This is a genomic window from Cupriavidus laharis, assembly GCF_914271435.1.
GTDB classification, from domain to species: domain Bacteria; phylum Pseudomonadota; class Gammaproteobacteria; order Burkholderiales; family Burkholderiaceae; genus Cupriavidus; species Cupriavidus laharis.
This window is the reverse complement of record NZ_CAJZAI010000022.1, coordinates 1-57,671: the sequence shown is the minus strand read 5'-3', so window position 1 is coordinate 57,671 and position 57,671 is coordinate 1. Positions and strand designations below refer to the sequence as shown.

Here is a 57,671-nt window from a genome sequence, read left to right as displayed (position 1 = left end):
CCCAGAATCTCGGACAGCTTTCGCGCAGTCAGGTCGACGGAACCGCCGGCGTTCCAGGGAACGATTAGGGAAATGGGCTTGGACGGAAACGCCGCATCCTTGGCGTTTGCAGTGAAGCTGGCGAGTGTGGCCAACGCCATGACCGCCCCGGCGGCAATGCGAAACAACTTCATGACTGTGTCTCCTCTAGTAATGTGCACAGCAAAAACATCTCTTCGGATCAGAACTTCACGATGTAGCCAGGGCCATCGATGAACGCAAATCTTTCAAATACGGATTCATCGACCTCCAGGCCAAGGCCCGGCTTTTCCAGTGGCTTGACGCAGCCGGAAGCATCCGTCTCAAAACCTGGACCGAACATGTCGCGGAATGGGTTGTAGTGCGACACACAAGCCTCGAAGTACCCGGGGTTATCGACCGCGGCAAGGTAGTGAACGCAGGCGGCGTGATTGATGCCGGTGGCAGAACTGTGCGGGTGTACCTTATAGCCCCACGCAGACACCATTCCGGCAATGCGCATGGCTTCGGTGATCCCACCAGTTTTCGAAAGGTCCGGTTGGAAGACTTGCACAGCGCCCTCGTCGAGAAGCTGAGCAAATGCATAGCGCGTGTAGTGGTTCTCGCCGGCGGCCAGAGGCACCCGCATGCTGAACGACGCTGCGGCCCGATACGCACCGAAGTTGTCACATGCGAACGGCTCTTCGAGCCAACCCGCCCGGATGTCCTCGAGGACAGGCATCAAGCGACGCACCTCGTCCAATGAATATGAGGCATTCACATCAGTCAAGATGTCGATGTTGTCGCCGACGCGCGAGCGGACATGAGTGAGTCGGGCCGAATCGTTGGCAACGCCGTCGCCAAGACGTAGCTTGATGGCACGATATCCCGCGTCGATGTATTGCTGCGCCTCATCGGCCAGCGATTCCGGTGCCTGGTAACCCAGCGCGATTCCGCCTGCGTACGCTGGAATCGCCTTGTTGCTGCCACCCAGCAGCTTATAGAGCGGCTGGTTGCAAAGTTTGCCTCGCACATCCCACAGCGCCATGTCGATACCGGACAGCGCGAGCGAAGCTGCGGCGCCGGTACCATGACTGGCGAGTTGCATCTTGTGGACTCGGCTCCAGACGCCATTGGTATCAAAGGCATCCATCCCGACGACTAGCGGCGCAACCGTGTTGGCAATCAGGCTCGTGATGGCGCCCGGGCTGCGGCCAGGATGCGCCTCACCGTACCCGACAACACCGCACTCGGTCTCTACGCGGATAATGATCGTGTCGCGCTTGATGGTGCTGCCGATGCCGAGCGTGACGGTCTTACCTTCAGGCAAGCGAAACGACAGGGGAATGGCCTTTACCGATCGAATTTTTGACATGCTTAAGGACTTCCTTGCAAGTAACGTGAGGGACGCTGCAGGCCACTCACAGCACTAGACCATGCTGGTTCACAGAAACACCATCTCCCACGAGCGTGCCTCGGGCCATCCCGCGACATCTCACGCATGAGCAGTACAACACGACTCGATTGATCAAACATATTGACAAAAACAATCAATGCAGTCCATAAATGGCTACGTATTCATTTTATGGTCAGCGAAGGCCGAATGGAAGCGTCAACTATTGTGCGACGCACCAAACCAGCGAGGGTCCGGTCATGGTTTGCAGGGGGAAACTACGGGCTATCAGCCAAAAAGTACTGCCCGAGGCCGGTCGGCTCTCCCCCAGTGGAACGATCCGGTTCGTGAAGCGAAAGCCGCTTCTATTCGGCTTCGGTCCTGCCACCTTCCGCAGCACGCCGTATCACTGTCGAAAGGTCGGCTCCGGCCAGTCTCTGCGCGGCCGTTCGGCTATCGCCGGTCCAGAAGTCCCGTTCAGCAGTGAGAATCCGCTCCTCCGTATTGCGCATGTGCAGGAAGGCCGCCTGGCGGGCGCGTTGCGGATCCTGGGTTTCGATCGCGGCACAGATCTCCGCATGCTCGTTGCGGACATGCGCAGCAAGATCACTTCGCCTGGCTTCATTGCCGCGCGTGAGACGAATGGCGTCTCTCAAAGCCCGCGTCAGCATGCCGAGTAGTTCGGTGTAATGGGGATTGCCAGTGGCACGGGACACCGCAAGATGGAACGCCAGGTCTTCTTCGACGCCGTCGCCGCCCGCGCGCACTGCAGAGTCGATCTCGCGCAATGCGTTCCGGATGTCGTCCATTTGGCTTTCGCTACGGCGCTCCGCAGCCAATGCGGCCATTTCCGCTTCAATCCCACGGCGCAGTTCCAGGATTCGCACGACACCCAAGGCTGGGTCAGAACCGCCACGTCCAAGGCGGAATACCTCTGCGGTCGCAGGGTTGAGCACAACCGTACCGCTCCCCTGCCGGCTTTCTACGAGCCCCTCGGACTTGAGACGGGAAATGGCTTCGCGAATCACGGTGCGGCTCACGCCGTATTGCTCCGTCATGAACTTTTCCGTCGGCAGACGAGCATTGACGGGGTACAGACCGCGTCGGATCTGCCCAGCGAGGTGTTCGGTGACGCGGTCGGCCAATGTGGGCTCAAAACCGCCTTTCCCCGCCGGCTGCTGCTCTGCTTCCGTCAGATTTTCTGTTGTGCTCTGCAAGGTAATGCTCCACTAGTCGTTGCTTCGCCGCGCGTCAGCGCTGCGGCATCGCTAGTCCACATCATAGCACCCCAAACAAATTTGCTTGACATATTCATCATATGAATTTGTAATACAACTCATAAGAACACAACGACTTCGTGCGACGCTGTCGCAAACCAACGAGGAGACTGCATCAATGACAGCCCAGAATCACAATCAGTCGCTTGAAAATGCTTACGTATGCAGACGCATGCCTGCGGAGATCGAAGCCGCGCTGAAAGAGCGCTTCGTCGTAAAGCTGAACGAAAGCGACGAACTGACGGATTCCGCCACCATCATCGAGCGCGCCAAGGGCGTGAGCGTTCTGCTGGTGACCGCGACCGAGCGCATTGACGGCAATGTGTTGCGCGCACTGTCGCCCACCCTCAAGACGGTGGCCACTCTCTCGGTAGGCTACGACCACATCGACTTGGCCACGGCTCGCGAACTCGGCATCGAGGTTCTGCATACGCCTGACGTCCTGAGCGATGCTTGTGCTGAAGTCGCGCTAATGCTCCTGCTCAATGCCGCACGGCGCGGTTATGAAGCAGATCGCATGGTCCGCAGCGGCCAATGGCCGGGTTGGGCGCCCACTCAACTGCTGGGCAAAGGCCTGGTCGGCAAGCGGCTCGGCATATTCGGCATGGGGCGCATCGGCCGAGCCATCGCGACGCGTTCCCGCGCATTCGGCATGCAAATCCACTACCACAACCGCTCCCAACTTGGGCCAGAGGACGCCGAGGGCGCCATCTACCACGCGACCCTCGAAAGCCTCTGCCGACACAGCGAGATGCTGCTGGTCGCGGCACCGGGTTCACCACAGCTCAAAGGAACGCTCGATCAAGCGCACATCCGAGCACTGCCGCCTGGCGCTGTCGTCGCCAATATTTCCCGCGGCGACATCGTCGATGACGATGCGCTGATCGAAGCGCTGAACAACGGCCACGTCTTTGCTGCTGGCCTTGATGTTTTCGCCAACGAGCCGAACGTCGATCCGCGCTATCGCGCTCTCGACAACGTCTTTCTCAGTCCGCATATCGGCAGCGCGACAGAGGAAACGCGCAACGCCATGGGATGGCTTCTGATCGACGGGATCGCGGCACTGCGCCGCGGCGAACGACCCGCCAACCTGCTTTCCTGATTCCCCCTTCAAGTCAAAGCGACCGGAGTTCCTTTTCATGCAGATCCAGAATCCTTCTCTCTTCCGCCAACAGTGCCACGTGAATGGTCAATGGGTAGACGCTGCTGACGGCGAAGTGGTGCCCGTCACAAATCCTGCAACAGGGCAACAGCTCGGTACTGTGCCCCGCATGACGGCCGCCGACGTCCAGGCAGCCATCGCCGCCGCGGACCGCGCCCTTCCGGCATGGCGCGCAACCAGCTCGCGCGAACGCAGCCGCCTGCTGCGTCGATGGTTCGATCTCTGCATGGCCAACCAGGAGGACCTAGCAACGATCCTCACGCTTGAGCAAGGCAAACCGCTGAAAGAGTCCCGGGGTGAGATTGCCTACGGGTCTGGCTTTATTGAATGGTTCTCGGAAGAAGCACGTCGAATCTATGGCGATGTGATTCCTGCGCCATCATCGGACCGCCGCATCATCGTCATCAAGCAGCCCGTCGGCGTCGTCGCCGCCATCACCCCGTGGAATTTCCCGAATGCGATGATCACGCGCAAGGCTGGCGCCGCTTTGGCTGCAGGCTGCACGATCGTGATCAAGCCTGCCTCTGCCACGCCCTTCTCTGCGCTGGCGCTCGCCGCTCTGGCCAAGGAAGCAGGAATCCCTGATGGGGTACTGAATGTGGTCACCGGTTCCGCCTCCGTTGTAGGGGGTGAGCTCACATCGAGCCCCGTCGTGCGCAAGCTGTCGTTCACGGGCTCCACCGATGTCGGCAAGACTCTCCTCGAGCAATGCGCCGGTACGGTGAAGAAGGTTTCTATGGAACTGGGCGGCAACGCGCCATTCCTCATCTTCGACGACGCCGACCTCGACGCTGCCGTCGCCGGCGTCATGGCCTCGAAGTTTCGTAATGCCGGTCAGACCTGTGTCTGCGCGAACCGCATCTTCGTCCAGGACGGCGTCTACGACGCGTTCGCAGAGAAGCTCAGGATAGCAGTGGAAGCTCAAGTCGTCGGCGATGGCATGGCACCGGGCGTGGATCTCGGACCGCTGATTGACGACGCGGCGATCGAGAAGGTTCGCGAACACATCGACGACGCCGTCTCTCTGGGTGCTCAAGTCTTCACCGGCGGCAAGGCCCATGCCCTCGGCGGCCGCTTCTTCAAGCCGACGATCCTCACGGACGTGTCGCCGAAGGCGAAGCTCATGAATGAGGAGACTTTCGGCCCGGTGGCCCCCCTCATCCGCTTCAAGACCGAGGAAGAAGCCGTCGCAATGGCAAATGACACGCCCTTCGGACTGGCTGCCTATTTCTATACCACCAACTACGCCCGCTCCTGGCGCGTGGCAGAAGCGCTCGAATGCGGCATCGTGGGCCTGAACGAGGGCCTGATCTCCACCGAGGTCGCACCGTTCGGCGGTGTGAAGGAGTCGGGTGTCGGCCGGGAGGGGTCCAAATACGGCATCGAGGACTACATCGAGGTCAAGTACATCTGCGCTGGCGGCCTGGCATTGCGCTGAGCCACGAGACAACGACAGGAGACAGAATCATGAAGAAAACAGTGGGCATGATTGGCATTGGCATGATGGGCCATGGCATCGCGACGAATGTGGCAAAGCATGGTTATCCCTTGGTGGTCCTCGAACATCCAGGTAATCAGCCACTCGACGCTCTGCTGAAGGCGGGGGCGAAAACCGTACCGGCTATCTCGGAGCTCGCCGGCCAAGTCGACATCGTCATTCTCTGCGTTACCGGATCCCCCGAGGTCGAGGATGTGCTTTTCAGCGCCCAAGGCCTCCTCAGCGCCCTGCGGCCCGGTACCGTGGTCATCGATTGCTCGACGGCGATCCCCTCTTCGACCGAGCGCATCGCCGCCGTCGTGCAAAAGGCCGGTGGCAGGTTCATAGACGCGCCAATGACGCGTACGCCCAAAGAAGCCGCCGAGGGGCGACTGAACCTGATCGTCGGCGGCGACGAGTCGCTCTACCAAGAATGCCTGCCACTGCTGCAGAGCTTCGCCGAAAACATCACTTTCGCCGGGCCTGTCGGCTCCGGACACCGGCTCAAGCTGTTGCACAACTTCGTGTCCCTGGGTTTCTCCGCAGTCCTGGCAGAGGCTGCCGCCTGTGCAGCACGCGCTGATGTCAGTCCCGAGGTCCTTGTGGATGTGCTGGCCAAGGGCGGCGGTGCCGGTGTCATCTTGGAACGCCTGCGTCCCTTCATTGAGCGGGGCGACAGCTCCGGGTTCCGCTTCACCATCTCCAACGCGCTGAAGGACATGACCTACTACGACACGATGGCGAGCGAAGTGGGCGCGAGTCATGCGACTGCCTCAGCGATCCGCGAAACCTACGCCGGCGCCTATGACCAACGGTCCAATGGCACCGTGCCGGAGCTTGTCGCACTGCTGGCCGAGCCGGCATCCGTTCGCTGACCGTCCCCGGAAACCGCCAACATGATCACAAACCAGCAATACAAGATTGCCGTCATTCCAGGCGATGGCATTGGCAACGAAGTGGTCCCCGAAGGCATCCGGGTCTTGGAAGCCGCCAGCGCTAAGTTCGGCTTCACGCTCGCCTTCACGACCTATGACTGGAGCTGCGCCCGCTACCACGCCCAAGGAAGCATGATGCCGTCCGATGGAATCGAGCGACTACGCGACTCTGACGCCATCTTTCTCGGCGCAGTCGGCTTCCCCGGCGTGCCGGACCACGTATCACTGTGGAACCTCCTCATCCCGATCCGCCGCGAATTCGACCAGTATGTGAACCTGCGACCGGTCAGGCTTCTGCCCGGTGTTCCCTGCCCGCTCGCCAACAAGGAGCCCGGCGACATCGACTTCTGGATCGTGCGCGAGAACACCGAAGGCGAATACTCGCAAGTTGGCGGACGCATGTTCGCCGGCACGGAACATGAGTTCGTCACGCAGGAGGCCATCTTCACTCGTCGCGGAACCGATCGAATCATGCGCTATGCGTTTGATCTCGCTAAGAAGCTCGGACGGAATCACGTGACATCGGCAACCAAGTCCAATGGCATCTTCCATTCCATGCCCTTCTGGGACGAGCGGTTTGCCGCAGTGGGTGCCGACTATCCCGACATCCGCACCGACCAGTACCACATCGATATCCTGGCAGCGCGGTTCGCGATGTCCCCGGAGCGCTTCGACGTCGTGGTTGGATCGAACCTGTTCGGCGACATCCTTTCCGATCTCGGCCCAGGTATCACGGGAACGATTGCAGTGGCGCCGAGCGCAAACATCAACCCGGAGCGGAAATATCCGTCGATGTTTGAACCGGTGCATGGCTCCGCCCCAGACATCGCCGGACAAGGCATTGCGAATCCCATCGGTCAGATCTGGTCTGGGGCCATGATGCTGGAACACCTCGGACAGCCTGAGGCAGCGGCCGCGATCATGAAGGCCATCGAAACTGTCCTTACGCATCCCGATCGCGTACAAACGCCTGACCTGGGTGGAAGGGCCAGTACACAGGAAATGGGCGCCGAAATCGCCAGGGCGGTGCTCGCATGACACAAGCCTCCAGGGTAGCGAGTCGCCCGCTTGTACTGCTGACTGATGCCATCGTCCCGGAGGCGCATGCTCGACTGGCGGCTAACGCTGACGTCGAGTTACTGCCTCCAGGACTGATCGGCGCGGCTAGTGATCAAGCCCTTCGAGATCGCATTGCGCAGGTTGACGGTCTGATCGTACGGCGACAGCTCCCTGGCGATCTGTTCGAGCGCGAGCATCGTCTTCGCGCCGTCGTTCGTCATGGTGTTGGCGTGGACTTCATTCCGGTAGACCGCGCAACGGCGCACGGCATCCCAGTGGCCAATACGCCGGACACGAACTCGAACGCCGTTGCCGAATTTGCGGTATCTGCCATGCTCGCAATGACTAGACGGCTGGCAACCTTCGACGATGCCGTGCGTGACGGCGACTGGAACCGCCGCATGATCGCGGCAGAGCAATCCAGGGAACTTCGCGGCTCGACACTGGGAATCATTGGCTTCGGTGCCATCGGGCGCCGGGTCGCGGAGATCGCAGGCGCGGGCTTCGGCATGAAGCTGCTTGCGCATACGTCGACACCATCCAAGCTCCCGCCGCACGTCGCCCCGGCAGAACTCTCCGAGTTGTTCGCCCGCAGCGATTACATCGTACTCGCGTGCCCTCTTACCGCAGCAACAAGAGGCATGGTGAACAAGACGCTTTTGGCGCATGCGCGTCCGACGACCGTGCTCGTCAATGTGGCGCGGGGGCCAATCATCCAGCAGGCGGATCTGATCGACGCTTTGCGCAGCGGCACCATAGGCGGGGCCGTACTCGACGTATTTGAACAACATCCGCTTCCGGACGACAGCCCGCTTCGAGATCTGCGGAACGTCCTTTTGACACCGCATATCGCTGGCCTGACCCAAGACGCCTCCATGGCCATGGGCCTGGCCGCCGCCGACACGATGCTCGCCCTGCTGCGAGGCGAACGACCACGCAACATCGTCAACCCCGAATTCAACGCCGTCCACCAGGAGACATTCCAATGAAGATCACCCGCATTACCGCAATCCCCCTGTCCTATCGTCTTCCCGAAGGCAAAACGGTCACCATGGGCGTGGGCAGTACGCTCAAGCGTGACGCGATCATCATCCGCGTTGAAACGTCCGAAGGCATCGTGGGCTATGGCGAGTCGCATCCCGGGCGCAGTCCTGGCGCCATCACCAGCCTTGTTCACAACACGCTGTCGCCGCTGCTGGTTGGCATGGACGCCACGGACGTGGTCGGCACCTGGCAGCGCGTGCACCGCATGCAGTTCTCCAGCCACGGTCTTGGCGCCGGCGCCGCGCTGGCGCATTCGGGCATCGACATGGCACTCTGGGATATTCGCGGCAAGGCGGCGAACATGCCGCTCTACAAGCTGCTGGGCGGCTCGCGTCGACGCATTCCGGCCTATGCCGGCGGCATCGCGCTCGGATACCAGCCTGCGGCGTCGCTGGCCGAAGAGGCCCAGTCCTATATCGAACAGGGCTACAAGGCCGTCAAACTGCGAATCGGCGACTCGGTCAAGGCGGATATCGAGCGGGTACGCCATGTGCGCCGCGTGGTCGGCGATGACATCGACATCCTGACCGATGCGAATACGGCCTACACGATCGCCGACGTGCGCCGTGTTATGCCTGTGCTGGCGGAAATTCAAGCGGGCTGGCTCGAAGAGCCATTCGCCTGCAACGATTTCGCTTCGTATCGCGAGGCTGCCCGGATTTCCCCCGTCGTCCCGATCGCGGCTGGCGAGAATCACTTCATGCGATTCGAGTTTGCGCAACTGCTGGAAGCCGGGGCAGTCCAAGTCTGGCAACCCGACCTGTCCAAGACGGGCGGCATGACGGAAGGCATGCGCATCGCCGCCATGGCCTCGGCCTTCCGCATCCCCATCAACGCCCACAGCTCCGCTACGGGCCTCAATCATGCCGCGACGCTGCATTTCCTCGCTGCAACCGAGAACGCCGGCTACTTCGAAGCCTGCGTTTCGCATTTCAATCCCTTCCGGGACATGTTCGGCAAGACCTTCGAAATCGGCCGTGATGGTTGCGTGGTCCCGCCGGAAGCCCCCGGCCTGGGCGTCGAAGTCGACGAGGAAATCTTCAAGCAGTACCCGTTGATCGACGGCCCCGGTTACGTCGTCAAGTTCTGAGCAACTACGCTCTGCAGACACCGATCGACCACATACAAAAGATGGTGAAGGAGACAAACATGCCTAGCAGAAGAACCGCATGCAAATGGGTTCTGTCATCTCTGGCGGGCGCCGCCGGCGCGACCGCCTTCGGTAGCGCCATTGGCGCTGCGAGCGATGCATACCCGGACAAGCCCATTCGCATCGTCGTGCCATATACCCCCGGCGGCTTCAACGACACTCTCGCTCGCACCGTGGGCGAGAAGCTGACCAAGCTCTGGAAGCAGCCGGTGGTCGTTGACAATCGACCAGGTGGCAACACATTGATCGGCAATTCGATGGTTGCGAAAGCCGCGCCCGATGGCTACACGTTGCTGATTACGCCCCTGCCGTTCGCCGCACTTCCCGCGTTGTACGGCACGAAGCTTCCCTACAACGCGACGAAGGATTTTTCTCCGGTCATCTGGGCTGCCAGCACCCAGAACGTGCTGGTGGCGCGAAACGACCTTGGACTTGCGACCGTCAAGGACATCGTCGATTTTGCAAAGAAGAATCCCCGCAAGCTGAACTACGGCTCCACTGGATCCGGCTCCTCCAATCATCTGTCGATGGAACTCTTCGAGAGGATGACCGGTACAAAGCTGACGCACGTCCCGTATAAGGGCAGCGGCCCGGCTGTTGTCGCCCTGCTCGGCGGTGAAATCGATGTGCTGTTCGACAACTTGCCCAATGTGATGAACCAGATCCGAGCCGGCAAGTTCAAGCCCGTAGCCGTCACCGGTCAGCAGCGATCCACGCTGCTGCCAAACGTGCCGACCATCGCTGAATCGGGGGTGCCAGGCTACGAGGTAAACGTCTGGTTCGGCATTCAGGCACCCGCTGGCACACCAAAGGAGGTCGTCCAGAAACTCAACCAGGAAATCGCGAAGGCATTGGCCGATCCGGAAATCATGAAGCGATTCCGCGAACAGGGTGTGGAGGTTGTGGGTAGCTCCCCGACCAAATTCGCCACACTCGTGGAAGCCGAGATCCAGAAATGGGGAAGCGTGGTCCGCGATGCGAACGTCCGATTGGAGTAACTGCTGCGTCGAGAAAGTGTCCCCACGGTAGCGGACACGCTCTGATCCGCGAGCATTCTTCAATATCCCGCCGTACGTCCGGCGGGCTTTTTGTTTATCTCCGATCTGTCAGCGGACGCTGGCAGCGAACCGTTGCAGCGCCGTGCAAGCTGTCGGACCAAATCACTTTCTGCGCAAGCCTGCCCGAAGAGGCGTCAAAGATCCCTTGACCGGCCAGGAATCAGTCGCCCAAAAAAAGGCCCTGCAGGTTATGTTTGCAGGGCCTTTTGCTTGCCGCTTCCTCTTTCCGCACTGCTTGCCGAACGATGTCTCAAGGGCCGATCACATTCCGAGCTGGCTTATTCAGCGACAACGCTTGCCGACTTCGCGACAGCGCCCCACTTGTCGGCTTCGCTCTTGATATAGCCTGCAAACTCATCAGGCTTAGTAGCCACCACTTCGGCACCAAGCGTCGCCAACTTGCTCTTCACTTCCGGCATAGCAAGTACCTTCATCAGTGCAGCACTCAGTTGCTTGATGATTTCTGGCGAAGTTCCGGCGGGTGCAACAAGACCGCCCCAGGAAGAGGCGTCGAATCCCTTAAGCACAGATTCATCGATTGTTGGTGCATTGGGGAACGCCGGCACTCGCTTCTTACTTGCCACTGCCATGAGCTTGAGCTTGCCTCCAGTCACGAACGGACGCGCAGCGACGGCCGTAGTGAACATCATGGACACCTGCCCGGCCATCACATCGGTCAGAGCTGGGCCATCGCCCTTATAGGGCACGTGCATCATGTCCAGCTTCAGCCCAGAGTTGAACATCTCGCCAACCAGGTGATTGGAGGAGCCATTGCCGGCCGAGGCAAATGTGTACTTCCCCGGATTGGCCGTGACTTCTGCCACCAGCCCCTTGATATCCGCCGCTTTGACCTTCGGTCCGGCCACCAGGACGATCGGCACCGTGGTGGTTTGCCCGATTGGGGCGAAGCTCTTGTTGACGTCGTAGCCGAGGTGCGGGTAGATCGACTGGCTGATGGCATTCGGGCCGACGTTCGCCATCAGAAGCGTATAGCCATCTGCCGGCGACTTGGCCACCATCTCAGCCGCGATATTTCCGTTTGCGCCGGGCCGGTTCTCGACCACAAACGTGCCACCGGTGACTTCCTTCAGCTTTTCGCTCAGCACGCGCGCGGTCGTATCGGATGCGCCACCCGGCGGGTATGGCACAACAATGCGCACAGGCTTATCCGGGTAGGCTGCCATGGCGATGCCTGACGCCAAGGCCGAAGCAGCGATGGCCGCACGCCACGCAGTTTTGATCAGTGCATTCATGATGTGTCTCCTCCAATTTTAGTTTATCGAGGATGGATGGGAATCAGTACCGCGCCCCTGGCGAGCGGCTTCACCATCTTGCTGTAGATGTTCAGCCAGCCTTGCTCCGTAGCACCCTGGATTGGTGCTGCGTCGACCCGACGCGAAGCCATCTCCTTCTCGTCGACAAGCAAGTTGATCTGCCGTCCGGGGATGTCGATCTCGATCTCGTCGCCATCCTTGACAAGAGCCAAGGGGCCACCGGCTGCGGCTTCGGGGCACACCTGACCGACCGCGACACCGCGGTTCAAGCCAGATAGCTGGCCATCCGTCACGACGGCGACCTTGCCGTTGAAGCCCGCGCCTTCGACGGCAGCAACGAATGACGACGCCAAGGCCACGCCTGGACCGCCAATCGGCCCCATCCCACGCAGGCACGCTACGGTCCCCTCCGTGATACGTCCATCCGCCAACGCCGCGATAGCTTCCTCCTGAGAGTGAAACACCATCGCTTTGCCACGGAAGCTTTCCGCCTTCTCGCCGGCATTGCCGAGCTTGAGGATGCTACCCTCCGGTGCAAGCGATCCTTTCAGGATGACCAGCGACGGCTTCGTAGAGATGGGGTTGTCCAACGTGCGCAGGATCGAGGGCGATGGCGCCTCGTAATTGTCGAGAATTACCTTCCACGTCTTGCCGGAGACCGTCAAGCACTCCTGCTCGATCATGGACGCCAGACGTTTGATCGTCGCAAGGGTGCCACCCGCCGCTTCAAGCTCCTCCGTACGGTGCGGACCGTTGGGCTTGACAGTCGCAAGCAACGGCACCTCGCGGCCAAGCCGGTCAAAGAGATCGTAGAGATCCACATCCGTTCCGGCCTCCTCCGCAACACCTTGCAGGTGACGAAGCACGTTGATCGATGTCGACAGTGCCAATGCGACGCGCACGGCGTTTCGGAAGGCCGCCGGCGTCAGAATGCTTCGGGGCGTCAGACCTTCATTGACCATCTCGACAATGCGTGCGCCGGCTGCTCGGGCCTGGTCGACCATCGCAGGAGAGTTGGCCAGGACCGGACTGGCGCCTGGCAGCGTCAGACCCAATGCCTCGCAGACGATGTGCATGGAGTTCGCAGTCCCAAGACCAGCGCACACACCGGGGCTGCGCACGGCGCGCTTGCACATGCCGTCCAGGTCCTCGAAGGAGAGTTGACCAGTCACGTGCATGCCGACCTTCTCGAAGACATCTTCGATGTCCACATGCTCGCCCTTGTACCGACCACTGGCCTGATAGCCGCAAATCACCACCAGTGTCGGAATGTTTAGCCGCGCAGCGGCCATCATTTGTCCGGGCGTCGTCTTGTCGCAGGAAGCCAGGCAGACCATGCCGTCGAGTTGTGCGCCCTCGACTTGCACCTCGATGTCGTTCACGATCAGGTCGCGGGACGGGAGGATGTAGCGGCCCTGCTTGCCTGCGCTGGTAATGAAGTCGCTCGGGGCGGCGGTGCGGACCTCGAAGGGTACGCCCCCTGCTGCGCGGATCGCCGCCTTCACGTGGGCGGATACGCCATCGAGGTGACTGAAGCAGCTCGACAGCTCCGACGAGGTGTTGACGACGGCAATCTTCGGCTTGTCCAGGTCGGCATCGCTCAATCCCAGGGCTTGCCATTGGGCCTTACGCAGTGCCCAACGGGTCGTACCCGGGGCGAAATTGCTTCGGTATTTCGGGGAATTCATTGCAGGGCTCCAAGGAAGGCACCATTGTTTTCCAGCACCTGCTGGATATCGGACGCCGGAACATGGTGAACGCTGATGCCGCGTGCCGCTGCCGTTGCAGCGGTATGCCCGGCCGCTTCGCCCATAGCGAAGCATTGCGCGGTTACTCTGATCGAGGCCTGCGCGCCGTGAGTGGCGGATGCACAACGGCCAGCCACCATCAGGTTGTCGAAGCCTTCCAGCAGAAGCGAACGCAGGGGAATCTGGAAGTACGTGCCAGGCGGCAACCAGATCCATTTTGTCGCCCTACCCGCAGCGTGGTCCTCCATTGGCCATGCACAGCACCCGATGGCATCGTCGAAGCGCGCTCCTTCGAGAACATCCTTGTCAGTAAGGACGTAGCTTCCGACGGTACGCCGACTTTCACGGATGCCGATCACCGCGCCCGTATCCATGACGAAGGCCGACTCGAATCCCGGCACGTACCTTCGGAATGCCTTCAGGTATGTGCAGACTTGTTCCCGCCCCGCAATCTCTGCCCGAGACATGACACTGAGGTCGAACGGGTTGGGCGATTTGCCGTCCACAGCCACTTTCGTGATGTTCAGATGCGCAAGCCCTGGCCGTTCGGCAAATACGCCGCCGGCGGTGCGAGGAAGGTCGTAGCCGTCGGCGACAGCCCGCTCAAGCCTTTCGCGAAGAGCCGGACGGCTCAAGCGGGCCAGCGAGTCGGTGTCTACGCCGCCGAACCGCACCATGGTGGTAGGAAATTGAAGATCGCCTTCCGAAATTTCGCAAGGCGCGCCAGCGAAGTTCACCAGGTCGGCATCGCCAGAGCAGTCCACGAACGACTTTGCCCGGATGGCGAGTCGCCCTTGCTTGGTCTCGATCAGCACGGCGTCCAGTTCGCGCTCTTTCATGGCGACACCAACCACCATTGCATGAAACAAGACCTCGACCTTTGCTTCCTGGACGAGCTGATCGAGAGCGACCTTCATGGCGAACAGATCGTAAGGCAACGAAGCCGTCTCGAGCCATCGAGTCGTTTCACCGAGGCCATCAAGTGACCGCAGTCGCTCGATGACTTCGTTGCAGAACCCACCCACAATCTGCTGTACCTCTGTATCGGTGACCGCGTAGAGGCCGCAGATGCTGCCCAGGCTCACCGACGTCAGGGTGCCGCCTAAAAAGCCTTCGCGCTCCAGAAGCAGTACCTTGGCACCCGTCCGCGCCGCGGCAATGGCGGCGGCCACCCCAGCAGCGCCACCTCCAACGACGCAGACGTCTGCAGTTCGAAACACGGGTGTAGACCGAGCTGGCTCGGACACCACACCAAATGAATACGTAGTCATTTTGTCTCCGAAAAAATGCGCGATCGCGGGCCCCTACTGACCCGGATCACGCTTCCGACTATTTTGGTTACGTAGTCATTATAAGCAGAATCGAAAAACTGCCAAGCTCAAGATGTTGTGCGTCGCAATACGAGGTCATTAGGAAGCACAAACGCGTGCGGGGCCAGTTCCGGCGAAGTCATACGACGCTGGAGCCGGTCTACTACCAGCTCAACCATGGCTGGCAAGGGCTGCTGGACAGTGCTCAAGCTGATGCACTCCCACCGCGCCATGGGAATATCGTCATAGCCGACGATCCAAATGTCGTTCGGGACTTGCTTGCCACTGCGGCGGGCGGCATCCAGGACACCGATCGCAACAATGTCATTTGTGCAGAACACTGCATCGACAGCAGGGCGTTCTGCGAGCAGTGTCTGCATCGCCCGAAAGCCGGACTCGTAGCCAAAGTCGGCGGCATCAGCGCGCACAAATGCGTTCCCCTGGCTCAACTCGCCAAGGCCTTCCATAAAGCCTCGCTCCCGTTCGCGAATCGTGCTTGCCTTGGAACCCCTGCTGGACGCGGCTGAGATCAGTCCAATGCACTTTCTGCCCGCGGACACGAAATAGTCTGCAACCCGCCGGCCGCCGGCATAGTTGTCGCTCACGATCGTGTCGAACAAGTCTGTTCCGACAGAGCGATTGATCAGGATGATCGGCTTCTCGGCCGCGACTCGGGTCAGCATCTCCCTGGATTCATCCAGCGCGGCGGCAAAGATGACGCCATCGGTTGCGCTTTCGGCAAGCGCACGTACCGTTGCTTCGTCCATCTTTCCTTCAAGCTCCCAGACCGTTGTGCGGAAGCCCCGACTAGCGAGCCGCTCAACTAACAGTTGGAGCAGCATGGGGTACAACGGGTTAGACAGGCTCGCGATGACGACCGCAACCGTCCCGCTGCGACGCGTCTTCATCTGTCGAGCTGCCGCACTGGGCGAATACTCGTTGTCTTGTATGACCTTTAAGACCCGCGCCTTGGTCTCCGGCTTCACCGATGGCAAATCCTGAAGCACACGGGAGACGGTGGTTTGCGAAACCCCCGCCAAGTTGGCAATGTCGATGCTGGTAAGCCTCTTGCTCATGGTGAGGTAGGAACTGCACACATTTCTGTAAATGCCCCGGATTCTAAACGAACCCTTCGAGGCCGCCACGAGAACCCTCGCGCTGGTCACCTCCAGATCGCGGTAGCCAGCCCCAAACCTGAAGGCGGCGCCGATGGAGGTCTTGGCGCAGTTTAGGCGCAAGTAGTCGTACTTTATTTGGCCTCGGTGATACTCGGTGTTACTGCGCTGCTGGTGATAGTCTTCGTTGATGCGCCGGAAATAAGCTGCCAGTGCCGCCCTTTCCGCCGCTGGCACGCCGTAGACACGCACACCGATGACTGAGCGCTTGTAGATTTCGCCGAAGTCCAGCCCTAACGATGCTGTCTCGGCGACCGTGGAGATTGTCCTGAACAGATATTGCTGCTTGGGTACGGCGATCACGATCCGGCATTCATCAACTCGGCCAGCGCGCGGTGTCGCCTGGCGTCGGCCGGCACTCATTGTTGGACATTCATGGGGCGCGCTAGCGTGCGGGGCCGATTCCGACGCCACAGTTTGTGGCACACGGTACTATTGATCTTTCCGTAAATCATGACATCACCACAACGTTGCCTGAACCCAGCACGCGGCGATGATCGAAGGCCGGTGTTGAGCGCTTTTGAGCTTGTTGCGGGCGACGGTATGCAACTCATTGAGGTTGTCGGGGCAGAAGTTCGCAATCGCGTGACGCTTGAGCCATGCCCACAGGTACTCAACTGGGTTGAGCTCAGGGCAGTACGGTGGCAGGAAGGTCATATGAATATGTCCCTCGATCGAATCCAGATATTCGCGGACCATTGCGGCGCGATGGGGCCTGGCCCCATCCCAGATGATCAGCAACGGCTGCTTCAAATGCGCTTTGAGCGCCTTAAGAAACTCGACCACCTGTTCTTTCTTGACGCTGCCTTCGTACAGCCGAAACAGGTAGTTGGTGCGACTGAGGCCGGCGATCGCCGACACATGGTTCCAGTTGAAATGAAACTGGATGATGGGTGTTTGCCCCTTTGGCGCCCAGGTGCGCACACGCGTGGGCCGCTCGCTGATGCCAGTCTCGTCGATAAAGACAATCAATCGGCCTTCGCGCTGGGCTTTTTTTTAAGCGCAGGCCGCGGTGCCTTAGTCCCGTCCCGGCCGACGCTGGCTATCTTCGCTTCAGGCTCGTCGGGGAAATCTGTGGGTGAAAGAGGATGCGCGGCTAGCCAGGTGAAGCCCGATTGAGGTACTGATAGAGCTTGCGACACGTTGCATCAAAGGCATTTTGTTCGGACTCGGAGATAGCTGGCCAAATGAGAGGACCGCCGTCTTCCTCAATGATCTTGTCCAGGAGGGTTGCCACAGGAAGAGTGAGGAGATCGGGATCTTCATGGCGTCGTCGGATCATTTCACCGCCCAGCATCCAGATGTGATCGCGGTGCCGAAGCAATGTCTTGCGCGTATATCCCAACGTTGGGAGACGCTCCAGGAAAGGCGTGAGTATTGCTACGATTGCCTCTCCAGTCGAAATATCTTCGTCAACGACTCGCCACGAAGCAGGCCAGTTATCCAGGTCTGGAATGTACTGGGCGAGCGTTTGCTGTTCGGGGACAATAGCGGTTTTGCCCTTGTCGCTTCTGCTCCTGCTAACCATGTTGCTGACCCGCCTGCTGAATGCCTGCCATCATATTCCAGGTTTCGTTTATGAAGGTGCGCGGCTGTGCGAGGCAACCCAGTCCATCGAGATCGACGTGCGTCCGCGCAAGGGCTCGAAGCCGATCTGCTCATGCTGTAGCCAGCCTGCGCGAGGTTACGACACGCTCGCACAGCGCAGGTTCGAGTTTATTCCGGTCTGGGGTTTTGCCGTCTTCCTGCTCTATACCATGCGGCGCGTCGATTGTCGTGACTGTGGTGTCAAAGTCGAAGCCCTGCCGTGGGCAAACGGCAAGCACACGCTCTCCCGCGCTTACATGCTGTTCCTGGCGCAGTGGGCACGCAAGCTGTCGTGGAAGGAGACGGCACAAAGCTTCCGCACCAGTTGGGAGAAAGTCTTCAACGCGGTGGAGTAGGTGGTGGACTGGGGGCTGGCCCATCGCGAACTCGGTACGATCCGTGCCATTGGCGTCGATGAGATCCAGTATGGTCGTGGACACAAGTACCTCACCCTGGTCTACCATATCGAGGCCGGCTGTACGCGTCTGCTATGGGTGGGGCAGGAGCGCACGAAGGCAAGCTCCGCCAAGTTCTTCGCCATGATCGGCAAACAGGTATGTGAGAAGGTTGAGTTCGTCTGCTCGGACATGTGGAAGCCCTACCTTGAGATGATTGCGCTGCATTGCCCCAATGCGCTGAACATCCTGGACCGCTTCCACATCGTTGCGAAGATGAATAAGGCCATCGATGAGGTCCGCGCTGACGAATCGCGCCGCATGGTCCGCGATGGATACGAGCCGGTGCTCAAGAGTTCCCGCTGTGCCTGCTCAAACGCCCGGAAAATCTGACCGACAAACAGCGGCTGCGCATGCGTGACTTGCTGCAGTACAACCTGCGCACCGTACGCGCCTGGCTGCTCAAAGAGGAATTCCAGCAGCTCTGGGATTACATCTCACCGGACTGGGCCGGGAAATTCCTCGACCAGTGGTGTACTCAGGTGATGCGCTCGCGCATCGAGCCCATGAAGAAGTTCGCCCGCACCGTGCGTGCCCACCGTGAGCTGATCCTCGACTACTTCCGTGCGCGCAAGCAGTTCTCCAGCGGCGTCGTCGAGGGTCTGAACAACAAGGCAAAAGTCACGATGAGAAAATCGTACGGGTTTCGAACTTTCAGGGCGACGGAAATCGCGCTATATCAAGCACTTGGGAGCCTTCCCGAGCCTTCGTCAACCCACACATTTTTCTGACGAACCCTGATTTTTAGGCATCGGCTTGTCTGTCTCATAGGATCTAGCTCGCCCATGGCGGCAGCAGTGACTTCGGATTGGCGTAGCGCATGGTTGACGACAAAGCTGCACGATGGCCAGTTTTTCCTACACTGAACGCCGACGACGGCGTTCCGATTCGGTCAGAACTTTGATGCTTTCCACAATTTGCATAGGGAGGCGCTTGCTTATAAGGACGCCTCCCCTAGCGCGGCTTCGAGGCCGGGCGTTTGTGCAAGGCATTCATGTGATCAAGCAGCACATTGGCAAATGCGTGGGCGGCGCTGGACATAGCCCGATCGCGCAGTCTGAGCAAGCAGAGTTCGCGCTTAACCAGCGGGTTTAGCAGGCGCCGGTATTTTACCCGGCCGACTCGGCGCGATGTTGCGGTGTATGAAGGCAGCACGCTGACGCCGAGACCGATGTCAACGAGCGCCACTGCGGTAGCGATGGAGGACACTTCGTATCGCGAGTGCAATCGCAAGCCGGTCGCCGAGGTCGCGTCGTCCACCAGGGACTGGAGCGCATTGTCGCGGGGGAAGCCGATAATGGGCAGGTCAGCGAGGTCGCCCCATGACACGCTCTTCTTGCGCGCCAGGTAATGATCCTGCGGACAGGCCAGCACCAGTTCGTCGTCGATCAGCACATCCCCTACCAACAGTTCGCGCTGCGCCCGGTCGAGCGGCCCGATGCCCAGGTCGACCTCGCTATCGTGGACTAGCCGGCGGATTTCATTTGGGGCGACGTCGTCGCGCAGCACGACGAACACGTCTGGGTGCTCGACACGATAACGATCCAGCACCGCCGGCAGCAGCGTCGATGCGAAGGTCGGTGTGACGGCAACGACAATACGCCCACGCGCCCTTTCGGCTCGGGTGCGCGTCTCAGTCACGGCGCTATGCAGGTCAACCAGCAGGCGCTCGGCCAATGGGAAGAAATCTCGACCCGAGTCGCCGAGCTTGACGGAGCGCGTCGTGCGCTCAAACAGCTGCACCCCGATCTCTTCTTCGAGCGAGCGTACCAGCGTGCTGAGCGCCGACTGTGTCAGGTGCAGCCGCACCGCTGCGGCCGAGAAGCCGCCCAGCTGGGCGACCGCAACGAAGGCACGCAGTTGCCGAAGGGTGATATTCATCTCGATATTTTATGAATCAATAATAATTGATCAATAGTAGCAGCGATCGCGCTGTTGCATACTCGGTGCTCCCCTACCTCGAGAAACGAATCATGCTGAATCCCGGTTTTCTCATCGAAGACACCTTTGACGTGCTCGTCGCTGGCGCTGGCGTCACTGGCATCTGTGCGGCGATCGCGGCGGCCCGCCAAGGCGCGCGCACCGTGCTGCTGGAGCCGAGGCCGTTCATCGGCGGCAACGCCGCCACCGGCCTTTGCATCCACACCTTCAAGACCAAGGACGGCCGCCAGGTTGTGCACGGCCTGGCGCAGGAAATCGTCGACCGACTGGTCGAGCAGGGCGGGGCGGTCGGCCATGTGCCGCTTCCAGAGGGGTACGTGCATTCGGTGACGCCGGTCGATGCCGACCTGTTCCGCATGGAAACCACAAAGATGCTTGCGCGCGAAGGCGTTACCATCCTCTACAACACCGTGCTCGTCGATGCCGAGGCTAGAGATGGTCGTGTCGAGCGCGTGTTGGTCTGCAGCAAGAGCCAGCTGGGATATCTCAAGGCACGCACCTTTGTCGACGCCACTGGCGATGCAGATCTGGCATCGATGGCAGGGGCGCCGGTGCGCACCGGCTGGACGGGCTCCGGCGCGATGCAACCGGTGTCGATGATGATGCGCGTAGTCTCGGTCGACACCGCACGCGCCTGCCAGGCCTTGTCGGAACACCCGCCGGCCTGGGCCACTAAACGCGGCGTCGCCGATCCCATTCCAGTTTATTTCCACGGTACCTTTACGCGCTGGAACGGCATTCTGCGCGAGCTTGGGGTCTATGACCACGACGACCACCAGTTCTGGACGAACACCGTGTGGCCGGACCAGTTGAACTTCAATGGCAGCCGACTGGCGAATATCGATGGAAATGATCCACTCGCGCTGTCGCGCGCAACGGTGGAGCTGACCGGCCAGTTGCAGAAGCTTGGCGCTTTCCTGCGCGCCAACGTCGAGGGCTTCGAGCGGGCGTCGTTCGTGCCCAACGCCTTCGTCGGCGTGCGCGAGACCCGCAACGTCAACGGGCTTTATGAACTGAACGAGGAGGACATCCGCGCCGGCCGGAAGTTTGCCGACACCATCGGCCAGGGCTGCTTCCCGGTCGACATCCATCATCCCGACGGCAAGTCGCAGGAGCATATCGATATCGGCGGCAACGGCGCCTACGACATACCGTACCGCTCCTTGCTGCCGCAGGGCATGGAAAATCTGCTCACTGCGGGCCGGTGCATTTCGGTCAGCAACTACGCTCATGGGGCCACGCGCAATATGGCACCATGCATGACCACCGGCGAGGCCGCCGGCATTGCTGCCGCGCTTTCCGCAAAGGCTGCGACGCCATGCCCGGAACTCCCCATGGCACGGCTGCAGCCCGCGCTACGCCGCGTAGGCTTGTATCTTGGCGAGGCCGTGGCCTAGCCCGTCGCCAACCGAACTTCACTTCTCGGTTACCTTCACAAAGAGCCATTCATGATCAATCGATTGATAAACCGCCGGCTGTTTGTCAGACTGCTCGCCACCCTGACTCTAGGCGTCGCGACGTTCGGCGCGCACGCCGAGGACTACCCGAAAAAGCCGGTACGCTTCGTCGTGCCCTATCCGCCGGGCGGCGCCTCGGATGTCACCGCGCGCTTGATCGCCGAGAAGCTGACGGAAAGCTATGGACAGCCGTTTATCGTCGAGAACCGGCCTGGCGCTAATGGGATCATTGCGACCGAAGCAGTTGCCAAGGCCGCGCCTGACGGGTACACCATCCTAATGGGCAATGTCGGTCCAAACGCAATTAATGCGGGCCTGTATCGAAGGCTGCCGTTCGATCCTATCAAGAGCTTTGTGCCGGTCACGCTGACGACCACGGTCCCGCTGGTCTTGCTTGTCAATCCGTCGTCGCCGGTCAAAACCACGCAGGACCTCATCGCCAGGGCCAAGGCCGACCCCGGCTCGGTCAAGTTCGCCTCGGGCGGACCAGGTTCGGCGACCCACCTCACCGCGGAGCTGTTCAAGGAGATGGCGGGCATCGATATCGTGCACGTGCCGTACAAGGGCGATGTGCCGGCCATGACCGACTTGATGGGCGGACACGTGACGATGGCTTTCGCAACCTCGATCGCTGCGGCGCCGAACATCGCCAGTGGCCGGCTGCGGGTGCTTGGCACGGCGTCGAAAAACCGGCCTAAGTCGCTCGCCCAATATCCGACCATCGCGGAGGTCGGCCTCAAGGGCTTCGAGTCTGTCTCTTGGGGCGGGGTGCTGGCGCCGGCAGGCACGCCAGCTCCAGTGATTGCGTCGCTTCATGCCCATATCGTGAAAGTGCTGGCGATGCCTGAGGTTCGCGACAAGCTTGCCAATCTAGGGGTCGATGTCGTCGGCAGCACGCCAGAGGAATTCGCGACCTATCTGAGAGCCGAGATTCAGAAGTGGACGGGAGTGATCAAGGAAGCAGGTGTGACGGTGGAATGATCAGGCGCTGACTGGGTAGCGACAGGTCGTTCCCGCTTCGAGGAGTGGGCTTCCTGTTCACCTCAGGCCGCCGCTGGCTGAGCGAGCTGCTGTTGTTGGCGATCGTTAATCCTGCTAGTGGTGCCCATATGTGCGCAAACGGACTCGTCGTGGCCCGCTACGTCTGGGCCCCATGATCGCCGCTCGTCAGAGACCGGCGTTCTTGGCCTGCTCGATGTGAGAAAGATCGATCATCTCTCGGCCATCCAGGATTGCCAGTTCGGCCGCAACATTAAGCAATCTTGAGACTTCCCCGGTCAACCCACCACTTGCAGCAAGAACCGTGGTGACCATCTCGCGCCGAGGCAAGTTAGAGGGGCGGCGCAGCGGCAGGATCCACTCAAACGCGGAGAGCAAGCCCCTGAAGGACGCAGACTCTTGCCAGCGAGGCACCTCAAAGCGCGCGAACCGGCTGCTAAATCTGCGCGTCCGTCTGTAACGCGATCTCGGCATCGCGCGTTCCGAGCACGCCAGGCGGCAAAGATCGGATGCCAATAGTGCAGATAGAACAGCGTCAAGCCTTCAGCCTGGATAGTGCGACGGCTCATCGGCAGGAACTGAATCAGGAAGCGAAGTTCTTCGGCAGCCGAGTCGGGGAGAAGCCGCGGCCTGGATGCTTCAGACAACCCCAACCACACGGAGTATGGCGTCGCGCCACCTAAGCCTCGATGGGCACTGTGATGGTAGGTCTGTCCAGTTTCATACGTCAACCATTGCTCGAACTCTCGGAGGGTTAATGCGGCCTCCGCTTCTGGTTTGCGAGCTTTTCGTCCTTTCGTCGAGGATCCGGTCGAGCCTGGCAGAATGTGTACCTTCTCCATCATGGTCCGGTTCAGTCTTTCTATCATTCGCCCGTTTCGAGTGGATAGATCACCACCAGCGTGCGCTCATGCCGATAAATGGTTTGAGGTTACCCCGCTTCGTTGGACAGTCATACATTTGAATTTTATGTCGATAGTTGGATCCTTTTGATGGCGTCGTACGAGTTGTCCATGGGCGGGCGGCGGGGCGCCTGTGTCGCCCACGACGCCGCCCGGCGGTGGGCAACTCGCTGGCGCCAGGCCGGCCAAGGCGGCGTCAGCCCGCCACGCTATGGCGCTGGCTGCGGGAAGCTGACGCAACGGCTGCGGCTATTCCCCAGTGAACGCTGCCGGCCGCCGCTGCTGAAAGTGTGCCACGCCTTCCTTGAAATCCGCGCTCTGGATGCTCAGGAACATTTCCTGGTTGGCATCCATGATCGCCTCGCCGAGGCTTTGATACGGGGTCTCCCACAGTTGCCGCTTCATCACGCGAATCGAGCGCGGCGACACATTGTCGGCGAGATCGCGCGCGTAGCTGTGCGCCTGGGCCAGGAGCGCATCGGGCGGCGTGATCCGGTTGACCAGTCCCATGCGCAGCGCCTCTTCAGCCGTGACCTTGCGCGACGACAGCAGCAGATCCGCGGCATGCCCCGGGCCAACCACGCGCGGCAGTATCCACGCGATGCCGTGCTCGGCGATCAGGCCCCGCTTGGCGAAGGCGGTGCTGAAGACCGCAGTCTCGCTGGCGAAACGGATATCGCTATAGAGCGCCATGATTAAGCCCAGCCCGGCGGCCGCGCCGTTGACGGCGGCAATGATTGGCTTCTGTACCGCCGGGAAGTAGGAATAGCGCGTTTGGTAATCGGCGCGGCGGTTCATATCAAAGGGGCGCATCCACTTCTCCTCCCGAATATCGCCCGGAGGTAGCACTTCCAGCTCATCCATATCCATGCCCGCGCAAAACCCGCGCCCGGCGCCGGTCAGGACGATGGCACGCACGTCGCGATCGCGGTCGGCCTGTTGCATGGCCTCGCGGATTTCCGCCTCCATGATCCGGGTCAGCGCGTTGAGGCGATCGGGGCGGTTGAAGGTGATCGTGGCGACCAGGTCGCTGACTTCATACTTGACTTGCTCGTAGGCCATGACTGTGTCCTTGTGGTTGCATGCGCGTTGTGGTGTTCAGGCGGGAAGCTGGATGGCGCGCGGTTCGACGAATTCCTCGAGTCCGGCGATGCCGTTCTCGCGGCCCACACCGGATTGCTTGAAGCCGCCGAACGGCGCCAGCGGATTGAACCGGGCGCCGTTGATGTCGACCTGGCCGGCACGCAGGCGCGAGGCCACCGCCATGGCTTGCTGCGGATCGCTCGACCAGACCGCGGCCGCCAGTCCGTAGACGGTGCCGTTGGCAATCGCGATGGCGTCCTCCAGCGATTCATAGGTCATCAATGTGAGTACCGGGCCGAACACCTCCTCCTGGGCAATCCTGGCGTGCGCGCCGACATTTCCGAGCACGGTAGGCGGCACGAAATAACCTGCGGAGGGCTGTTCGCTGGCATCCCGCCCGCCTGCGATCAGTTCGGCGCCTTCGGCAAGCGCGGCGTCGATGTAACCCAACACGCGCTCGCGTTGCTGCGCGGACAGCAGCGGCCCGAGCGTGGTGGCCGGCGCCATCGGGTCGCCCATGACATAGCCGGCGATGCCCTGCCGCAGCAGTTGCACGCAGGTTTCGTAGTGCGTCGCTGGTACCAGCAGGCGTGTGGTCGCGGTACAGGTCTGTCCGCTATTCAGGAAGCAGGCGCCCAGCGCATGGCGCATCGCCAAGGGAAGATCCGCGTCGGGCAGCACCACGGAAGCCGACTTGCCACCGAGTTCGAGCGTCACCCGCTTGATGCCCGCGCCCGCCACACTGGCTACGCGCCTACCAGCGGCAGTCGATCCGGTGAACGACACCATATCCACGTCGGCATGGGCGGCAAGCGTCTCGCCCACCACCACGCCTTCGCCCATCACCATGTTGAAGACCCCGCGCGGCACGCCGGCGGCCGCGGCCGCACGCACCAGCGCGAACGCGGCTGCCGGCGCCAGCTCGGAGGGCTTGAGCACCACCGTGCAGCCGGCAGCGAGCGCTGGCGCCACCTTGGCCGTGATCTGGTGCAGTGGATAGTTCCATGGCGTGATGCACGCCACCACGCCGGCGGCATCCTGGGTAACCACCGAATGCCCGATCTTGCTGCTGAAGTTGAAGCGCTCGGCCAGGTCCGCATACGTCGCCCACGCGGCCACCGGTCCTTGTACCTGGATGCGCCGCGACAGCTTGAAGGGCATGCCGACCTCGCGCGTGATGGCTTCGGCCAGGAAGTCCCCCTCCTGCGCCAGCAACGCGCCAATGCGGCGCAGCGCGGCCGCCCGCTCGGCCACCGGCGTGCGCGACCAGCCTTCGAAGGCCAGTTTCGCCGCATTCACCGCCGCGCAGGCTTCGCCCTCGCCGGCCAAGGCAACCTCGGCGAGTGGCTGTTCTGTGAAGGAGTCCAGGAGGGTCAGGCTCGCACGCGGCGCAAAATCTCGCGACGCGCCATCGATATAGGCGTGCTGATAGTAATGCATCGAAACTCGAATCGGAATAAAGAAGTGTCCGCACCGGCTGCGGACTGCGCACACAGGGGGCGGGCGCAGTCCGCGCGGTTGGCGTTAAGCAGCGGTTTCGCTTTCGCGGCGACGGCGGCCGCGTGCATCCAGGAAACCACGCATGATTGCCTGGGGTTCGCCGGTGGCATATTCGTCGCGGTGATAGCGGATCACCGCGGCACAGGCCTCGTCAAATCCGGGCTGGGTCAGCACGCGGAAACGCTCCTTGGTCAGCCGCACGGCATTGACGGGCAGCTCGGCGAACTCGCCAGCGATCTCCATCGCCTTGGACAACACTTGCCCCCGCTCGGCCAGGACATTGAGGATGCCAAGCTGATAGGCGCGCTCGCCCGTGATCAGGCGGCCGAGCAAGGACATCTCCACATTGTGCGACCGGCTCAGGAACAGCGTCATCAGGTAGGAGCCGAGAATGCTGGCCAGGCCGACACGCACTTCGGGCTGTCCGATCGACATGTCGGCAAAGCCGACGCGGATATCGGCCAGCAAGCCGATCTGGAAACCGGTGCCGGCTGCGGTGCCGTTGAAAGCCACCACCAGCGGCTTGTCAAGATTGCGCACGGCCTGGAACATGGCACGCTGGTGCCTCATCCAACCTTCCACTTCCTCGGTCTTAAAGCTGGCCGCCTCGGCCAGGTCTTGCCCGGAAGAGAAAGCGCGATCCCCGGATCCGGTCAGCACGATGGCGCGGATGGCGCCATCGGCATTGAGTTCTTCCAGCGCGGCGATCAGTGCATTGCGCATCGGGCCGCTGATGGCATTGAGCGACTCGGGATGATCGAGCGTCACCAGGGCTATCGCTTGCTGGCATTCGACGCGCACGTACTGTTTCATCGTGTTCATGACTTCATTTCCTCAACGGTTTTTGTTGCGTGGGCGCTACCGCTCACGCTGACGGAGTGGGCATGCGGCTGGCGCTCGATCAGTGCGTCGACGATCACTACGCCTTCCCCCTCGGAGCGGACCATCACGGGGTTCAAGTCGATCGAAGCGATCTCGCCACCGCTGCGCTGCATGACCGCTGCAACGGCAACCACCGCATCGCACAGAGCCGTTACATCCATGGGGGCTTCGCCGCGCACGCCGGCAAATAGCGGCGCCACACGCAGCCGGGAGAGCGCCGTGCGCACTTCCGCGGCGTCGAACGGCGGCACCAGCAAGCAGAAGTCAGGCATGGCTTCGATGTACTTGCCGCCGTCGCTGACCATGATCACTGGCCCGAACACCGGGTCGGTCTTGCCGCCAATGGCAAACTCGCGGCGGCCGCGCTCCATCCGCGCCACGATCACGCCGCCCCACGGCACCCCCAGCGTGGCCATGCCGTCGCGGCAGGATTCGAAGGCGCTGCGCACGGCGTCTTCGCTGTTGGCATTGAGGAAGACCAGCCCATACTCGGATTTGTGCGGTAGGGCTTCGGAACACGCTTTCACCGCTACCGCGCCGCCCAGTTGCCGCCAGGCGGCAAGCGCTTGGTCCACGTCGTGGCACACCCAGTATGCGGCCACCGGCAGCCCGGCGCTGGTCGCTACGGCCAGGCTGTCGGCTTCGCTGAGGAAAGGCGCGGCGCCTTCGGGCAGCACGATGCCCTCGCCATCTGGCGCTGCGGGCGGCGCCGCATGCATCAGCGCGAAGTGGCGCGAGGCCTGGTCCAGCGCCAGCATGGCTTGCCGTTCACTGGCGAAGGTGACCAGGCCGCGCCGCCGGAATGGCGCCAGCGCCGACGCCAGGGTGGCGGTCACCACCACGGTCTTGCCGGTCGCCGCCTCGAAGGCCGCCGTATCTTCGGCGAGGCGCTCCAGGTCATAGCCGGCGCCCGCCACCGGCAGGCTGATCAGGTACAGATCGCCCGCGGGATCCTCCCCCAGTGCCCGTAGCACGCCGCCCAGCGCGCCGCTGTTACCGAGCAGCGCCGTAGTAAGATCGATCGGATTGGAACACGTCGCAAATGACGCCAGCGCCTCCTTGATGCGCTCGCGTGTGGACGACGCCAGCTCTCCCAGCTGCAAGCCCAGTTCGTCCGCCATATCCGCGCACATCACGCACGACGAGCCGCTATTGCTCACCACTACCAGTCCGCGCCCGAGCGACCGCATGCCCTTGAGGTACAACTCGGCCACATTGACGATGCTCGCAGGATCGGCCACGCGCCAGATTGCATGGCGGTGCAGGAAGGCGTCCACTACGCCATCTTCATTGACCAGGGCGCCGGTGTGGGACTGCGCCGCCGCCATGCCGCTGGCGCTGCGCCCAGCCTTGAGCATGACGATGGGAATCCCCTTGCGGCGCGCCTGCGCAGCAGCCGCCGCCAGCACTTCGGGATCTTGCAGGCTCTCCATGTAAAGCACAATCAGCTTGATCGCCGGGTCTTCGGTGACAACTTGTGCCAGCTCCGATACGGTCGTGTCGGCCTCGTTGCCGGTCGCCAGTACATAACGCACGCCTACCCCCCGCTCGCGCAGTAAGGTGTACAGGGCGGCGCTGGTGGCACCGCTCTGGCTGACGATAGCCACCGGCCCGTCTTGCGGCGCCAGTTGCGTGAACATCGTGCTGAAGTTGGCCACGGCGCCGTTGCTGAAGTTGGCGAGACCCTGGGAGTTGGGGCCGACCAGGCGCATCCCGGCGCGCGCAGCCACCTGGGCCAGTTCAGCTTGCTGCTGGAGGCCGTCTTCACCGGTTTCGCCAAAGCCGGAACTAAGAATGATGGCCGTGCGCACGCCTCTGGCGGCGCAGGCGCGCACCGTGGTTGCCACCGCGGCGCCGGCTACCGCCACGATGGCAAGATCGGGCGCCTCCGGCAGTGAGGCCACATCGGGGTAGCAAGGCAGGCCTTGCACCACGCTGCGGGTGGGATTGACCGGGTAGATATTGCCGGCATAGCCGAAACGCCGGAGGTAGTCGACGGGCCGGCCACCCACCTTGTCCGGATTATCCGATGCGCCGATAATGGCAACGGACTTCGGTGCCAGTGCGGCAGCGAGAGAGTCGGGTCTGGTATCCATATGCATTGTTAGTTGTGATGCCACGCCGGCGCAGCTCAGTCGGCGCTGACGCCCGCTTCCTTGACCACGCGGGCCCATTTGGCGGTTTCGGTCTTGATGTAAGCGGCAAACTCGGACGGAGTGTCACCAATAGCATCCGCGCCTTGCGACTGCATCCATTTGCGCATCTCCGCGTCGCGCAGGATGGCAACCAGGTTCTTGTTCAGTTTGTCGACGATGGAGGGCGGCGTGCCTGCCGGCGCGAGGATGCCGAACCATGCGGTGGCCTCGTAGCCCGGCAAGCCGGCCTCCGCCATGGTCGGCACATCAGGCAAGACCGGCGAGCGCTTGGCGCTGGTGACGGCCAGTGCGCGCAACTTGCCACTCTTCACATAGGGTGCGACGGAACTGTCGAACATCAGATTGATCTGCCCGGCAAGCAGGTCCGACACTGCCGGCGCGCTGCCTTTATACGGCACATGCAACATCTTCACGCCGGCCATGCTCTTGAATAGCTCGCCCGACAGGTGAATGGTGCCGCCCGTGCCCGATGAGCCGAAACTCAGCTTGTCAGGATTTGCCTTCCCATAGGCAATCAGTTCGGACACGTTGCGCGCCGGCATCAACGGATTGACCACCAGGATATTCGGCACTTCGGCCACCAGGGTGATGGGCGCGAAATCCTTGATGTGGTCATAGGGCAAGCGCTTGTACAGGCTTGCATTGATCGCCTGGGTCGCGGCCGATCCCATCAACAAGGTGTAGCCATCGGCGGGCGATTTGGCGACCACCTCGGCACCGATGTTGCCGCCGGCGCCGGCACGGTTATCGACGATGACCGACTGCTGCACCCGCTCCGACAGCGCCTTGGCGACCGCCCGCGCGAGCAGGTCGGTCACACCGCCCGGGGTGTAGGGCACCACCAGCCGGATCGGCCTGTCGGGATAAGCGGCGTGCGCCTGCACGGCGGCCAGCGGCAACGCCGCAAAGACTACCATCGCGCGCAACAGACAAGGAGGAATCTTCATTTTGGGTTGTCTCCGATATGTTTTTTGTTTGGCGTTGCCAGAGCTTTAGCCTCTCGGCAGCAAATACCGGGCGAGTTTAGCAACGGCGCCACCATGCTCCTATAGAATGACCGGGATACCAGATATACAAGATTCGAATGGGGTACGCGTATGGAGCTCAAGGCACTCCGCGCTCTTGTCGAAGTAGCGGAGTTTGGGAATATCTCGCAGGCGGCGGTCGTGCTCGGGCTGACCCAGCCGTCGCTGAGCCGCATCATCGCCGCCCTGGAGAGTGAGCTGGGCGGCCCGCTCTTCTACCGTACCGGGCGCGGCGTCACGCTGACCGAACTGGGAGAGGCTGCCCTACCCAGGGCAAGAAGCATGGTGATCAACGGCGAACAGCTCGTAGCGGATATGCGCGATCTGGGCCAGGCGCCATCGGGCGTGGTAACGCTGGCGCTGCTGCCTTCGGTGATGCGCGGCATCGCCGGCGACCTGTTCGAGGTAGTGCGCCGGGTGTACCCGGCCGTGCGGCTGCGCATGCTGGAGGGCTTCAGCGGCCAGATCGAAGAGTGGCTGGCAGAAGGCCGCGCCGACATCGCGCTGCTCAGCCGCTATCGGCATGCGCAAGCGAGCGTTGAAGAAGTACTGACCGTCTCGCAATTGATGCTGGTAGGTATGCGAAACAGCGAGAGTGGTGGCAAGACGGTGCGCTTCCGAGAACTGGACGGGCTGCCGCTGGTCCTCCCGGCGAGCCCCAATGCTTTACGCGTCGCGGTCGGCGACGTGGCGCGGCGCCTGCACGTGGGGATCGACGTGGTAATCGAGGCAGATTCGCTGGAGGCGCAGAAGTCGATCATCAGCCGTCAGGGATGCTACGCTGTGCTTAGCCCGCAGACCGTCGCCAAGGAAGTTGCGGCTGGCCAGTTCGAGGCTCGCCGCATTGTCGACCCGGAGCTGCCGCGGCTGGTTGTACTTTCCACCACCACGCATCGGCCACTCAGCCGCGCGGCGCGGGAGGTGGCGCGCATCGTGCGTCGCCTGATCGGCGAGCCCGAGGCTGAGTCCGCATAGTGCGGCGATGCATGCAAGAAAAGGATATCTGATATAGCGCGCTCTCTCTATGGCTGAACTCCGGCAATCTCTACACTTGCCGGCGCGCCTCCACAGAGAGGCGAGCATCTATCCATGGAGACGACCTTGAATGCATTAGCTTCACTCCGGAGCGCTCTCGTACTGTCCTGTGCGCTCGCGGCAGCGCCCTTGGCCAATGCACAGCCCAGCTATCCCGATAAACCAATCAGGATAGTGGTGCCCTTCCCGCCCGGCGGCCCGACCGACTCGATGGCCAGGCTCGTAGCCCAATACCTCGGACAGCAATTGAGCCAGTCCGTCATCGTCGACAATCGCGGCGGCGCGGGCGGCAATATCGCCACCGAGGTGGCGGCCTCATCTCCAGCCGACGGTTATACCCTGTACTTCGGTACCACCGGTACGATGGCCATCAATCCGTCCTTGTACCGCCACCTCAAGACCGACCCGATCAAGGCCCTCGACTCTGTCGGCACGGTAGCATCGACACCCAATCTGCTGGTCGTCTCGCCCACCCTCCCGGCCAACAACATCAAGGAATTGATCGCGCTTGCCAGGCAGAAGCCGGGCTCCCTCACCTTCGGCTCCGCGGGTAACGGCAGTTCGAACCATCTGAGCGGCGAGTTGTTCGGGTCGATGGCAGGCATCGATATCACGCACGTCCCATACAAGGGCACCGGCGCAGCATTGACCGACCTGTTCGGCGGCCGCATTTCCATGTTGTTCGACACCGTCGCCAACCAGGTCCAGTTTATCGCTTCGGGCAAAGTCAAGCCGATCGCCCTGACCGGCGCCCACCGCTCCGAGGCCCTGCCCAAGGTCCCGACCATCGCCGAATCCGGACTACCGGACTTCGACGTGACGATCTGGTTCGGCGTATCCGCGCCCAAGGGCACCCCGCCCGAAGTCGTCAAGCTCCTGAACCTGCGGCTGCAGACGGCGCTCGCCATGCCGGAATTCAAGTCAAAGCTGTCTGCGCTCGGCGCGCAGCCGATGCCCGGCACACCCGCAGACTATACCCGGCTGATTCAGGCCGACACGGCTAAATGGGCCAAGGTGGTCAAGCTGACTGGTGCCACGCTGGACTAATGTGGTTTTTTCAAATGAGTCTGGTACGGGGCAACCGCACCAGACAGGAGTGAGGATATGACACAGAATGCCGTCGAAGTGACCGTGACGGACGCGGTCGCGCTGGTCACGCTGAATCGGCCCGAGCGAATGAACGCGGTGAATGCGGAACTGCGTGCCGGGCTGATTGCAGCGCTCGGCGACCTCAACCGGCGCGACGACGTGCGCGCCGTGGTGCTTGCCGGCCAGGGCTCGCGCGCCTTCTGCGCCGGTCAGGACCTGAACGAGGCCGCAGCGATGGACTGGAAGCAGATTGCCAGCTGGCTTACCCATCAACGGGCTACGTACCAGGCGATCCGCGACCTGGACAAGCCTTGCGTTGCCGCGGTGCAAGGGGTGGCCGCGGGCGCGGGCCTCCAGATCGCGCTGTGCGCGGACTGGCGCATCGCCACGCCGGAAAGCCGCTTGGGCCAGCCCGAGGTGAAAGCCGGCCTAGCCAGCATCGTGGGCTCCTACCTGATGACCCTGCATGTCGGGCACACGCATAACGCGCAGCTTTCGCTGTCAGGCGACCTAATCTCGGGTACGCGCGCCTATGAGATCGGCCTAGTCACCGAGGTTTGCGAAGCGGATCAGTTGATGACCCGCGCCCTCGCGCGTGCGCAGGCGATGGCAGCACAGCCGCCAACGGCGATCCGTATGTCAAAGCAGCGCCTGCGGGCCATGAGCCAACCGGGATTCGACGAAGCCTGCGTGGCAGGCATCCGGGCTCAACTCGAGTGCTATGCCGATGGCGAGCCGCAGCGGGTGATGGCTGGGTTTATTGGGAGGCGAGCGGGCAAGGTTTGATATGTTGCGGCGGGGCCATCGACGATGGCCCCGCCCTACAGTTCGGCCGTATGGGTCCCGCTCGGGCGCGGCCGGATCAATCCACCCGAATATTGCCCTCCTTGATTAACCGGCCAAGCCGCTCCGATTCCATCTTGACCTTCTCGCGGAATTGCTCCGGGTCGCTGGCAATGACATTGAAGCCCTCGCTCTTGAGCCGCGCGTTGATGTCCGCGAACTCCAGCGTCTTGCGCAGGCTGGCCTCGATCTTCGCCAGCACGTCCTTGGGCACGCCCTTGGGCACCATCATGCCGACCCATGAGTTCGCCTCATACCCCGGCACGAACTCCGCAATAGTCGGGACTTCAGGCAACTGCGGCACGCGCGCCTGGCTGCCGATGGCGAGCGCCCTGACCTGGCCGCTCTTAACGTATTGCATCACGACCGGGAGCGTGGTAACCACATAGTTGATCTCACCGCCGAGGATTGCAGTCAGCATCGGCCCGCCGCCCTTGTAGGGAACGTGAGTGGCCGAGAAATTGGCCTGCGAGGCAAACGCCAGCCCGTACAGATGGTTGGAGCCCCCCACGCCGGAGGATCCGTAGGTTACCTTGTCCGGATTGGCCTTGGCGTAGGCAATCATCTTCGGCACTGTCTGCGGCGCGAAATTCTTCGCGGTGGCAAGCAACATGGGGGCGCTCACCATCAGGCTGATGTAGTCGAACGAATTGAAGGTATCGTACTTGATGTTCCTGTAGAGATGCTGGTTCACTGCATGGGAGTCGAATACCATCAGCAGCGTGTAACCATCGGCCGCAGCCCTGGCCGCTTCGTAGGTACCGATCGTACCGCTGGCACCACCCTTGTTGTCGATGATGACGTTCTGGCCCAGGTACTCTGACAGCGTCGGGCCAATGATCCGCGCGACATGATCGACCGAGCCGCCAGGCGGGAACGGCACGATCAAACGGATAGGCCGGCTGGGGTAGCTTTGGGCCCCTGCCGTGGCAGCGAACGACGATAGGATGGCCGCTGCCAGCAGCGACCGGACTTTTCCAGGCACGTTCATGAGTTGTCTCCTCCTTGTTGTGTGGTGACGTCGCGCACCCTAGCCTATTGGCTGGCCTGTCTGGTCGCGACGCGGGTCTTCAGCCGCCGACATTGACTACCAGCCGTCCCCTGATCTTTCCGCTGATCAGGTCCGCAGCCGCGGCGCATGCCTGCGCAAGCGATATCTCGGTGGTGTTGGCGGCGAGCACCGATACCGGCAACTCCTTTGCCAGCCGCTCCCAGGCTTCGACGCGCTCCGCGCGTGGGGCGTAGACACTGTCGATGCCCAGCAGTGTCACACCGCGCAAAATGAAGGGCGCTACGCTGGCGGGAAAATCGATGCCCTGGGCCAGCCCGCAGGCAGCAACCAGCCCGCGATACTTCATGCTGGCGCAGACATTGGCCAGCGTGTGGCTGCCTACGCAGTCCACCGCGCCTGCCCAGCATTCCTTTTGCAGTGGCTTGCCGGCCTGCGAGAGCGTTGCCCGGTCGATCACCCGCGCGGCCCCGAGCGCGGTGAGATACGTGCTTTCGGCAAGACGGCCGGTCGAAGCGGTCACGGTATAGCCGCGCTGCGCAAGCAGGGCGATGGCGATGGTGCCAACGCCGCCGTTCGCGCCTGTCACCAGGACGTCCCCGCTATCCGGCCTCAGGCCATGTCGCTCCAGCGCATTCACACAGAGCATCGCCGTATAGCCCGCCGTACCGATCGACATCGCCTGGCGTGCGCTCATGCCGGCGGGCAGGGGCACCAGCCAGTCGCCATTCACACGGACGCGCTGCGACAGCCCGCCCCAGTGCGTTTCGCCTACACCCCAGCCATTCAGGATGACAGCGTCACCTGGCCGGAAGCGTTCGTCGTCGCTGTGCTCGACCACGCCCGCGAAGTCGATGCCCGGCACCATGGGGAACTTGCGTACCACGGGGGCCTTGCCTGTGATCGCCAGCGCATCCTTGTAGTTGATCGTCGAGAATTCAACCCTCACAGTCACATTGCCTGGCGGAAGCCGCTTGGTATCCAAGTGGGAAATGGCGGCCTGGGTTGCGCCGCCGCTGTCCTTCTCAAGGACGATTGCATCAAACATTCACGCTCCTCTCCTACTGAAATGGGATCTTCCCGGGGTCGGCCGGCCTTTTCCGAGCCGGACCGGTCTGGTGTACGCGGGCGTTCACGCGGGCTACGCCAGGGTCGCGCCGATTCTCTCGTTCATCATTTCGGTTGTGCCATCAGCAAATCCGATCGCCTTTGCCGCCAGCAGATGCTTTGCCAGCACGTTGTCGTCGCCCATCCCGACCGCACCCATCGCTTGCATGCATCCGGCGATCGCGGGGAGACACTGCTCGCCGGCAAACTTCTTGGCCATCGCGGCTGCCAGGATGGCTTCCTTGCGCTCCTGGTCGATCAGCGTGGCGGCGCGATACGTAAACATGCGCATGGCTTCCAGCGTCGTAGCCACATCGGCGAGCGACCAGCGCAGGCCCTGGTGCTCCAGCAGGGACTTGCCGAATGTCTTGCGCTTGCGCGCATAAGCCAGCGCGATATCGAGGCTGGCCGCCACCATGCCGCAAGCCATGGCCGCAATATGCGTGCGAGCCTTGTTGACCCCGGCCATCGCCTGCGCGAATCCCTCGCCCGGCGGATACAGGACATGGTCGTCCGGTACGTGGTGCGCGCTCAACGTGAAGCCGCCAATGCCGGCCGCGCCCATCGCGGCGAACGGATCAAGCGGACCGCGCGTGAAACCCGGATTCCGGCCGTCGGCAATGAAGCAGGCGATACCTGCCGCCCCTTTCGCGAGGTTGGTCTGGGCGAAGGTCAGCAACACATCTGCGCCGGCGGCATTGGCGATCCAGCGCTTGACGCCATCCAGGCGCCAACCGTCAGTCACGCGGCTCGCGGTGGTGCTGATAGCGGCGAAATCGCTGCCAGCGTCCGGTTCGGACATTGCAGTGCAACCCACCGAGTCGCCGGCGAGCATGGGCGGCAGGAAGCGGTCCTTGGCCACCGCGGTCCCGTGGGCGGCGATCCGGGCCGCGGCATTGTGATGGTTGATCAGCGCGAACGCGAAGGGAAAATCGACACGTGCGAGTTCCTCGGCCACGCGGGCCCGCACCAAATAGCGCATGCCGTGCCCGCCAAGCGCTACCGGGATTTCCATGCCGCCCAGGCCGATGCCGCAGGCCGCGCGGATCGTCGCGCTGGCCCACTCGTGCGCGCCGGCCGCCAGGCGGGAGGCAGGCAACACGGTTTCCCCGGCAAACTCTCGGGCCGCCGTGATCAACTGGCGGGCCTTCGTGTCCAATAGTTGGTCAAACTCCTGGGTCAGGTCCATATCAGGATTCCGCTCGCGCGGTACGTATCGCGCCGGCTGCTTCCATGAGTTCGATATCGCTGGCGTTGTATCCCGCCCGCTCCGTCAATACGGCGACCGTATCTTCGCCAAGCGCGGGCGGATAGCTCAGCGGCGCGGCGCCGGCATATTTGAAGGGATTGCCGAGCAGGCGGGCGGACTTGTCGCCGCTGCGGCTTGCCGCGGTCTCTACCATGCTGCGGGCTTCGATGAGGGGGTGCGCCAGCGCTTCGTCGACACGCTTAATCACCGCTGCCGGCACGCGCGCATCCGAGAGCAAGGCTTCCCATTCGGCAGCGGCCCGGGTACGCATGGTGCTGGACAGTTCCGCAGTCAATTCTTCCACGTGTTGGATGCGGGCGGAAGCACTCGCGAAGCGCGGGTCGTCGATCAGGCCTTCGCGGCCGATGGCGGTGCAAAACTTCTGCCAGAACGCCTCGCCCGTTGGTGCCACGGCAATATAGCGGCCATCGGCTGTCGGGTAGGCATCGCTCGGTGCGATCATCGCGTGCCGCGCGCCCAGCGCCGATGGCATTTTTCCGAACGACAGGAAGCCCTGCGCCTGCCAGCTCAACATCGCGATCTGTGCGTCGAACAGCGAGAGCTGCACGTGTTCGCCCACGTCCGTGCATTCCGCCTTCAGCATGGCCGCCACCGTCGCCAGCGCCAGGTACAGCCCGCCGGCAAGGTCCGCCACCTGGTAACCGACCCGCACGGGCCGGCCGCCTTCGTCGCCCGTGATGCCCATCACGCCTGCCATGGCCTGCAACACGAGGTCGAACGCTGGCGCCTTGGCGTAGGCACCCTTGTCATCCAGCCCGACGATCTGCGCAACCGCGATGCGCGGATTGATAGCCTTCAAGGACGGGTAGTCCAACCCGAGCCGGCGCGGCACATCCGGCGCGAAGCCATAGATCACGGCATCGGCGGTACGCACCAGCGCGTAGAAGGCCTCCTTGCCTTCCGGGGTCTTCAGGTCCAGCGCGACACTCCTCTTGCCGCGGTTGACAGACAAGAAAAAGGCCGAGTCCTGCGTGTCCGACAGGGGCGGGACCGAACGCGCAAAGTCGCCGTCTATCGGCTCGATCTTGATGACTTCGGCGCCGAGCTGCGCCAGCAGTTGGCCTGCGAAAGGGCCGCCCAGCACCCAGGTAAGGTCGAGAATGGTCTTGCCGCTCAGCACGTGGTCTCCTCATGCATTGATATGTTCTGTCGCTGCCGCGCGGCGATTCGGATATGGCCTGGTATGGGATCGCGTGCCCTGCTCAACTGGCCGGTGCAAAAATCTCACATCGCACGCTGCCGCTCGGGTACGCTGCTGGCCGGCATCACCAGTCGCCGAAAAACTCCGGCATGCAGCAAACGGGAGTGCATTGAAGCACGGGAAATAAAGGGAGGACAAAGCATATAATCTGACAACCAGTGTGAGATTTTCTAACGACTATGAGCCGCCTTCCCCCACTAAACTCCATCCGGGCATTCGAGGCGGCCGGCCGGCACCTGAGCTTCACTCGTGCAGCCGAGGAACTCTGTGTTACGCACGGCGCCGTCAGTCACCAGGTCAAGACGCTCGAGGAATGGCTGGGCGTGCCCTTGTTCCGCAGGCTCGGACAGAGCGTTCAGTTGACCGACCAGGGACGGCTGTATCTGGCTACGGTGAGTCCCGCGCTCTCAGCGATCGCCTCCGCATCCAGAAGCCTGAGTCGTCATGAAGTGCTGAGAGTCAATGCGTTGCCATCCTTCATCATGCGCTGGCTATTTCCGCGGCTGGTGTCGTTCCGGGCGGCGCACCCGACCATCGAGGTCGACATCTCGTCCGGCCTCGAACCCGTGGAAGAGTTGTCCGGCGATATCGATGTGATCATCCGCCGCGAGCCGGATACCGTGCCCGGCCTGGTCAAGCGAAAATTCATCCCTGAGATGCATTTCCCGGTTTGCGCGCCGAGCCTGTTGAAGGACGGCAGGCTCGAGGGAATCGGCGACTTGCGCCATCACACGCTGCTGCATTGCCAGGCGCGGCCGACGGTTTGGAACGACTGGCTGAAGGCGTTCTGGCAAGACAGCCTGGTGCCCGCGCAGTCGCTCCAGCTCGAACACCTTTACTTCGCCCTGCAGGCGGCCCTCGACGGGCTGGGTGTGGCGATGGGACCGTCCTCGCTGGTGGCTTCCGATGTGGCTTCCGGCAGACTGGTGATTCCGTTTGGCCGCAGGATGCTGCCTTGCCGGAACTATTTCATGATCCTGCGGCAAGAGCGCCAGCATGACCCGGTGGTGAAGACCTTCTGTGACTGGCTCGAAAGGGAGGGAGAACAATTCGAGTCGGATCTGGGAGTGATTCTGGAGAAAGTCTTTTCGGCTGATCGATATTGCTAGGCGCGAGCGTTGTGCAGCGACGAGAGCATAGTGGGCTGCTGTGACTCCGCCGGCTCTTACATGTCGTGAAGAGAAGTAATCGTGGGTCTTCCGCAATTTGTGTGACGACGGCAAACTCGCGTGGAGGACCTTGTCGCGTTTTTCCCGCCCCACTACCCACCATTCCTCTTTCTGATTAACGTGGGTGAGCCCGCCAGCCTCTTCCCGGGCGCACGAACTCACGCGCCTGCGATGGCTACCGGACTAGCGGGTGCAGCAGTACGAGCAGGCCGGCCATTTAGTTCGGCTTCAACACGCGCAGCCGCAGAAGGTCGATATTCGCGCGGCCATACATTTGGCGCTTGAGGAGCTTGAGCCGGTTGACATGACCCTCGGTCTGGCCATTGCTCCATGGCAGCATGAAAGCCGCCCGCACAGCCGGTAAGTCGGCGCGCAGGCTTTGCGCGAACCCACGCATTTCCGCAGCGTCGCAGCACGACAGACGTTTAAACCATCGATCGAAATGTCGCCCACTTCGCCGATGCATGAGTCCGAGAAACTCCCGCGCGAGGCTGCGCACCTCGCCGACCACGGGTTCGATCTTGCACAGCGCCTGCACGAACTGATCGTGGTCCGCGCTCTTTGGCTCCTCGACAGCGAGCTTTCTCCATCCGACAAGCCATCCAAACACGCACCGGGCCGACGGGCACGGAATCGTACGAACGGGTACTTGGACAAGCGGTGCCTTGCCCTGCGGAAAGAGATGGCGGGCCACGCAACTCTGCACGCAGGCGGGACTGCCCTTATAGCCGCGCTGCTTGAGTTCTTGCACAATCAGCTCAGGAAAGCGACAACCCTGGGCGATTCGTTCCTCGATATAGTCGCGATAGGGATCCAAAGGCGTCGGACCCCGAGCCCAGGGCGTGCGCTCGGGGAATGCCCCCGCGTGGACGAACTTCTGCACGGTTACATTGCTGATTGAGAGTTCGTGCGCGATTCCTCTGAACGTGCCGCCCTGCGCACGTAGCGCCATCACTCGCTCGTACAGCGCCAGCCGCGTGGCGCGTCGCCGATCGCTCAGACGCTGCCACGACCGGAGTGAGTTGTGGCCCAGCACCCCCTGCCGGCCCAGGGTCATGCTACCGACCTCGACTTGCTGCGCGGCTTGGCGCAGTTGTGGCCCGAGTCGGTAAAGCAGCCTCTCGACGTTGTAGCGCAGGTTGCTCAGCAGATGCCAGCGATCCGAGACTTGCTTGGCTGCCGGCAGCGCGAGGTCGACCGCTTCGGAATAGGCCCCGGCCCGGTCCCTGGCGACGATCTCGATCGATGGGTGCGCACGCATCCACGCAGCCACCGTAATGGCGTCCCTGCCGGCGAACACTTCGATCGGCTCACGTCGCTCCAGATCGACGATGATTGTTCCATACTGGTGACCGCGCGCGATCGCCCAGTCATCGATGCCGACGACCCGCAGTCGTGGTTTGCGCTTGCGCCCAGAAGCTCTTCGCAATTCCCGCAGCACGGTGTCGGCACTGGTGCGCAAGCCCAAGGCGTCAGCAAGCCGGGCGGCCGCCTCACCACCGAGGGCGTGGCCCAGCGCGTGTAGCGCCCGAGCTTGCGATCGTGTACGACGTTGATACCGACCGGCCAAAGCGTGGATGTTCTCGGCAAACGTACGACGGGGACAATTGGCGTTCGTACATTTGAAGCGACGCATCTCAATAGCGAGAACGACCCGCTGCTCGAGCACCGGACGTTCTTCCAGTCTGCGCACATAGCGGCCGTGGAGTCGGTGACTCCAACGATGGCAGGCAGGACAAGGGGCCGCGCGAACCGTACTACAGGCTTCGACAGTAATGGTCTCCCCGCACGCATCGCTGGAGACGAAGCGCTTACCCACCCGGGCGAGGATACGATCAATCCCACCGAGAACTTGCCTCATGGTAACGATCAACGTACGGCCAAATCGGCCCGAGAACAGGCCCTCGACTCTGCCTGCTGGAAGAGGCTCTTGATGCAGACCTTGAGGCGATCGAGGCCGAGCTGGAAGCTCTGATCCCGTCGTCCAAGTCGGAGCCCAAGAACAAGCCGAAACGCCAGGCGCTGCCGCCCCAGTTGCCTCGCACTGAGATCCGTCACGAGCCAGAGTCCGAGACTTGCGCGTGCGGCTGCGCGCTCAAGCGCATTGGCGAAGACGTCAGCGAGAAGCTGGACTACACCCCCGGCATGTTCACGGTCGAACGCCATATCCGGGGTAAGTGGGCATGCGGGCAATGCGAGACCCTCACGCAGGCACCGGTTCCTCCTCACGTCATCGACAAGGGCATCCCCACCGCCGGCCTGCTGGCGCATACGCTGGTGTCCAAGTTCGGTGACCATCTTCCTCTCTATCGGCAAGAACGTATCTACGCGCGCGCTGGCTTGGCGATCCCGCAATCGACGCTGGGCGCCTGGGTCGGCATCTGCGGTGTGCACTTGCAACCGCTGGTGGACGCGCTGCAGCAGGAGGTACTGACCCAGAGCGTGCTGCACGCCGACGAGACACCGGTGCAGATGCTCTCGCCAGGCAATGGCAAGACGCATCGTGACTATCTATGGGCCTACGCGCCGAGCCAGTTCTCGTCGTTGCGTGCAGTGGTCTATCAGTTTGCCCCGAGCCGCAGCGGGGAACATGCCCGGGCGTTCCTGCAGAACTGGCAAGGCAAGCTGGTGTGCGATGACTTCTCTGGGTACAAGGCCAGCTTCGGCAGCGGCATCATCGAGATCGGGTGCATGGCGCATTATCCTGAGTACGGTTTTATCTTGAGTGAAGCCACTTGGCAGCAGCGTTCATGCGGTCGACCGATGATCCGAGCTCGACATAAATTCGGATTGCTCACAGGGACTTCAAGAACGCGAGCATGTCGCCCTTTGGCTTCCATGTCTTCGCGTTCGCCGGCTCGATGCCCGCCTTCTTCCAGAAGGCGAGCATGGCCTCTCGCTTCATCTGCAGGTTGGTCGTGATGTAGCGGCCGGTCGTGGCGACGCTGGCGTGGCCGAGATAGTCACGGATCACCGTCACGTCGGTTCCTGACTGCAGAAGCGCAACGGCGCAACTGTGACGTAGCACGTGTGGCGTGATGTGCTTGCGTCGCAGCACTGGGTTGTCGCGAGCCGCTGCCGCTACATGCTTGCCAAGAACGTAGGCGACGCCGTCGCGGGTCATAGGCTGGCCGTGTCGATTCAGGAATACGCACTGTTCATCGGTAGCACCTGACATACCGCGCAGTCGGTGCAGCGCGTTGGCTGTCTCGGTCCAAAGCGGCAACAGGCGCTCTTTCTTGCCCTTGCCGTGCAATCGAACTTGCCTTGGTGAGGTCAATTGCAGATCGTCCCACCGAAGTCCGGCGGCTTCGCTGACCCGAGCAGCACTGTTGTAGAGGAAGAGCAGAAGCGCGTAGTCACGCCAACCGTCGACGGTGCGCCGATTGGGCGTGCTGATGATCAAGCGGACATCCTCCGCCTCAAGGTAGGTTGCTGGCCGCTGCCGCGCCTTCTTTGCAGGGATCGCCAGCACTCGCATGTACTGCTGCGAGTGCGCCAAGTCGTTGCGCAGTAGATGCTTGAAGAAGCCACGGATGGCCGCTCGGCGGCAATTGCGTGTTGCTGCCGAATTCGATCGCTGCATCTCGATATGATCCAGGAAGCGTGTCACGGCATCAGCGTCAATGTCGCCGAGCTGCAAGGAAGCAACCCCTCGGCCGCGCTGCTCAGAAACGAACTTTAACAGTATCGTCAGCGCATCGCGGTAGGCCCTGATCGTGTGGACGCTGGCACCTCGCTGCGTCGGCAGGTATTCGGTGAAGTACGACTGCACAAGCGCGAACAGACCATCCTGCGAGCGGTTCATGGCAGCGATCGGCGCTTGCGGCGCGAGTGCTGCTCGAAGCGCTGGCTCGCGAGTTGCAACAGCTCGGGCGTGGCCTTGAGGTACACCTCTGTACCAAGGACGTTCTGGTGGCCGAGGTAGGCCGACAACCACGGCAGCTTCGTGTGCACGTCCACACCCTCAATGGCCCAAGCGGTCAGCCGATGTACGGCGAAGGCATGCCTGAACTCGTAAGGCCTAGCACCCGAGCGACCGCGTGGCGGCTTCAAGCCGAGATCGCGCAGCAGGCATCGCAACACATCCGAGGCAGCCCGCACAGTGAGTGCAGATCCGTCGCGACGGATGAACAGTGTCAATGGATCGTCGGCCCCGCTTGCCGCCAGGACTTCCTCGCGTTGCCGCAGGTAGTGGCGTAATTCGACGACCAGGTCGTTGCGGATCGCCAGGATGCGCGAGCGCCCCTTGCTTCGTTGAACTGTGAGAACGGCGGTGCGTAGATTGACGTCGACCAGATGCAGACTGGTGGCTTCGCCCAGCCGCATCCCGGTGCAGTACAGTACGAGCGTGAGCGCGCGCAGCATCGCCCCCCACATGTTGCGACCCTCGTGCCGCGTGGCCGCGCCCACCATGGCAAGCACCTCTTCGCGGCTGAAGATGTAAGGCACGAACACCGACTCCTTGACCGGCGCCACCGCGTGATCGGGGACGAAGCCATATGGATCGCTGCGGCGACGGAACAGGCACAACTGACGCACCACGCCGAATTCGTTGCCCACCGTGATGGCCTTGCGGCCTTCGATTCGCGTCACCCACTGCGTCACCACCTGCTCCAATGACGCAGGACGGTCGCCATACCGGTCACGGACGAAGCGCACGAAGCCGTTGAGCACAAACTCGGCGCGGCGGTAGCCCATGCCCATGGCCCTCTTAAACGCCAGGAACTGCATTGCGTCACGGGTCAGGGTAGCGGCGGTAATCTTCGTGCTCATCGCGGCACCGGAAGAGAGACGTCGCGCAGCGACTGCGTGGCGATGCGCAGGTAGGCCGACACCGACTCCGGGTCGCGATGTCCGAGCAGATCCGACAACACTCGTGCCTTGGTGCCAACATCGAGTTGCCGCGCGGCGTTCGAGTGCCGCAAGACGTGGCTGCCTAGGTAAGGTGCCTGGATACCGGCGATCTTGGCATGTTTGATGAGCACGTGCCGCACCGCCGACGATGCCGTGAGGGCGCCGAATGGCACCTTCATCTGGACGAACACATGCCGCGTAGGTGTATGCGGCGGACGCCCATGCCGCAGGTAACGGGCCAGCACCTTGGCCACTGGGGGAAGCAAGGGCAACACAAAGTTGGCGCTGGTCTTCGGGCGCGAAATCTGCAGCGTACCGGCATCCCAGTCAATGTCCTGCAGTTGCAGGCCGATCACTTCGCCGGCGCCCAGGCCGTAGGTGCTCATCATCAACAACAGCGCATGGTCGCGCAGTCCGCGTGCGGTGCTCGTGTCCACAGCGCGCAGGAGTCGCTGAACGTCCTCCCACGGTAATGCGCGCTGGGGGCGTTCGGATCTGGGCTGTACTGGCGAGATTACCCCGTCGGCCAAGTCGGCGCGAATGCGCCCGCTGGCCAGCAAGAACCGGGCAAAGGATCTGACCGTGCTGGCGATGTCGGCCGTCGTCGAGCGTGCATAGTGGCTGGCGCATACGATGAGGAATGCATCGATGTCGGGCAAGCTCAGATGGCGCCAGGTCTTACCGGAACTGCGCAGGTGCTCGAACAGCTTGCCTACGTGATCGAGCTTCTTGCGGATCGTGACCTCGGGATTGCCACGAACTTGCCCAAGATAGGCAGTGTAGTCACGCAGAACCCCCATGGCAGGTGGCCGATGGCATTCGAGGGATTGCCACGGCGGCACCGGTAAGCCCATGACTTCGTGAACGCGCCGCAGCGAGCGCATAGACGAACTCACGTGACTGAGATACGCGGGGTTAACCTTGCGTGTACGCGCGTACCAGGACCGGAAGCGCTTGACCCCTTCGCGCGATAGTTCGGCACCTTCATCAAGATTTAGGGCGCGACAATAGCGTCGAAACCGGCCGATCCAATGGAGGTATAGACGCGCAGTGCTTGGGCGGACACAGCGATCGCCATGCCATACGCGCAGGATGTCCCGCAGGCTAGGCGTACGCTCGGACGGTTGTGGCTTGGGTGACTGCGTGTTCATGCAAGCATATACGCTGTCCGGGCCAGATCGGATTCACATGCTCGTTGAACGCGCTGGATTTATGCGGTGTTGTGTCAGCCGAGTTCCTCGTGTGGACAGTAACCTCGTGCGTCGAGCACCAGATAAAACAGCACTCGAGATAATGGGCCCTGTACTAAACCGCTGACGCGGTAGTGGGAGGTGGGCAAAGGACTATGGCTGACGTTTCATGAAGAGGGTTGTCTGGCGCTGAACCCCAGCGAGGTGGTGAGCGGTGTCGCCAGGAGCAGTATGTGAACGCCCGGTTGGGCATTCCACCCACTGCTTCCAGGAGGCTCGCCATGACGCCACTGCGCCAACGCATGCTGCATGACATGCAGATCCGCAACCTTGCAGAGAATACCCAGAAGTCCTATCTGATTCAGGTATCCAGTTTCGCCCGCCACTTTCGCCGTTCGCCCGAACTGCTGGGTCCCGAGGAGATCCGGGCCTGGCTCGTCTATCTCCGCGAAGAGCGCAAGCTGGCACCCGCCAGTCTCGGCGCAACGATCGGCGCACTGCGCTTTCTCTACCGCGTGACGCTCAAACGCGACTGGAGCGACGAGGACTTTCCCTTGCCGAAGAAGCCGGTCCGACTGCCAGTCATCCTCAGCCTGGAGGAGATCACCACCTTCTTCGAGGCGATCGCCAGTCTCAAGCACCGCACCATCCTGATGACCGCGTACGCCGCCGGACTGCGGGTGTCAGAAGTCGTGCATCTGAAGGTCACCGATATCGACAGCAAGCGCATGGTCATCCGTGTGAACCAGGGGAAGAACCGTAAGGATCGCTACGTCATGCTGTCGCCGAAGCTGCTTGAGATCCTGCGAACGTACTGGCAGGATGCTCACCCGCGGGACTGGCTGTTTCCGGGCAACATTCCCGGACGGCCCATCAGCCGCGATGCCGTGGGCCAGGCATGCCAGCTTGCACGTAAGCGCAGCGGCATCACGAAACCCATCACACCGCATTCGCTGAGGCACGCCTTCGCCACGCATTTACTGGAGGCCGGCACCGACGTGCGCCGGATCCAGCTGCTGATGGGCCATAGGTCCCTTGCGACCACTTCGCGCTACTTACGAATCGCGACCAGCACCGTGTGCGCGACCCCGAGTCCCTTCGACCTGCTGCCGCATCCCGCACCCATCCCGCCTGAGCCCACACCGCCTACATACTTCTGAAGCCGGCGATGCGACCGGCGCTCGAGGTGGCGGATATCTTTCGCCGCTGCGGCCCACAGTTCCGGCAGACCCATGCCGACGCCCTCAGTCGTGCCCAGCGGCGCGCGATGAGCGCCATCGAGCTGTGCCGCACCGCCGCGCTCGGCGGCCATGTCGAGCAGTGTGATGCCTGCGGGCATCAGCGCATTGCCTACGACTCGTGCCGCCATCGATGCTGTCCGAAGTGCCAGTCGCTCGCCCGCGCGCAATGGCTCGAGCGCCGGCAGGCCGAACTGCTCCCCGAGGTCGAGTACTTCCATGTCGTCTTCACACTGCCCGAACCCATCGCGGTACTCGCGTACCAGAACAAGAGGCTTCTCTATGACATGCTGTTCCGCACCAGCGCCGCGACGCTGCGCACGATCGCCGCCGATCCGAAACACCTGGGCGCGGAGATCGGCTTCCTCTCCGTCCTGCACACATGGGGGCAGAATCTATTGCACCATCCGCACATCCATTGCGTGATACCAGGCGGCGGCATTGCCCCGGACGGCGAGCGCTGGATCGCGTGTCGACCGGGCTTCTTTCTGCCCGTGCGGGTGCTCTCACGGCTGTTCCGACGTCTGTTTCTCGAGCAACTGCGCCGCGCCTTCGACACCGGCTTGCTGCGCTTCCATGGCCAGCTCGAACCCTTGCGTGATCCGCCAGCATTCGCGGCCTGGCTCGCACCCGCTGCTCACGCGGAGTGGGTCGTCTACGCGAAACCACCGTTTGGCGGCGCCCGACAGGTGCTCGACTACCTGGGCCGCTACACGCATCGCGTCGCCATCTCGAATAACCGGTTGCTGCGCCTTGATGGCGACTCGGTCCTCTTCCGGTGGAAGGACTACCGTCACGAAGCCCGCCAAAGGACCATGACCCTGACGGCCGATGAGTTCATCCGCCGCTTCCTGCTGCATGTGCTGCCCGACGGCTTCAAGCGCATCCGTAGCTACGGGTGGCTCGCCAACTGCCACCGGGCGGCGCGCCTGGCCACCTGCCGGCGGCTGCTCGGCGTCGAGTCACCCGCCGCTGCGTCACCCGCCATCGGGGAAGACTACCGTGACCGTTACCAGCGGCTCACCGGCAGGTCGCTGCGCGATTGCCCCGTCTGTGGCAAGGGCCACATGGTCCGCATCGAAGGCGGTGTGCCTGGCATCCTGCCGCGGGCTCCACCTGATCCCAGCCATGGACAGTGACCGGCATCAGTACCAACCTCGAGCTCGTTGGTCTTCCCCATGTGGCCAACGCGAACCGACTCGTGCTTTGCCGTCTTCGCACCATCACAATGTCGCGAAACTCCGCACTATCTGGCCGTTGACCCGCGCATTCCCGCTGTCATCGCGCCACCGGCTCTCTCAGATCGCACGGTTCCGGCGTGCCACGGCCACGTGCCGGGCATCGCGAATCATCGCGTCGTTCATTCAATGCCCATAGAAGCGAGCGCCTGCGGAGCGGTTTAGCACAAATGTTTTTTTGATTACCGATCGCGGACTGGCCCCGACCGGCCGACTCACGCGTGAGGGGCCGCGATCGCCAATCAAAAAACCCTCTGCATCATGAAACGTCAGCCATAGTCCTTTGCCCACCTCCCACTACCGCGTCAGCGGTTTAGTACAACGCAGGTTATGCCGACTCCCCGATTATGCCGCGTCGTGCATGCGCGTGACGGTGGGCATGGCCTTTCATGAACGCTGTGTCGGCATAAACGTATGATTTCTCAGGCTAGCTATCGCGCTGGCCAGGAGAAATCGTATGAATGCGAAACGCACAGTCAGCGAATCCGGCGGGCTGCCGGCCCATCACATCAATGCATTTCTTGATCGTCTACGGACGGCACACTATTCCGAGGTATCACTTCGCAAGAAACGAAGAATCCTGTGTGCGTTCTCTGGGTGGATGAAGAACAGGCACATCGACCTGATTGATCTCGATGAGTCTGTCACAGCTCGCTTTATGAAGCGCATGATCGACGCATCACGAGACCGCGTCCAGCGTGCGCGACCCACATTACGGCAGTTTCTCGCCTATCTGCGTGCCGAAGCCATTGTGTGCCCGCCGACGTCGGGCCGCCAATCCGCAATTGCGCACATCTATGGTCGATACCTGGACTATCTGAGGCAGGATCGCGGACTCGCGAAGAACTCTCTGCTCGTCTATGGCCCGTTCATTCGCGACTTTCTCGACAGCCACTCGGCCAGCGACGGAAGTTTATTGCCAGATGCATTCGACGCGGTAACGATCCGGAATCATCTTCTTGCCCGCAGCAAAGGCCGATCGGCAGAGTACACGCGGCTGATGGCAGTTGCGCTTCGCTCGTTCTGCCATTTCCTCTTTCTGCGCGGCGATACGGCCCGAGACCTGTATGAGTCAGTGCCTTCAGTTCGTAAGTGGCGACAGTCAACTGTGCCGAGGTTCCTCACGCCTGAGCAGCAAGAAGCTCTCATTGCATCTGCAGACCGGTCGACCCCGACTGGGTGTCGTGACTACGCAATCCTGCTGTTGTTGGCGCGGCTCGGTCTACGTGCCGGAGAAATCGTTGCCATCGAACTCGACGACATTCACTGGCGTTCGGGAGAACTCGTCGTTCATGGCAAGGGGCAAATGGTCGAGCACGTCCCGCTGTCATCGGAGGTCGGAGAAGCAATCGCAACATATCTCCGCGATGGTCGCGGAGCAAGCGCATCGCGCCGCGTCTTCCTTCGCAGATTGGCACCTCGGGTTGGTTTGGCGGGGCCGGCGGCGATTGGCAAGATTGTTTGTCAGGCCTTCGCACGTGCCGGTTTCCGCCCCGCGTGCCGGGGCGCCGCACATCTGTTCCGTCACGGTCTGGCAACGACGATGATTCGCCACGGGGCCTCGATGGCAGAAATAGCCGAGGTCTTGCGGCACCGCTCACTGGATAGTACCGCGATCTATGCAAAGGTCGCGTTTGAGGACCTGCGCGAGGTCGCGCGCTCGTGGCCGACCGCTGGAGGTTCAATATGACTGCGATCCGCGATTCTCTCGCTCGGTACGTGGCGGTCCGCCGCGCTCTCGGGGCGTCATTCTACGAACCTGCATTGGCACTCGGCCATTTCGTTGATCTTCTGGAACATGAAGATGCAGAGTTCATTACTACCGATCTGGCTCTGCGCTGGGCGATGACGTCCACACTCGTCGAACGCGCCACCTGGGGGCGACGCCTCTCTCAAGTGAGAGGATTCGCGCGATGGATGAACGTCATTGACGGTCGAAACCAGATTCCTCCGGCAGGGCTCCTGAGTGCCCGCAGACAGCGCAATGCCCCGCACATTTACACTGAGCAGGAAATTGATCTGCTTATGACCCGAGCAGCTCAACTGCGATCCCGAACCGGCATGCGAGCACTGACCTATTTGACGCTCATAGGGCTTCTTGTAGCGACGGGCCTCAGGCCAGGCGAAGCGTTTCGGCTCGACCGGTCCGACGTTGACCTCGTCAGCGGAATACTCTCCATCCGGGAATCGAAGCTCGGCAAATCGCGGTGTGTTCCTGTAGCAGAGTCGACCCGGGTGGCACTCGAACACTACGTCCAGAAACGCGATCAACTCTGTCCTTTACGATTGAGCGAGGCGTTCCTGGTTAGTGAGAGCGGCAAGCGATTGAAGGCCGGCACCGCACGAAGTATGTTCGTCAGAATGTCGCGCGCTGTCGGTCTGCGATCGGCGACTGAGGATGGGCGCGATGGTTACGGCCCACGCCTCCAGGACTTCCGGCATAGCTTCGCGACTGGACGTCTGGTCGAGTGGTATCGTGCCGGTCGCGACGTAAGTCGGGAATTGCCGAAACTCGCCGCCTACCTCGGGCATGTCAACGTCGGTCTTACGTACTGGTACATCGAAGCGGTTCCTGAGTTGCTCGAACTCGCGGCAGCCTATCTCGACAAGTACTGTCCAGGAGAACAGCCGTGAGCGCCTCCAGTCTCCCATCCCTCGTTCAGCGTTTTTTTAGCCAGCGTCTGCTCGAGCAGCAAGGTCTGAGTTCGCATACGGTGGCAAGTTACCGTGACACGTTCCGGCTGCTTCTAGCGTTTGCCACGAAGCGTATCGGGCGCACGCCGTCAAAGCTGCGAATCGAGGACTTCGACGTGTCGTTGATCGAGGAATTCCTACAGCACCTCGAACACGGCAGAGGCAATTCGGTGCGGACACGCAACACCCGGCTTGCCGCCGTGCATGCCTTCTTCCGGTTCGTCGCGGTCAGCGAACCTGCGTTGTTTCTGCAGTGTCAGCGTATCCTTGCAATTCCATCCAAACGTTGTGAACATGGTCCCGTCGAGTTTCTAACCGAGAGCGAGGCCGCAGCACTAGTAGCGGCACCTGATGTACGAACATGGATCGGCAACCGCGATCGAGCGCTGCTTCTTGTAGCGGTTCAAACGGGTCTGCGGAATAGCGAATTGACCTCTCTCAGGCGTCAGGATGTGGTGCTCGGTACAGGCGCCCACGTCCGTTGCCTCGGCAAAGGCAGAAAGATGCGATGCACTCCGCTTCGACCAGACGTCGTCGCGGTGATGAAAGCATGGCTACGCTATCAACCTGGCGAACCCGACGATCCGGTCTTCCCCAGTTCGCGCGGTGGCCGTCTTAGCGCCGACGCACTTCAGCGGCTTGTGTCACGCAACGTCGCAATCGCGTGCCGCTCGTGCCCCTCGCTGAAGGACAAATCAGTAACTCCCCACACGCTTCGACACGGGGCCGCGATGAGCCTGTTACATCACGGCGTAGACCTGTCCGTAATCGCGCTCTGGCTCGGTCACGAGTCCTCCGAGACGACTCAGATCTACTTGCACGCCGACATGCAACTCAAGGAACGCGCGCTCGCGCACGCCACCGCGAGCGGTGTCGCGCCGACACGCTACAAACCTCCAGATCCGTTGCTCGCCTTCCTGGAGGCTCTCTGATAATGCCGACAATCCGAGCGGCCGGGAACAGAGATCCACCCATCCGTTGTGTGCATGGATTCATGACGCGGCATAATCGGGGAGTCGGCATAACCACATCGAAGGGCAAATCCGTCCTGTCGCTCTCGGGAGATCGAACTGGCTGTTCGCCGGGTCGCTACGCGCCGGCCAGCGGGCGGCTGCGATCATGAGCCTGATCCAGTCCGCCAAGCTCAACGGGCATGATCCCTATGCATACCTGAAAGACGTGCTCACGCGACTGCCAACCCAGAAGACTGCCGACATCGCGGAACTCCTGCCCCATCGCTGGGCCGCTTCCGCCATCACTGCATAGCCCTGTCAAGACGGATTCACCGGGCGTACATGGACGCCCCCAGTTTGCCAAGCTCTCAGTTCATAACGACGAGTAGGGAAAGATTGCTCCCGTACATCCGGACTTTTGATGCGAGCATGGGTATGCTCGCTGTCCCTGATGGGATTTGCTGGTCGGCGCCTCGGTCGCTTACACGCACTCTTGGTGCCTCGTCCGACGCGGGCTGTGCCGACCACGGTCTTACCTGTCTTGCCATCACTTCGTGATTGCTTGAGCAATCTGTGGTGTGATCCACTCTTAATGAAGTCTGTTTTGACTGGCCGACTTGACTACGCGGCTGAGATAGCAGGCGTGTAGTCGGGTCGGAACTGACGGTCGTGGGCAAGCAAAGCCCAGACGATTCTAGCTGTCTTGTTAGCCAAGGCGACTGCCGCGACGTTAGCGTTTCGGCGCGTCGTCAGCTTGACCAGCCAACTGTTAGGGTCGTTCCTCTGCGTCGCTCGGTAGATTACCGACCGGGCCCCGTGGATGAGCAAGGTTCGAAGGTACGCATCGCCTCTTTTACTCATGCCAAGCAACTTTGCCTTGCCGCCGCTGGAATGTTGTCGTGGCACAAGCCCCAACCACGCGGCAAGCTGCCTTCCGTTGTCGAAGTTCTTTGCATTGCCGACCGTCGCAGCCAGCGCGCTGGCTGTGATCGGGCCGATTCCCGGCACCTGTTCGAGTCGGCGGCTGATTTCGTCGTCTCGATGCCAGGCCTTAATTTGTGCCTCTATCTCGTTGACCTGTCGATCGAGCAATTTGAGATGCTCGAGCAGTCGGTCAATAAGCTGGCGGAATGTGCCGGGCAAATCGTTCGTCGCATCCTCGATGAGATCCGGCACACGCAGGGCGATGTAGGCAATGCCTTGTGGCACAACAAGACCGTACTCAGCCAGCAGGCCACGGATCTGGTTGGCCTGAGCGGTGCGAGCCTTTATGAAGCCCTGGCGCACGCGATGGAGTGAGAGGACTGTCTGCTGTTCGATGTTTTTGATTGGTACAAACCGCATCGTGGGCCGCGTTACAGCCTCGCAAATAGCTTGCGCATCGGCCGCGTCGTTCTTGTTACTTTTGACATAAGGCTTCACGAACTGCGGCGCCATCAGCCGGACCGTATGCCCTAGCGCCTGCAGCTTTCTGGCCCAGTGGTGTGCACTGCCGCAGGCCTCCATCCCGATCAAGCAGCTCGGGAGGTTGGCGAAGAACGCTGCGACTTGCTCCCGCCGCAACTGCTTGCGCAGCACCGTCTTGCCTCGCTCGTTCGCGCCGTGGACCTGGTCGGGTAGCAGTAGCGCATTGCTGCGCCACCGCCCCCTAAGAACCGGACGTGCGAGTCACCCCGCATCCGGCTCAAGCCACTCTTCAGCACCACGGTGTGGCACCGAACAACTTGACAGAACGTTTCGCAGTTTGACGACGGGAGAAGTAGCTAGCCCACGCCGGATCGAACGGGGTGGCCAGTCCTCGGCTTTTGACGTGTCTCGTAATTGGGATCGTCATAGCGCGGAAGAGCCGAAATCCGCTGGTACCGCTGTCAGCCGAACCCTTCGTTGCAAAATCCCAGGACCGGTGTCCGTCAGCCTGGAAGTACCTCCTCCTGACCCACCGTGCTCCTTTATTGGGATGTCGACGCCTAGCCCACTTCCAGAGCAGATGCCAGATGTGCGAGTCTATCAATGAGAAGCTTGCTTTCGCCACGACGTGACGGTGATACATGGCCCAGCCCCGGATGACCGGGTTCAGTTTCTGTATCAACGCCTCCTGCGTGACGCTCGCGTTGCCTTTGATGATCTCCCTGACCTTGGCGAGCAGCGATCTGACGCTTTTCGTCGCTGGTTTGACCAGCAGCTTGCCAGCGTATTTGCGCAAGTTCTGACCGAGGAAATCGAAACCCTCCGCAATGTTCGTGATCCGAGTTTTCTCCTCCGAGAGTTCTAGCCCTCGGGCGGCCATAAATTGCCTGACCGCAGGAAGTACTTTGGATTCGAGCACCTCTTTCGATATGCCGGTCACCACAAAGTCATCGGCATAGCGGACGACGTTGAGCTGGGTCTTGGTGCGCGCGTGTTTGGTCATTCCCACGCTTGCGTAAACCGCCGCCTCAAGCCCATCCAACGCCATATTCGCGATCACTGGCGAGATAATTCCCCCTTGCGGGGTACCTGCCCGGCTCTCGAATAGGGTTCCTTCATCGATATATCCGGCTTGAAGCCAACGGCGCAAGATTGCCTTATCCATCGGGATATGCTCCAGGATCCAGGCGTGACTGAAGTTATCGAAACAACCCCGGATGTCACCTTCCAGAACCCATTCTGGCGAAACGCTCTTAGCCAGCACGATGAAGCACTGTTCGATGGCGTCGGCAGTCGAGCGTTCGAGCCGGAAGCCGTAGGAATTTGGATCCGCCAGTGTCTCTGCCACCGGTTCCAGAGCGAGCTTCCACAACGCCTGCATCGCCCGGCACCGCATGCAGGGGATCCCCAGCGGACGCTTCTTGCCGTTACTCTTCGGGATGTAAACACGCCGCAGCGGCATCGCACGATAACCGCGATGCCGTAGCGACAGCATTCCCTTCCATCTAGCCGCCGGGGATGTCCATATCTTACCGTCCACCCCCGACGTTCTCTTGCCGCGATTTTCTGTCACTCGCTTCACGGCTAGCATCTTGCCGCTATGCGAGCGGGTCAGCAGATGTTGCAACGCTTTCACCTTGCCCCACCGGCCTTCTCGAGTTGCCTTGGCGATACGCACCTGAAGTCGTCTCACGTCTGTCTCGATGCGTTGCCAGTTCGCCTGGTTCCACATCTGTTCGGCGCGCGCGGGCGCACCAGCGTCGATGGACCGCGCTTGCACTTCGGTATCGATCCCTGTCATCTGCTCTCCCGCGTACAACGATTGCTCAAGTTTTCTCGCCATGAATGACCGCGCGGAAGTCTGCCCGCTTTCGCGTCGGGCAATGTTGCAGCCCGTATCCCGTCCATTACAGCCGGGCGTTCGCTTTTTCCGCATTCCTTTACCCACAGTGCCAACAGCGTTCCTTGCGGTTCGCCTGCCGTCGCCGGCGGCGCTATGGGCTTACCCTGTTCCACATGAATCTCCGAGTGGGGCGGACCCTTCGTCTTCGCCGGCGGTGTGTTGTCCACGATGGCCCAGTATTCAGAGACCATTCCTCACCGCATACCATTTTGGTTCAAGCCTATCAGCACGTTTGGCTTGTTCAAGCTCACGACGTTTAACCGAAGTTCACATATGTTGGTCGTACCCACTCATCCCTTGCTCCTCTCCGCCTTCGTGCTGGCAGATTCCGCTTCACCTTGCGGCTGGGCGTACCGGGTATCCGGCGGCTACGTTGTCCCCAGAGCTTCACACCGAGCTGTTACCGGCTCCGCGTGTCTGGGTAGGGAACGGTTGATGGAACAACCGGTTTCATCAGGTCATAGATGCTCCAGTGAAACAGAAACTCACGCGACTTGCAGGTCGCACAAACACATTCTTGGCCAGGTCGATCCCAATTGTCGTAATCTGCATGATGGATGCCCCTTCCGGTTTGAGTGGCTAGTGACACTTCCACTCTGGCACATCGATGCCGTCACCGGGTGGGGGCGTCCATCCCATTGCTTACGGATCTCTCGCGAATGCTCATGCTGTTCGACAACGTCAAAGCCGCTGAGCCAGCGGAAAACGCCGGTCGGCGGATGCAGTGGCTTGCACCAAAGCGCTAGGCTGGCGACAGCCTACCAATGCATCGCGGCAAGCAACCACGCTGCTGTTGCAGATCGCTTCTATCGGAAATAGTTTGTCAAGTAGCGGCAAGCCTTGGAGAGCGTGCAAATGTTGGGGAGGCCCCCAAGCGAGGGCCGCTCGGGATGCGTGTGGACTACGCTGATTGGTATCGCAAGGGTAGGAGCAGACCATGCGCTTAATCATCGAAGCCAGGTTGCCGGGTTTTGCCGGCTTCACTTCGGGGAATCGAGGGCGGCACGGACGCCGCCAGCGCGGCGATGACCAAGACAGGCTCGCTCGAGCGGACCCGCGGCTGCCGTTCCAGGAGACCATGACGGGCCTGCCGATGCCATGGCGTCGGCCGGCGCTTCACCCATGGGGGTTGATTATTGATCTCTGACGGTGCTCGGTGCTCAGCGTTCCAGCCGCCGTCAGCCGTGAAGGCGTGAAGGCGTGAAGGCGTGAAGGCGTGAAGTATAGTAAAGCTCTCCTTCACGCGATGCCAGACCAGTCAGTTGGGGCGTGAGTGATTTCGGTCTCTATCGACTCTCGTTCCAGTGAGTCGATCACCTTGCTGCCGAACACGGAACGCTGCGCGGCGTTGAACTTCATGGCCATGTGGAACCAATCAAGAATCCGGCCGCGAGACAGCTGACTGCTCTGGACAGCCTTCTGGGCCGGCCACGGTCGGCAATTCGCCGAGGCGGGAGGCGACCATTCCATCTACACTTCACTGCAACCCAACCCTTGAAATATTCCGGCTACGCAAGGCCGAACCCAGTGAGAACACGGCGCCCGAGCAATCAAGAAGGAGCTTACCCGCCGCCACCCTTCACTCAGCCAGCAACGCGCGCACTGCGTCCACCAATTGCCTGACGGCAGCAATTAGCTCCTTGACGAAGGCTTGATCAATCGTCAGATCTCCTTCGTATTCCGCAAGGTTCCGCTTATGATGCGCGACGTCAAGTAGACGCCATTGTTCCGCTGACCAATGGAGGGTGTGCTGCAGGCACTGAAAAACCAGATAGCGATTGTCCGAACGATAGCCATGCCGACGTAGCGCTGCAAGCGCGGCGGCGTGAGCGGCGTTATACACCAGATCAAACTGGCTCTCGATCGAAAGGGAGACATTCTGTGCATCGCCCAAGCGGATTTCTGCGGAGCGCAACAGTGCAGCGCACTCTCTCGAATCGGGCGGCTCCGCCTTCAGTTTCTTGACGCGTTCAAGATTTTGCAGCGCGGGCGAGGGAGTCAAGCTCATCCGGATTGCCTTTCACAAAGATCTTCGGTTGGTCTAGCACGCGTATCACGAACGCACGTCCCTCCTGGATTCGCTTGACGAACTCCGTCGGGCTGAAGACAGTGGGATTGACTTTACGCCCCAGGCGCTCACTGGCGTGGTCCAATGTCGCGAGCACTTCGCCGTAAGATAGATCATCAGCGAGAATCAGCACATCGACGTCGCTCCCCGCGTGATCGGACGCTTTCGCTACCGATCCAAAGACGAATGCGAGCGTGATGCGTGTCCACAGCGGCTGCAACGCGTCACGCAAGATCTCGCCGACCCCCAAGGTCTTGCTGACGATACTGCGCAATTCTTCAAAAATCGGGGCTTCCCGGTTGGCTTGGTAGTGCCGCTGATTGCCAACGCGATGCGACGTAAGCAGCCCGGCACCCTCCAACTTGGCGAGTTCCCGGTGCACGGCGCCGACGCCGGCCCCGGCGAGCGCGACGATCTCATTGGCATAAAACGAGCGTTCGGGCGCCCCAAACAGCACAGCCATTACCCGCTGTTGAGACTTGGTAAAAAGTGCATCGGCAAAGGAGGTTCCCATGTCGGGAATGATATCTCCCAAATTGGGTTCTATCAATCCCATTTTCGATAACTGCCCACCGTCTCATCTCCACCGAAGGGCCACTTCCTTCGCACCTGCGCGTATGGTGCCGCGCGATGTGCGCAGGGGTGCTTCCTGCTTTCCACGGCAGACGATCAAACGTTCGTGGCGGTGGTGCGCTGCCGGAACGGGTTCTGGCAGGAGGCGCGCGAACTGACCGAGGCGGCCCGCTGCTACCAGCGTGCGCGCGCCCTGCCGGATCATGACCGCAGCCGATCCTGACCCTTTTGTTTCTGGCCCTTTGATTTCTGGCCCGCGCGAGCCATCATGGTGACAGGCCCGGCGCCGACGCCGAGGCGGCAACGTTCGGCCTCGCGGACGAGCGTTACAACTTTAGTTGAAATGATAGTTACAACTTTAGTTGTGTGAGCGCGATCGCTTGCACACCTAATGTTGTAACCCTCCCCTATCCCACCTGGCAGGAAATCCCCCGAATCAGTGCGTTGCGCGACACTCTACCTGAGCGCGTCTGTGCCCTTCCGCACCGAAAGTTGTAATCGCTGCCGCCGTTTCACCTAATGTTGTGTCTTGTTGGAGCGGGATGGGAGGGCCGTAGGGTGCGCGCCAGAATACATCTACGGGCCCGAAGTACTGCAGCAGAGTCGGACGTGGAGATCAATCTGGCCACGTGGCCCACGGTCGATGAGCAAGCCCTGCCAGAGCCTCAGCTGTTACGTCCCGCGCAATCTGAGGTTTGGGGAGGGCGTTTATCCCGCGAACGGCTGGGGCGATTTTCTGAACATCTCCGCAATCAGCGCGAGACGCAACGGACATAAGGAA

Annotated in this window: 46 protein-coding genes and 5 pseudogenes (1 of these 51 running past the window's edge); 21 read left to right on the top strand and 30 right to left on the bottom strand. The window is 61.6% G+C overall.

Features of this window, described 5'->3' with window-relative positions; all coding sequences use genetic code 11:
* From LDO29_RS25845 to LDO29_RS25835, 3 genes are all read right to left on the bottom strand, one after another.
* Positions 1 to 173: the start of a Bug family tripartite tricarboxylate transporter substrate binding protein gene (locus tag LDO29_RS25845; RefSeq protein WP_224082583.1), read on the bottom strand. It extends 802 nt beyond the left edge of the window; 173 of the gene's 975 nt are visible here — the first part of the coding sequence; the start codon lies at positions 171 to 173; its stop codon lies beyond the left edge, outside the window.
* A 47-nt stretch (positions 174 to 220) separates the two neighbouring features.
* On the bottom strand, positions 221 to 1,372 hold the full coding sequence (locus LDO29_RS25840) for a mandelate racemase/muconate lactonizing enzyme family protein (RefSeq protein ID WP_224082582.1): 1,152 nt from the start codon (positions 1,370 to 1,372) through the stop codon (positions 221 to 223).
* A gap of 383 nt (positions 1,373 to 1,755) precedes the next feature.
* Complete coding sequence (locus LDO29_RS25835) at positions 1,756 to 2,607, bottom strand: FadR/GntR family transcriptional regulator (protein ID WP_318035530.1); 852 nt, start codon at positions 2,605 to 2,607, stop codon at positions 1,756 to 1,758.
* Positions 2,608 to 2,785: 178 nt separating this feature from the next.
* On the opposite strand from LDO29_RS25835, the gene LDO29_RS25830 reads away from it, so the two are divergent.
* The 7 genes from LDO29_RS25830 to LDO29_RS25800 are packed head-to-tail and all read left to right on the top strand — an operon-like array spanning position 2,786 to position 10,492.
* The gene (locus LDO29_RS25830; protein ID WP_224082581.1) at positions 2,786 to 3,769 is read left to right on the top strand and encodes a 2-hydroxyacid dehydrogenase; all 984 of its coding nucleotides are present in this window, start codon (positions 2,786 to 2,788) and stop codon (positions 3,767 to 3,769) included.
* Between the two features lie 37 nt (positions 3,770 to 3,806).
* Positions 3,807 to 5,267, top strand: a complete 1,461-nt coding sequence (locus LDO29_RS25825; protein WP_224082580.1) for an NAD-dependent succinate-semialdehyde dehydrogenase — start codon at positions 3,807 to 3,809, stop codon at positions 5,265 to 5,267.
* Between the two features lie 29 nt (positions 5,268 to 5,296).
* Positions 5,297 to 6,181 (top strand): NAD(P)-dependent oxidoreductase, encoded by an 885-nt coding sequence (locus LDO29_RS25820; protein ID WP_253074148.1) that lies wholly within the window; start codon positions 5,297 to 5,299, stop codon positions 6,179 to 6,181.
* Between the two features lie 21 nt (positions 6,182 to 6,202).
* Complete coding sequence (locus LDO29_RS25815; protein WP_224082579.1) at positions 6,203 to 7,279, top strand: tartrate dehydrogenase; 1,077 nt, start codon at positions 6,203 to 6,205, stop codon at positions 7,277 to 7,279.
* Positions 7,276 to 8,289, top strand: coding sequence for a hydroxyacid dehydrogenase (locus LDO29_RS25810; protein WP_224082578.1), 1,014 nt, complete (start codon positions 7,276 to 7,278; stop codon positions 8,287 to 8,289). Before LDO29_RS25815 ends, LDO29_RS25810 begins: the two co-directional genes overlap by 4 nt.
* Positions 8,286 to 9,434 (top strand): mandelate racemase/muconate lactonizing enzyme family protein, encoded by a 1,149-nt coding sequence (locus LDO29_RS25805; RefSeq protein ID WP_224082577.1) that lies wholly within the window; start codon positions 8,286 to 8,288, stop codon positions 9,432 to 9,434. Before LDO29_RS25810 ends, LDO29_RS25805 begins: the two co-directional genes overlap by 4 nt.
* A gap of 59 nt (positions 9,435 to 9,493) precedes the next feature.
* Positions 9,494 to 10,492, top strand: coding sequence for a tripartite tricarboxylate transporter substrate binding protein (locus LDO29_RS25800; protein ID WP_224082576.1), 999 nt, complete (start codon positions 9,494 to 9,496; stop codon positions 10,490 to 10,492).
* A gap of 338 nt (positions 10,493 to 10,830) precedes the next feature.
* Here the strand turns inward: LDO29_RS25800 and LDO29_RS25795 are convergent, their stop codons facing one another.
* The 6 genes and pseudogenes from LDO29_RS25795 to LDO29_RS25770 form a co-directional block, all read right to left on the bottom strand.
* Positions 10,831 to 11,805 carry a Bug family tripartite tricarboxylate transporter substrate binding protein gene (locus tag LDO29_RS25795; protein WP_224082575.1) on the bottom strand — a complete coding sequence of 325 codons (975 nt, stop codon included), beginning with the start codon at positions 11,803 to 11,805 and terminating at the stop codon, positions 10,831 to 10,833.
* A gap of 23 nt (positions 11,806 to 11,828) precedes the next feature.
* Positions 11,829 to 13,514 (bottom strand): dihydroxy-acid dehydratase, encoded by a 1,686-nt coding sequence (gene ilvD, locus LDO29_RS25790; protein ID WP_224082574.1) that lies wholly within the window; start codon positions 13,512 to 13,514, stop codon positions 11,829 to 11,831.
* Positions 13,511 to 14,845, bottom strand: a complete 1,335-nt coding sequence (locus LDO29_RS25785; RefSeq protein WP_224082573.1) for an FAD-dependent oxidoreductase — start codon at positions 14,843 to 14,845, stop codon at positions 13,511 to 13,513. Before LDO29_RS25785 ends, ilvD begins: the two co-directional genes overlap by 4 nt.
* Before the next feature lie 107 nt (positions 14,846 to 14,952).
* Positions 14,953 to 16,422: a LacI family DNA-binding transcriptional regulator gene (locus LDO29_RS25780; protein WP_224082572.1), complete on the bottom strand. Its 1,470-nt coding sequence runs from the start codon at positions 16,420 to 16,422 to the stop codon at positions 14,953 to 14,955.
* Between the two features lie 96 nt (positions 16,423 to 16,518).
* A pseudogene (locus LDO29_RS25775) lies at positions 16,519 to 17,055 on the bottom strand (IS630 family transposase); the annotation flags it as partial.
* A gap of 100 nt (positions 17,056 to 17,155) precedes the next feature.
* A complete protein-coding gene (locus LDO29_RS25770) occupies positions 17,156 to 17,587 on the bottom strand; it encodes a hypothetical protein (protein WP_224082571.1) in 432 nt (143 codons plus the stop codon).
* Between LDO29_RS25770 and LDO29_RS28395 the strand changes: the two are divergent.
* Positions 17,586 to 18,832: pseudogene (locus LDO29_RS28395) on the top strand (ISL3 family transposase). The gene LDO29_RS25770 and the pseudogene LDO29_RS28395 sit on opposite strands and share 2 nt — an antisense overlap.
* 51 nt (positions 18,833 to 18,883) lie before the next feature.
* Here the strand turns inward: LDO29_RS28395 and LDO29_RS25755 are convergent.
* Both LDO29_RS25755 and LDO29_RS25750 read right to left on the bottom strand, forming a co-directional pair.
* Positions 18,884 to 19,024, bottom strand: a pseudogene (locus tag LDO29_RS25755) (IS3 family transposase); the annotation flags it as partial.
* 31 nt (positions 19,025 to 19,055) lie between these two features.
* Positions 19,056 to 19,982 (bottom strand): LysR family transcriptional regulator, encoded by a 927-nt coding sequence (locus LDO29_RS25750; protein ID WP_224082569.1) that lies wholly within the window; start codon positions 19,980 to 19,982, stop codon positions 19,056 to 19,058.
* Between the two features lie 92 nt (positions 19,983 to 20,074).
* Between LDO29_RS25750 and LDO29_RS25745 the strand changes: the two genes are divergently transcribed.
* On the top strand, positions 20,075 to 21,439 hold the full coding sequence (locus tag LDO29_RS25745) for an FAD-dependent oxidoreductase (protein WP_035864216.1): 1,365 nt from the start codon (positions 20,075 to 20,077) through the stop codon (positions 21,437 to 21,439).
* 51 nt (positions 21,440 to 21,490) lie between these two features.
* The gene (locus LDO29_RS25740) at positions 21,491 to 22,480 is read left to right on the top strand and encodes a Bug family tripartite tricarboxylate transporter substrate binding protein (RefSeq protein WP_224082568.1); all 990 of its coding nucleotides are present in this window, start codon (positions 21,491 to 21,493) and stop codon (positions 22,478 to 22,480) included.
* A gap of 186 nt (positions 22,481 to 22,666) precedes the next feature.
* On the opposite strand, the gene LDO29_RS25735 is transcribed toward LDO29_RS25740, so the two are convergent.
* From LDO29_RS25735 to LDO29_RS25705, 7 genes are all read right to left on the bottom strand, one after another.
* Positions 22,667 to 22,813, bottom strand: a complete 147-nt coding sequence (locus LDO29_RS25735) for a hypothetical protein (protein WP_224082595.1) — start codon at positions 22,811 to 22,813, stop codon at positions 22,667 to 22,669.
* A complete protein-coding gene (locus LDO29_RS25730) occupies positions 22,777 to 23,067 on the bottom strand; it encodes a Mu transposase C-terminal domain-containing protein (protein ID WP_224082592.1) in 291 nt (96 codons plus the stop codon). Before LDO29_RS25730 ends, LDO29_RS25735 begins: the two co-directional genes overlap by 37 nt.
* A 582-nt stretch (positions 23,068 to 23,649) precedes the next feature.
* Positions 23,650 to 24,462: an enoyl-CoA hydratase gene (locus LDO29_RS25725; protein ID WP_035864213.1), complete on the bottom strand. Its 813-nt coding sequence runs from the start codon at positions 24,460 to 24,462 to the stop codon at positions 23,650 to 23,652.
* Between the two features lie 36 nt (positions 24,463 to 24,498).
* On the bottom strand, positions 24,499 to 25,923 hold the full coding sequence (locus LDO29_RS25720; RefSeq protein WP_224082567.1) for an aldehyde dehydrogenase family protein: 1,425 nt from the start codon (positions 25,921 to 25,923) through the stop codon (positions 24,499 to 24,501).
* Positions 25,924 to 26,007: 84 nt separating this feature from the next.
* On the bottom strand, positions 26,008 to 26,805 hold the full coding sequence (locus LDO29_RS25715) for an enoyl-CoA hydratase/isomerase family protein (protein ID WP_224082566.1): 798 nt from the start codon (positions 26,803 to 26,805) through the stop codon (positions 26,008 to 26,010).
* Positions 26,802 to 28,961, bottom strand: coding sequence for an acetate--CoA ligase family protein (locus LDO29_RS25710; RefSeq protein WP_224082565.1), 2,160 nt, complete (start codon positions 28,959 to 28,961; stop codon positions 26,802 to 26,804). Before LDO29_RS25710 ends, LDO29_RS25715 begins: the two co-directional genes overlap by 4 nt.
* 35 nt (positions 28,962 to 28,996) lie before the next feature.
* Entirely contained in the window at positions 28,997 to 29,968 is a 972-nt protein-coding gene (locus tag LDO29_RS25705) for a Bug family tripartite tricarboxylate transporter substrate binding protein (protein WP_396022714.1), read from the bottom strand.
* A gap of 150 nt (positions 29,969 to 30,118) precedes the next feature.
* On the opposite strand from LDO29_RS25705, the gene LDO29_RS25700 reads away from it, so the two are divergent.
* The 3 genes from LDO29_RS25700 to LDO29_RS25690 all read left to right on the top strand — a co-directional run bounded on the left by LDO29_RS25700 (position 30,119) and on the right by LDO29_RS25690 (position 32,956).
* Positions 30,119 to 31,021 (top strand): LysR family transcriptional regulator, encoded by a 903-nt coding sequence (locus LDO29_RS25700; protein ID WP_224082564.1) that lies wholly within the window; start codon positions 30,119 to 30,121, stop codon positions 31,019 to 31,021.
* A 114-nt stretch (positions 31,022 to 31,135) separates the two neighbouring features.
* Positions 31,136 to 32,128, top strand: a complete 993-nt coding sequence (locus LDO29_RS25695; RefSeq protein ID WP_224082563.1) for a Bug family tripartite tricarboxylate transporter substrate binding protein — start codon at positions 31,136 to 31,138, stop codon at positions 32,126 to 32,128.
* Between the two features lie 57 nt (positions 32,129 to 32,185).
* Positions 32,186 to 32,956: an enoyl-CoA hydratase/isomerase family protein gene (locus LDO29_RS25690; RefSeq protein WP_224082562.1), complete on the top strand. Its 771-nt coding sequence runs from the start codon at positions 32,186 to 32,188 to the stop codon at positions 32,954 to 32,956.
* 76 nt (positions 32,957 to 33,032) lie between these two features.
* Here LDO29_RS25690 and LDO29_RS25685 read toward each other — a convergent pair whose 3' ends face one another.
* From LDO29_RS25685 to LDO29_RS25670, 4 genes are all read right to left on the bottom strand, one after another.
* The gene (locus tag LDO29_RS25685; RefSeq protein ID WP_224082561.1) at positions 33,033 to 34,004 is read right to left on the bottom strand and encodes a Bug family tripartite tricarboxylate transporter substrate binding protein; all 972 of its coding nucleotides are present in this window, start codon (positions 34,002 to 34,004) and stop codon (positions 33,033 to 33,035) included.
* Between the two features lie 79 nt (positions 34,005 to 34,083).
* A complete protein-coding gene (acuI, locus tag LDO29_RS25680; protein WP_224082560.1) occupies positions 34,084 to 35,070 on the bottom strand; it encodes an acrylyl-CoA reductase (NADPH) in 987 nt (328 codons plus the stop codon).
* 93 nt (positions 35,071 to 35,163) lie between these two features.
* Positions 35,164 to 36,318 carry an acyl-CoA dehydrogenase family protein gene (locus LDO29_RS25675; protein WP_224082559.1) on the bottom strand — a complete coding sequence of 385 codons (1,155 nt, stop codon included), beginning with the start codon at positions 36,316 to 36,318 and terminating at the stop codon, positions 35,164 to 35,166.
* Between the two features lies 1 nt (position 36,319).
* Positions 36,320 to 37,519, bottom strand: coding sequence for a CaiB/BaiF CoA transferase family protein (locus LDO29_RS25670; RefSeq protein WP_224082558.1), 1,200 nt, complete (start codon positions 37,517 to 37,519; stop codon positions 36,320 to 36,322).
* Positions 37,520 to 37,779: 260 nt separating this feature from the next.
* Between LDO29_RS25670 and gcvA the strand changes: the two genes are divergently transcribed.
* A complete protein-coding gene (gene gcvA, locus LDO29_RS25665) occupies positions 37,780 to 38,709 on the top strand; it encodes a transcriptional regulator GcvA (protein WP_224082557.1) in 930 nt (309 codons plus the stop codon).
* A gap of 277 nt (positions 38,710 to 38,986) precedes the next feature.
* On the opposite strand, the gene LDO29_RS25660 is transcribed toward gcvA, so the two are convergent.
* Complete coding sequence (locus LDO29_RS25660; protein ID WP_224082556.1) at positions 38,987 to 40,630, bottom strand: ISL3 family transposase; 1,644 nt, start codon at positions 40,628 to 40,630, stop codon at positions 38,987 to 38,989.
* A gap of 20 nt (positions 40,631 to 40,650) precedes the next feature.
* Here LDO29_RS25660 and tnpC point away from each other — a divergent pair.
* Positions 40,651 to 41,514: pseudogene (tnpC, locus tag LDO29_RS25655) on the top strand (IS66 family transposase); the annotation flags it as partial.
* A gap of 49 nt (positions 41,515 to 41,563) precedes the next feature.
* Here the strand turns inward: tnpC and LDO29_RS25650 are convergent.
* From LDO29_RS25650 to LDO29_RS25640, 3 genes are read right to left on the bottom strand one after another with little or no spacing between them, the layout of a single operon-like run.
* A complete protein-coding gene (locus LDO29_RS25650) occupies positions 41,564 to 42,577 on the bottom strand; it encodes a site-specific integrase (RefSeq protein WP_224082555.1) in 1,014 nt (337 codons plus the stop codon).
* Positions 42,574 to 43,545, bottom strand: a complete 972-nt coding sequence (locus tag LDO29_RS25645; protein ID WP_224082554.1) for a tyrosine-type recombinase/integrase — start codon at positions 43,543 to 43,545, stop codon at positions 42,574 to 42,576. Before LDO29_RS25645 ends, LDO29_RS25650 begins: the two co-directional genes overlap by 4 nt.
* Positions 43,542 to 44,510: a site-specific integrase gene (locus tag LDO29_RS25640; RefSeq protein WP_224082553.1), complete on the bottom strand. Its 969-nt coding sequence runs from the start codon at positions 44,508 to 44,510 to the stop codon at positions 43,542 to 43,544. The genes LDO29_RS25645 and LDO29_RS25640 overlap by 4 nt, the downstream gene beginning before the upstream one ends.
* A 587-nt stretch (positions 44,511 to 45,097) precedes the next feature.
* Here LDO29_RS25640 and LDO29_RS25635 point away from each other — a divergent pair.
* The 6 genes and pseudogenes from LDO29_RS25635 to LDO29_RS25610 all read left to right on the top strand — a co-directional run.
* The gene (locus tag LDO29_RS25635) at positions 45,098 to 45,976 is read left to right on the top strand and encodes a tyrosine-type recombinase/integrase (RefSeq protein WP_224082552.1); all 879 of its coding nucleotides are present in this window, start codon (positions 45,098 to 45,100) and stop codon (positions 45,974 to 45,976) included.
* An 8-nt stretch (positions 45,977 to 45,984) separates the two neighbouring features.
* On the top strand, positions 45,985 to 47,193 hold the full coding sequence (locus tag LDO29_RS25630; RefSeq protein ID WP_224082551.1) for an IS91 family transposase: 1,209 nt from the start codon (positions 45,985 to 45,987) through the stop codon (positions 47,191 to 47,193).
* Between the two features lie 556 nt (positions 47,194 to 47,749).
* Positions 47,750 to 48,982, top strand: a complete 1,233-nt coding sequence (locus LDO29_RS25625) for a site-specific integrase (protein WP_224082550.1) — start codon at positions 47,750 to 47,752, stop codon at positions 48,980 to 48,982.
* Complete coding sequence (locus LDO29_RS25620; protein ID WP_224082549.1) at positions 48,979 to 49,926, top strand: tyrosine-type recombinase/integrase; 948 nt, start codon at positions 48,979 to 48,981, stop codon at positions 49,924 to 49,926. Before LDO29_RS25625 ends, LDO29_RS25620 begins: the two co-directional genes overlap by 4 nt.
* Positions 49,923 to 50,918, top strand: a complete 996-nt coding sequence (locus LDO29_RS25615) for a tyrosine-type recombinase/integrase (protein WP_224082548.1) — start codon at positions 49,923 to 49,925, stop codon at positions 50,916 to 50,918. The genes LDO29_RS25620 and LDO29_RS25615 overlap by 4 nt, the downstream gene beginning before the upstream one ends.
* An 88-nt stretch (positions 50,919 to 51,006) precedes the next feature.
* Positions 51,007 to 51,252 (top strand): annotated as a pseudogene (locus LDO29_RS25610) (transposase domain-containing protein); the annotation flags it as partial.
* 308 nt (positions 51,253 to 51,560) lie between these two features.
* Here the strand turns inward: LDO29_RS25610 and LDO29_RS25605 are convergent.
* From LDO29_RS25605 to LDO29_RS25590, 4 genes are all read right to left on the bottom strand, one after another.
* Positions 51,561 to 52,562 carry an IS110 family RNA-guided transposase gene (locus tag LDO29_RS25605; protein WP_224082590.1) on the bottom strand — a complete coding sequence of 334 codons (1,002 nt, stop codon included), beginning with the start codon at positions 52,560 to 52,562 and terminating at the stop codon, positions 51,561 to 51,563.
* Positions 52,563 to 52,635: 73 nt separating this feature from the next.
* On the bottom strand, positions 52,636 to 54,147 hold the full coding sequence (gene ltrA / locus LDO29_RS25600; protein ID WP_224082547.1) for a group II intron reverse transcriptase/maturase: 1,512 nt from the start codon (positions 54,145 to 54,147) through the stop codon (positions 52,636 to 52,638).
* Positions 54,148 to 55,828: 1,681 nt separating this feature from the next.
* Positions 55,829 to 56,257, bottom strand: coding sequence for a hypothetical protein (locus tag LDO29_RS25595; protein WP_224082546.1), 429 nt, complete (start codon positions 56,255 to 56,257; stop codon positions 55,829 to 55,831).
* Positions 56,220 to 56,873, bottom strand: a complete 654-nt coding sequence (locus tag LDO29_RS25590; protein ID WP_224082545.1) for a nucleotidyltransferase domain-containing protein — start codon at positions 56,871 to 56,873, stop codon at positions 56,220 to 56,222. Before LDO29_RS25590 ends, LDO29_RS25595 begins: the two co-directional genes overlap by 38 nt.
* Positions 56,874 to 57,671: the final 798 nt, after the last annotated feature.

Excerpts from the sequence above, each read along its gene's own strand:
- LDO29_RS25840 (WP_224082582.1), bottom strand. The coding sequence starts at position 1,372 with ATGTCAAAAATTCGATCGGTAAAGGCCATTCCCCTGTCGTTTCGCTTG.
- LDO29_RS25830 (WP_224082581.1), top strand. The coding sequence starts at position 2,786 with ATGACAGCCCAGAATCACAATCAGTCGCTTGAAAATGCTTACGTATGC.
- LDO29_RS25825 (WP_224082580.1), top strand. The coding sequence starts at position 3,807 with ATGCAGATCCAGAATCCTTCTCTCTTCCGCCAACAGTGCCACGTGAAT.
- LDO29_RS25820 (WP_253074148.1), top strand. The coding sequence starts at position 5,297 with ATGAAGAAAACAGTGGGCATGATTGGCATTGGCATGATGGGCCATGGC.
- LDO29_RS25815 (WP_224082579.1), top strand. The coding sequence starts at position 6,203 with ATGATCACAAACCAGCAATACAAGATTGCCGTCATTCCAGGCGATGGC.
- LDO29_RS25810 (WP_224082578.1), top strand. The coding sequence starts at position 7,276 with ATGACACAAGCCTCCAGGGTAGCGAGTCGCCCGCTTGTACTGCTGACT.
- LDO29_RS25805 (WP_224082577.1), top strand. The coding sequence starts at position 8,286 with ATGAAGATCACCCGCATTACCGCAATCCCCCTGTCCTATCGTCTTCCC.
- LDO29_RS25800 (WP_224082576.1), top strand. The coding sequence starts at position 9,494 with ATGCCTAGCAGAAGAACCGCATGCAAATGGGTTCTGTCATCTCTGGCG.
- LDO29_RS25795 (WP_224082575.1), bottom strand. The coding sequence starts at position 11,805 with ATGAATGCACTGATCAAAACTGCGTGGCGTGCGGCCATCGCTGCTTCG.
- ilvD (WP_224082574.1), bottom strand. The coding sequence starts at position 13,514 with ATGAATTCCCCGAAATACCGAAGCAATTTCGCCCCGGGTACGACCCGT.
- LDO29_RS25785 (WP_224082573.1), bottom strand. The coding sequence starts at position 14,845 with ATGACTACGTATTCATTTGGTGTGGTGTCCGAGCCAGCTCGGTCTACA.
- LDO29_RS25780 (WP_224082572.1), bottom strand. The coding sequence starts at position 16,422 with ATGAGTGCCGGCCGACGCCAGGCGACACCGCGCGCTGGCCGAGTTGAT.
- LDO29_RS25770 (WP_224082571.1), bottom strand. The coding sequence starts at position 17,587 with ATGGTTAGCAGGAGCAGAAGCGACAAGGGCAAAACCGCTATTGTCCCC.
- LDO29_RS25750 (WP_224082569.1), bottom strand. The coding sequence starts at position 19,982 with ATGAATATCACCCTTCGGCAACTGCGTGCCTTCGTTGCGGTCGCCCAG.
- LDO29_RS25745 (WP_035864216.1), top strand. The coding sequence starts at position 20,075 with ATGCTGAATCCCGGTTTTCTCATCGAAGACACCTTTGACGTGCTCGTC.
- LDO29_RS25740 (WP_224082568.1), top strand. The coding sequence starts at position 21,491 with ATGATCAATCGATTGATAAACCGCCGGCTGTTTGTCAGACTGCTCGCC.
- LDO29_RS25735 (WP_224082595.1), bottom strand. The coding sequence starts at position 22,813 with ATGGTCACCACGGTTCTTGCTGCAAGTGGTGGGTTGACCGGGGAAGTC.
- LDO29_RS25730 (WP_224082592.1), bottom strand. The coding sequence starts at position 23,067 with ATGAGCCGTCGCACTATCCAGGCTGAAGGCTTGACGCTGTTCTATCTG.
- LDO29_RS25725 (WP_035864213.1), bottom strand. The coding sequence starts at position 24,462 with ATGGCCTACGAGCAAGTCAAGTATGAAGTCAGCGACCTGGTCGCCACG.
- LDO29_RS25720 (WP_224082567.1), bottom strand. The coding sequence starts at position 25,923 with ATGCATTACTATCAGCACGCCTATATCGATGGCGCGTCGCGAGATTTT.
- LDO29_RS25715 (WP_224082566.1), bottom strand. The coding sequence starts at position 26,805 with ATGAACACGATGAAACAGTACGTGCGCGTCGAATGCCAGCAAGCGATA.
- LDO29_RS25710 (WP_224082565.1), bottom strand. The coding sequence starts at position 28,961 with ATGGATACCAGACCCGACTCTCTCGCTGCCGCACTGGCACCGAAGTCC.
- LDO29_RS25705 (WP_396022714.1), bottom strand. The coding sequence starts at position 29,968 with ATGAAGATTCCTCCTTGTCTGTTGCGCGCGATGGTAGTCTTTGCGGCG.
- LDO29_RS25700 (WP_224082564.1), top strand. The coding sequence starts at position 30,119 with ATGGAGCTCAAGGCACTCCGCGCTCTTGTCGAAGTAGCGGAGTTTGGG.
- LDO29_RS25695 (WP_224082563.1), top strand. The coding sequence starts at position 31,136 with ATGGAGACGACCTTGAATGCATTAGCTTCACTCCGGAGCGCTCTCGTA.
- LDO29_RS25690 (WP_224082562.1), top strand. The coding sequence starts at position 32,186 with ATGACACAGAATGCCGTCGAAGTGACCGTGACGGACGCGGTCGCGCTG.
- LDO29_RS25685 (WP_224082561.1), bottom strand. The coding sequence starts at position 34,004 with ATGAACGTGCCTGGAAAAGTCCGGTCGCTGCTGGCAGCGGCCATCCTA.
- acuI (WP_224082560.1), bottom strand. The coding sequence starts at position 35,070 with ATGTTTGATGCAATCGTCCTTGAGAAGGACAGCGGCGGCGCAACCCAG.
- LDO29_RS25675 (WP_224082559.1), bottom strand. The coding sequence starts at position 36,318 with ATGGACCTGACCCAGGAGTTTGACCAACTATTGGACACGAAGGCCCGC.
- gcvA (WP_224082557.1), top strand. The coding sequence starts at position 37,780 with ATGAGCCGCCTTCCCCCACTAAACTCCATCCGGGCATTCGAGGCGGCC.
- LDO29_RS25660 (WP_224082556.1), bottom strand. The coding sequence starts at position 40,630 with ATGAGGCAAGTTCTCGGTGGGATTGATCGTATCCTCGCCCGGGTGGGT.
- LDO29_RS25650 (WP_224082555.1), bottom strand. The coding sequence starts at position 42,577 with ATGAACCGCTCGCAGGATGGTCTGTTCGCGCTTGTGCAGTCGTACTTC.
- LDO29_RS25645 (WP_224082554.1), bottom strand. The coding sequence starts at position 43,545 with ATGAGCACGAAGATTACCGCCGCTACCCTGACCCGTGACGCAATGCAG.
- LDO29_RS25640 (WP_224082553.1), bottom strand. The coding sequence starts at position 44,510 with ATGCGCTCGCTGCGGCGCGTTCACGAAGTCATGGGCTTACCGGTGCCG.
- LDO29_RS25635 (WP_224082552.1), top strand. The coding sequence starts at position 45,098 with ATGACGCCACTGCGCCAACGCATGCTGCATGACATGCAGATCCGCAAC.
- LDO29_RS25630 (WP_224082551.1), top strand. The coding sequence starts at position 45,985 with ATGCGACCGGCGCTCGAGGTGGCGGATATCTTTCGCCGCTGCGGCCCA.
- LDO29_RS25625 (WP_224082550.1), top strand. The coding sequence starts at position 47,750 with ATGAATGCGAAACGCACAGTCAGCGAATCCGGCGGGCTGCCGGCCCAT.
- LDO29_RS25620 (WP_224082549.1), top strand. The coding sequence starts at position 48,979 with ATGACTGCGATCCGCGATTCTCTCGCTCGGTACGTGGCGGTCCGCCGC.
- ltrA (WP_224082547.1), bottom strand. The coding sequence starts at position 54,147 with ATGACAGGGATCGATACCGAAGTGCAAGCGCGGTCCATCGACGCTGGT.
- LDO29_RS25595 (WP_224082546.1), bottom strand. The coding sequence starts at position 56,257 with ATGAGCTTGACTCCCTCGCCCGCGCTGCAAAATCTTGAACGCGTCAAG.
- LDO29_RS25590 (WP_224082545.1), bottom strand. The coding sequence starts at position 56,873 with ATGGGATTGATAGAACCCAATTTGGGAGATATCATTCCCGACATGGGA.